The sequence below is a fragment of the Mesorhizobium sp. M1006 genome, assembly GCF_040318825.1.
In the GTDB taxonomy this organism is placed as follows: domain Bacteria; phylum Pseudomonadota; class Alphaproteobacteria; order Rhizobiales; family Rhizobiaceae; genus Mesorhizobium.
In genome coordinates this window covers 1-55,847 of the sequence record NZ_JAMYMZ010000030.1, presented here as the reverse complement: position 1 = coordinate 55,847, position 55,847 = coordinate 1, and the positions used below count along the sequence as shown (strand labels likewise).

Genomic DNA, 55,847 nt, shown 5'->3' with positions numbered 1-55,847 from the left:
CAAGCCCGACTATGTCGCGAAAAACCCGAACGCCATGGTGCCGCTGCTCGAACTCGACGACGGCCGCCGGCTGGCCGAATCCAATGCCATCCTGCTCTATCTCGCCGAAGGCACGCGGTTTCTGCCGGCGGACAGATACGAACGCGCGCTGGCCTATCAGTGGCTGTTCTTCGAGCAATACAGCCATGAGCCCTATATCGCCGTGCGCAGGGCGCTGCTGACCTTCCCTGAAAGAGCCAAGGATGCGACGCCGGAGCGGCTGGCCCTGACGCTGGAGCGCGGCAACAAGGCGCTCGGCGTCATGGACAAGCACCTGGCCGGGAGCAGCTTCTTCGCCGGCAATGCGCTCAGCGTCGCCGACATCGCGCTCTATGCCTATACGCATACGGCCGAGACGGGCGGGTTTCAGCTCGACGCCTATCCGGCGGTTGCCGCCTGGCTGAAAAGGGTCGAGGCCGATCCGGGGCACGTGCCGCTGGAGTGGCTGCCTTAGTCACGCTTCTCGGCGCTTCGCGGCTCGCTCCGGAGGTCGGGCTTGCGGCCCTCGGCCGATGACGTGAATGGTCGCGCGGCTATTTCAGCAGGCGATCATATTCGGAATGGGTGCCTATCCAGAACCAGACCACGTCATCGTGGTCGCGAACAGCCACGGCGCGGTAGTTGATATCAACCCGCGCCGACCAGTAGCGCCCGACCTGTTTGAAATGCAACGACGGGTGGAACGGGTCAGAATTCAGTTTGGCGAAACGTCTGTTCGCCTTTGCTCTGATTAACGAGGGCAGTTTTGCGTAGGCCTCCCAAAACGAGGGAGTAGCAAAATGATTCACAGAGGCCGGGTCCGGCCGGCGCGATGATCAGCCAAGGCCTGCTCGGCAAGCTTGTCCAGCCTGCCGCCCTTGGCGTCGGCTTCGATCTGCCGGTCCCACATGTCGGCCTGCAGCGCCTCGAACCATGCGGCAAACGCTCTCAGCTCTTCGGGGCTTAGTTCGGCAACGGATTTCTCAATCTGTTCAAGCTTGCTCATGAATTAATAGTACCACATTGGGCCAAAAACACCACAAAGTGGGACTATAGGCCCAAGGCAGCGGTTCACTGGAATCCAGACAGCAAAAAGGCGGGACAAAATCCCGCCTTCCCATGCTTGGTAGCCTGATCGGGAGCGTTTTGGCCGGGCCGGCAGCAATCTGCTGCTTCGGCTTGTCGGGGTCTTTCGCTCCGGCGCGCTGCGCGCGCGACCGCCAGAACAACCGTCACTTCCCGCCCGCCCCGGGCTAGCGCCCGGCGCGCGCCATTCGCAAAATCAGGCTGCCTTGCTCAGAGATCCAGCGGACGACTTGCCAGTGCGGCGGTCCTGCTCGATCTCGAAGTTGATCTTCTGGCCTTCGACCAAGGTCGACAGTCCAGCACGCTCGACTGCGGAGATGTGAACGAAAACGTCCGCGCCGCCGCTGTCAGGCTGAATGAAGCCGAAACCCTTGGTGGAATTAAACCACTTGACCGTACCTGTTGCCATTTCGATAGTCCTTTACGTTTGCTTTAGTTTGACTGGGCCGAAACCCAGCCGGTTTGTATCGAGATTTTGGAGATAGAACGTCAGCAAACGCGAATATCGCGAGGCCCGGATCGATCGGCCGAAATATCAATGGACCGCATATAATATGCCTTCGCGCAAAAAACAAGACGGGGCGGAAAATGGCGCGGCGGCAACGCTGCCCAACGGCCGCCCCAATCGCGTGAGAGCGTCGTCGCTGCGCGCCTGACGCGGGAGGATCGCGACAGCTTCGGGCACGGGTTTTGGGGAGAGGGACATGAAAATCGTTCTGCTTGCCGCTTGCCTGACGCTGGTGGCCGCCGAGGCGCAGGCGGTCTCGCGCTACGACCCGACCCGCATGAGCTGCGGCAAGGTGCAGGCGACGATCGCGCGCGAGGGCGCGGTCATCCTGCGCTACAGATCGGCGCGCGTGCCGGGGCTGGCGCTCTATGACCGCTACGTGCGCAGCCAGCAATTCTGCGACATCGGCGAGGTCAGGGCGCGGGCCTCGGTGCCGAGCGCCGACACGAATTCCTGCACCGTCTACAAATGCAAGCGGGTGGAGATCGACCGGCGTTTTCGCCGGCGCCTGCTTCCGGATTAGAGTGGGACGAAATGGTGCGCCGGGTGCCGGCCTCGCCTGAATATCAGCACCACTAAAACCCGAACGACACCTGCGCCGGCGGCGGCGGGCCGACGCGCACGCCTTCCATGGCCAGCATCTTTTCCTTGGTGGCCGAGCCGCCGGGCGCGGAAAATCCGCCGATCTTGCCGCCGGCGGCAAGGATGCGATGGCAAGGGATGACCAGCGGCACCGGGTTGGCGCCGAGTGCGGCACCGGTTTCGCGCGCCAGCCCGGCATGGCCGGCGCGCTTGGCCAGTTCGCCATAGGTGGTGGTTTCGCCGAAGGCGAGTTTTCGCGCCGCGTCATAGATCGCCTGGCGGAACTCGTCGACGCCGCTGAGATCGACCGGCACGCCGGAGAAATCGATATCCTCGCCGGCGGCATAGGCCTTGATCGACGCGATCAGCTCGGCAACCCATTGCGGCTCGGGCTTCGCTGCTTGGTCGGCGGCGGCATGGCGCAGCAGCCGGCGGTCGACCGCGTCGCGATTGCGCTGCGGCAGGCAGAGCCGGGTCAGCCCGGCTTCGCTCCAGGCGATACCCATGAAGCCGAGCACGGTTTCGAAGACCGCGTGGCCGGCGGTGGCATGAGAGGCGTCCATGGCGTGCTCCTTTCCGGAATCCTTCGAAGTACAAATCCAGAACAATATCGCATTTCGCGGCCCGGCTCGCCACCCGGAAACCGCCGGCTACCGCGGATTGCCCGAGGAAAGATGCTGGTGTAAGGACTTCTTAACACCCGACGAACCGGACCCGAGCGCCGCTTGCCAGCAAAATTCCTCTTTCCCGTCCTTGCGGCGGTGTTGGCCGTGGCCGCTCTCAGCGGTTGCACCTCGACTTCGCCGGCGACCCCGACGCCGGCCTTCACCGAAAATACGGTCAATACCGATGCCGGCTTTACGCTCGCGCTGCCCGACACGGTTTCGGTCTTGCCGGAGCCGTCCGGCGTCGCCCAGACGGCTGCGCTGCCGATCGAGCCGGCCGCCGCCTTTGCCGGGCCGACGCCGCTGGCGGCAACTACCCCCGCCGTCATGACCGCCAATGCCCAGCCTGTTACCGCGACGCCGGCCGTCGCCATGCCGGTCAGCCAACAGACCGAGGCCATGCCCGGCGTTCAGCCGGTTTCCTACACGCTGCCGCAGGACCCGGCCGCTCTGGCCGCGACCGACCCCGCCGAGGGTCAGTCCAACGCCGGCGGCCGCAGCGAGATCGAGCGGCTGATCGAGAAATATTCCGCGCTTTACCAGGTGCCGGTCGATCTGGTGCGCCATGTCGTCAACCGCGAGAGCACCTTCAACCCGAAAGCCTACAATCACGGCCATTGGGGGCTGATGCAGATCAAGCACGCGACGGCGCGCGGCATGGGCTATGACGGGCCGGCAAGCGGCCTGTTCGACGCCGAGACCAATCTGAAATATGCGGTGAAATATCTGCGCGGCGCCTGGCTGGTCTCAGGCGGCAACCCCAAGCGCGCCGACCGGCTCTACCAGAGCGGCTATTATTACGACGCCAAGCGCAAGGGGATGCTCGGCGAAACCGGGCTCGGCAGCGACAGCCTGCGCCGCCGCATGCAGCCCGATGCCTGAGCCGCGCCCGCCGGCGCCAAACGACATCCGCCTGCGCAAGATCCTCGACGACACACTTCTGGCGCCGCGCTGGCCCGAAGGTTTTTTCATGCGCGGCTTCGAAGCCGCCGATGCACTCGCTTTGCATACGCTGTTGACCGCGGTGTTCGACGACGGCGCCGACGGGCCGTTCGACGAATGGTGGCCACGCATTTCGGCCGACGCGGAATTCGACCCAGCTTTGTGTTTCCTGGTCATTGACGGCAAGGGCCGGCTGGCGGGCGCGGCGCTCTGCTGGACGCGGGCTTTCGTCAAGGATCTTGCCGTCCACCCGGAGGCGCGCGGCAACGGCATCGCCGAGGCGCTGATGCGGCACGCGTTTGCCGTGTTTCAGGCAAGGGGTGCTGCGCATGTCGATCTCAAGACCAATACCGTCGAGAACGCGGCTGCGGTCAGGCTCTATCAGCGGCTGGGGATGGTCGAGGTCGATTGGGCGGCGTGAGCATAAGTTCCCTTCAGCGAGGCTGATCGCCAATTGGCGAAGTCGGCGCCGCCCCTCATCCGGCTGCCGCCACCTTCTCCCCGTATAGGACGGGTAGAAGGGGCTGCCGCAACGCCGGCACGCCCTCTGCCACGCCGGAGATTGGCGAAACCGTCGGCGAAGGCACCTTTCTCCCCGTCACTATACGGGGAGAAATGCCCGGCAGGGCAATGAGGGGCAGCGCACACCTCATGTGATTTGACGCTGCGGCGCGCTGACCTACCCTCTAATGCCGGAACCGAGGAGACGAGCGATGCTGTCACCTTTCAACCGGAGCGTCACGCTGGCAGCGGCGGTGATCCTTGCCGCCGTCAGTGCGGCCTATGCCCATCACGGCTGGTCGTGGACGCAGGACGGGTTTTTCGAACTCAAAGGCAGGATCACGGCGATCTATATCGGCAACCCGCATGCCACGCTGGATGTCGACGCCGAGGGAGAGGCCTGGCGGGTGGAGATGGCGACGCCGTCGCGCACGATCGCCGCCGGCTTCACCGAGGAGGTCGCCAAGATCGGCGACGAGGTGACCGCGATCGGCAACCGCTCGCGCGACGAGAGCGAAAAGCGCATGGAGGCGGCCCGCATCATCGTCGGCGGCAAGACCTACGACGTCTATCCCGACCGCGTGCCGCCGGCCTGAATGGACGGGTTTTTTGCCGACATCGAGCAACTCGCCTTCGCGCGGGGACTGAAGGCCTCCTTCGTCGCCTACCCCATCGTCAACGCGCTGCACATCATGTCGATCGGCGCGCTGCTGACCAGCGTCTGGCTCATGGACCTCAGGATCCTGGGCGCCTTCCGCTCGCTGCCGCAAGCGGCGTTCGTCGCGCTGCTGCGCCGCACCGCGTTTGCCGCGTTCGCTGGTGCGCTAGTCACTGGGTCGCTGCTCTTTTCAGTAAGGGCGAGCGAATATGCGGCAATGCCGGTCTTCCTCGCCAAGATGACGCTCATCCTGCTTGCCGGGGTCAACTTCCTCGTCTTCATGCGCCGCGTAAAAGGCAGTGATGAGCCGGCTGGTGGGGCCGCGACCGTGCTGGCTGTGCTTTCGCTGGTGCTGTGGACTTCGGTGCTTTTCGCCGGACGGTTTATTGGGTTTCTCGGCTAAGCCGAGTGTCGGCACTGGCGTTGGCAAGGTGCAAAATGGTGCGTTGCGACGTCGAGCCGCGGACGGAGGAATCGCTGAAGGCGCTGAAGCATTCCCTGGCGGCGGCGGGCATCTCGCTGGAGGACGTGGTGATGGAGCGAATCTGCCCCGCGATTCCGGCTTCTAAAACTCGGTCAACCGGGTCAACGCAAAGTACTTCAGCATCGACCCGCCGGCGTGCAGCTGTCGTTCCCGTGACGTACCAATAGACGTTCAGATTATCTTCTTCATGTATTTCAAAGTCTCTTTGAGTCGGGGATGAAGGCAGCATTCGGGACGATCAACTGTAGCCCAAAGCAATCTTTCGGCCTCTCCGTCCTTGACACCAAAGATATGAAGGAGTCTCTCGAATACAGAAATGACATCTTTTCCGTGAATGTATTCGTAGTGGTCGAGGTCATCGAGTCTTTCCTCAATACTCTTTGCTCCTAACAATACTGATTCTAGCCTTGACAGAGAGATATTTGAATTCTGAAGGAGTGCCCTAGTGTATCCTTCCAGATTAAATAAAAACATAGAGTCTTTGGTAATGTATCTCTTTAGACTGGTGCTCTTAAATGCAATTCTGGAAGAGGTTTCCTCGGAATAAATTCGGATCGACGCTATCCTTTTGCATATACTCACAACGAGTTTGAAAAAATTAGTCGAACTTTTTTCAGTGTTCAGCGAAAGAACAAATATTTTCTCAAGAGAGCGCTCACTAAAAATATAGCCCTCTATGTCTCTTCTGTCGGTATAAAATACGTTAGACAAGAGTTTCCGTTTGAGGAGGATATCGTAATCCGCATCGGCGAAAAACATTATCGCATCCGTTTGACCTTCGATCGTCCGTGCAATTTCGACCAATCGCCCACGGTTCCCGCCATCCACAGCCTCCGAGAAATCGATCGCGTCTATTGGGAGTACGCTAACATTAGAGTGGATTTCATTTCCACAAAGCCACGTTAGGAAGTTCCGGTCCCGGTATCCCTCGACAAAAAGATGTCGGCGCTCAGGATCCATCTGCACCGCAGTTAGATATGCGTCAATCTGACGTCTCAACACGGAATTCTCACCCCAGGTCAATCATGGCTTCACGATACGAAGATACTAAGTCGGGGGAGTGAGTGGCAAAGATGAAGAGCGGCTCGGCGCCAGACGCACACCTGATTAACGCAGAAACCAATTTTCTCTGCCATGCTATGTGCATTGACATCTCGGGTTCGTCGATCGCCAAAATCGTGCCCTTTTGTTTTGTAACAAGAGCAGAAACCATCAAATAAAGAAGATGATATTCACCAGAGCTCAAGTCACTTTCCTTAAGTGGTTTCTTTCCTGCGGTGGAAATTCTCATTCCCTCAACGCTGTCGATTCGGACCTCTTTTCCAACAAAGAATTCAGAGAGAAGTTTTTCAAAGGTGAGGAGCCGGTCTGCGACAAGCTTCCTTTCTTGCGCCCGCGATGCAAGATGTTCAGCATAAACTGAAAGAATTGTTAAAGCATTTTGCTTTGTACCAGGATGATTGTCAAGCAAATCTATCTTAGATACGATTTGACTATAGTCCCATTTATCACTCTCTAAACCAAATCTTTCTGTAATTTTATCTTGATCTATAACGAATCTAAGTTGTGATTTTAGTTTATCTTTCTCAATATCGACAGTTTCATGACCGCTGAGTTTTTCCAATATCTTTGGGAATAAGTCTGGCTCCGTGCTTGAAAAGAACTGTCGATAATTAATCTGGGCGGAGTTTATGAATTCCGCTACTCTCTTGTCGAGGCTAATTGATGAATCGCGCACCTTTTTCGACTTTATATTCAGTCCATTACTGACAATTTTACCTGACGGAGAGAAATAGTATTCCCTTGGCATAGCAAGCGCCTCTAGTTGCGCTTCAGAGAGTCTCGCTTCTTTGATTCGACTCAACCGCTCAATGTCAATGTACTCAAAAGCTATTCCCACAACATCTCTAAAAAATTCGTCTCGAAAATTCGATACAGCTAGTTGCTCTTCCTCTGTCAGCGCCCCTGAATGGTTGGGGTTTAACATGGCCTGATATTTACCATACGAAACTTTCAGATACTTCAATTTGCCGTCAGCGGTTTCAGATTTTACTTGAAGTGCTCTTTTGTTGTCGAAGGTTAGTTTTGCTTCTGAAAACGGAACATTCCTGAATGTTGTGAAGTCAAGCCGCATTATCCCGTCCAACATTCGGAGCAATGTCGTTTTTCCTACGCCATTCCTCCCATGAATGATGACGATCGCGGGTTGTTGCGCGACACCCGATGTGGTGGGAAAGCTGACCAGATGATCGTAAGAATTGAAGAGCCCCTTAACCTCAAACTGCTTGAGTTCCATAAGAGCATTCCCTTTCCTGAACGGCGCATAGGGGAAGCGACATCGCGGCAGCTTGTGTGACTTCTGCCAAGTATGAGATGTTAGGTCCTTCACAAAAGCAAGGCATGCAAGGTCCATTAGAAAAAAACTCTTCCGGTGGCGAGCATTCCACTCGACAATGCCTTTTGCTGCGCAGGCACGTTCTAGGAACGAGGTGTTTCAAGATACCTGTCCGGTGTCGCGTTTTAACTTTCTCTGAAGGAAAGATTGGCCGGCGCGTAAGCGTGGCGATATGCCGGCAGCATCGTCGGCGGGACAGCCCCCACAAGGAGGGAGATTGGCTAATCGCCTACGCGAAGTACTCCTGCAGCGGCCGCACTTCCAAACTCCCAGCCCTCAACGCTGCAATCGCCTCCGCCACCGCAGCCGCGCCCGAGAGCGTCGTGTAATACGGCACTTTCTGCATCAGCGTGGCGCGGCGCAGCGATTTTGAGTCCGACACCGCCTTCTGGCCGTCCGTGGTGTTGAACACGATCTGCACCTGGCGGTTCCGGATGGCGTCCTCGATGTGCGGGCGGCCTTCCAGCACCTTGTTTATCTTTTCGGCGGCGACGCCGTTTTCGGCGAGGAAGCGGGCGGTGCCTGAGGTGGCCAGCACTTTAAAACCCTGGCCGGCCAAGCGCTTGACTGCCGGCAAGATGCCCTTCTTGTCCTCGTCGCGCACCGAGACGAACAGCGTGCCCGCGCGGGGGAGATCAACACCCGCCCCGAGCTGGCTCTTGGCGAAGGCCAGCGCGAAGTCGCGGTCGAGGCCCATGACCTCGCCGGTCGAGCGCATTTCCGGGCCGAGCAATATGTCGACGCCGGGGAAGCGGGCGAACGGGAATACCGCTTCCTTCACGGCGATGTGGCCGGGGTTGCGCGGGTCGGGCATGGCGCCGTAGTGGGCGAAGGCGTCTTCCAGGCTTTCGCCGGCCATGATGCGGGCGGCGATCTTTGCAATGGGACGCCCGATGGTCTTGGCGACGAAGGGCACGGTGCGCGACGCGCGCGGGTTGACCTCGAGCACATAGACGGTGCCGTCCTTGATCGCATACTGCACGTTCATCAGACCGCCGACATTGAGCGCGCGGGCGAGTGCGGCCGTCTGGCGCTCCAGCTCGTCGACAAGCTCCGATGGCAGCGAGTGCACCGGCAGCGAGCAGGCCGAGTCGCCGGAATGGATGCCGGCCTCCTCGATGTGCTCCAATATGCCGGAGACGTAGGTCGACCTGCCGTCGCAAAGGCAATCGACATCGACTTCGATGGCGCCTGAGAGATAGGTGTCGAACAGCAGCGGGTTCTTGCCGAGCAGCGTGTTGATCTGGCCGGTCTTGTCGTTGGGGTATTTCTGCTTGATGTCCTCCGGCACCAGGCCGGGCACGGTGTCGAGCAGATAGGATTGCAGCATGCTCTCGTCGTGGATGATCTGCATGGCGCGGCCGCCGAGCACATAGGACGGGCGCACGACCAACGGGAAGCCGAGCTCGCCGGCGACGAGGCGGGCCTGCTCGACCGAATAGGCAATGCCGTTCTTCGGCTGGCTGAGGCCAAGCTTGTGCAACAGCTTCTGGAAACGGTCGCGGTCCTCGGCGAGATCGATCATGTCGGGCGAGGTGCCGAGGATCGGGATGCCGGCCTTCTCCAGCGCATCGGCGAGCTTCAGCGGCGTCTGGCCACCGAACTGGACGATGACGCCGACCAGCTCGCCGGACGCCTGCTCGGCGCGCAGGATCTCCAGCACGTCCTCCGGCGTCAGCGGCTCGAAATAGAGCCGGTCGGAGGTGTCGTAGTCGGTCGAGACGGTTTCGGGATTGCAGTTGATCATGATCGCCTCGAAGCCGGCGTCGCGCAGCGCAAAGGCGGCATGGCAGCAGCAGTAGTCGAACTCGATGCCCTGGCCGATGCGGTTGGGGCCGCCGCCGAGGATGACCACCTTCTTGCGCGACGAGACCTGCGCCTCGTTGGCGAGCGCGCCTGCGAACGGCACCTCGTAGGTCGAGTACATGTAGGCGGTGGGCGAAGCGAACTCGGCGGCGCAGGTGTCGATGCGCTTGTAGACCGGATGAACGTCGAGTTTTTCGCGAATCTTCTGGATCTCTTCGACATCCTTCCTGACCAGGGATGCTAGGCGGGCATCGGAGAAACCCATCGCCTTCAGCATGCGCAGATTGGCGGCGTCCTCGGGGATGCCGTGCTCGCGGATGCGGGCTTCCATGTCGAGAATGCCGGCGATCTGTTCGAGGAACCACGGGTCGATCTTGCACATCGCGTGCACGTCTTCGAGCGAAGTGCCCATGCGGATCGCTTGCGCCACCATGCGCAGCCGGTCCGGCGTCGGCGTGCCGAGTGCGGCGCGGATGGCGTTGCGGTCGTCGACGTGGCTGGCAGCTGTCGTCCCATGGCCGATGCCGGGAATCTCGATTTCGTCCAGACCGGTCAGGCCGGTCTCCAGCCCGCGCAAGGCCTTCTGCAGCGATTCCTGGAAAGTGCGGCCGATGGCCATGACCTCGCCGACCGACTTCATCGAGGTGGTCAGCACCGGCTCGGCGCCGGGAAACTTCTCGAAGGCGAAGCGCGGGATTTTTGTGACGACATAGTCGATGCTCGGCTCGAACGAGGCCGGCGTTGCTCCGCCGGTGATGTCATTCTCGAGCTCGTCCAGCGTGTAGCCGACGGCGAGCTTGGCGGCGATCTTGGCGATCGGAAAACCGGTCGCCTTGGAGGCCAGCGCCGACGAGCGCGAGACGCGCGGGTTCATCTCGATCACCACCAGGCGGCCGTCGGCCGGGTTGACGGCGAACTGCACGTTGGAGCCGCCGGTCTCGACGCCGATCTCGCGCAGCACCGCGATCGAGGCGTTGCGCATCATCTGGTATTCCTTGTCGGTCAGCGTCAGCGCAGGGGCGACGGTGATCGAATCGCCCGTATGCACGCCCATCGGGTCGATGTTCTCGATCGAGCAGACGATGATGCAATTGTCGGCCTTGTCACGGACAACCTCCATCTCATACTCCTTCCAGCCGAGTACGCTCTCCTCGATCAGCACTTCGGTGGTCGGCGAGGCGTCGAGGCCGGACTGGACGATCTCGAAGAATTCGGCGCGGTTGTAGGCGATGCCGCCGCCGGTGCCGCCCATGGTGAAGGAGGGGCGGATAATGGCGGGCAGGCCGACATGGTCGAGCGCTTGTGCTGCAATCGCCATGGCATGGCTGATATAGCGCTGCTTGCGGTCGCCTTCGCCGAGGTTCCAGCGCGTTTCCAGAGCATCGAGCGCGGCGTCGAGATTTTCCGGCTTCTCGGCCTTCAGCGCGGCGCGCTCGGCCTCGTGCGTCTTGCGGTCGGCGTTCTTGACGTCGGTTGCGTTGGCCAGCATCGACTTCGGCGTTTCCAGGCCGATCTTGTTCATCGCCTCGCGAAACAGCGCGCGGTCCTCGGCCTTGTCGATTGCGGTGGCGTCGGCACCGATCATCTCGACCTGATAGCGGTCGAGCACGCCCATGCGGCGCAGCGACAGAGCGGTGTTGAGCGCGGTCTGGCCGCCCATGGTCGGCAGCAGCGCGTCCGGCCGCTCCTTGGCGATGATCTTGGCCACCACTTCGGGCGTGATCGGCTCGATGTACGTGGCGTCGGCCAGTTCCGGATCGGTCATGATGGTGGCCGGATTGGAATTGACCAGGATAACGCGAAAACCCTCTTCCTTCAGCGCCTTGCAGGCCTGGGTGCCGGAATAGTCGAATTCGCAGGCCTGGCCGATGACGATGGGGCCGGCCCCGATGATCAGGATCGACTTGATGTCGGTGCGTCTTGGCATGTCGAGGGTCCGTTCGGCGGGCGGCTTGCACAAAAAGCCGGACGGGATGACCCGGCCGGTTGTGCTCGCGATTCTGGTATCAGGCTAGGAGGGCCTTATAGGGAAGAGTTTTGCCGGATGTAAGCCCCTAAAATGGCAGGCAGTAGGGCAGTAGGGCAGTAGGGCAGTAGGGCAGTAGGGCAGTAGGGCAGTAGGGCAGAGGTTCGAGCGCCCTTTAAACATATTGCCCTACTGCCCTACTGCCTTATTCCCCTTACCACTATCCCCCAACGCCAAAGCGTCCGTAATCTCGAAGCGTTCGGAAGCACCGACGCGGATCATGTTCAGGCTGCCCTCGCGGGTGAAGCGGAATTCGCCGGGTGCGTCCGCACCGGCCGGCTTGCCGGCCTTGAAGCTGATGATGCGCGTGCCGCCATCGGGCCAGGTCACGGTCACGTCGGTCTTGTCGCCGGTGCGCACCACGCCTGCCTTGCAGCTGGTCATCGGCTGGCCGAGATAGCGCGCACAGGGGATGGCGTTGCCGGCACCGGGTACCGGTGTCCCCGGCGGCTGAAGCCGCGCAACGGTCTGTGCGTCGGCCGGGGGCGCCGCGTTGGCCGCGCCGAAATTCTGGACGGGACCCACTGCCGCGGGCGGCGATCCATCAACCTGTCCAGTCGTGGGGTTTCCACCGGCCAGGGCCAGGCGGTAAGCATCCTCGATCGCCACCCTGCCGATCGCGTCAGGGGAATTCAGCGGCGTTTCGGGAGCGGTCGCGCCGAGGCGCGTTGTCAGGTCGGGCAGCGGCTGAGGCGCAGGGTTCTCCGCACTGGCCGCCACCTGCGGTGTCACTTGCCGGGGATTGATAGGGTCGAGGTAGCGTGCGGGCGCCCATCCGCTCATCTTCGGGTCATCAATGTCTTCAACCTTGCACCATTTGTAGCCGCTGACGTCGCCGCAGCCGAGATTTTTCACGCTCGAACCACTCGGCAGCCGCGCCTCGATCTTGCCCATGGCCGACGCCGTGGCGCGCACGTTCAGGAGGTCATCCGGAGCGAGACCCGTCACAATCGAGACGATGGGCTCCGGCTCCTGGCCGTTGGCCGGCAACTCCGCCAGCATCAGCGGAGCGGCGATCACCGCAAGCAGCGTCGTCGGGAGTGTTACTGTGCGCCTAATCATCTGCCATGGGCGGTAGGTTCAATTGCCGAATGCGCGGCCAGGCACGAAAGCGCCATCGCACGCCAGCCGGTTTTTATAGGCGACGAGACGGCGCTGTGTAAGCCCGAAACGGTGCCGCGTGTTGAATCGCGACCAGGCCACTTCCGTGAACTAACAGCCGGCAAAATATTGCACATTTCATGTAAATATGCACTCTCTCAAGTAAGGTTGAGGAGGGCAAGATGGTCGACCTTGAAATATTTGCGCAGGTGGAAAACATAGTTCGCCAGCGTATCAAGAAAACGCGCGCCGAGATTGAGGCTTCACTTGGTCACATCGCCAACGGCAATCCGCTGGCCGCCGAACAGACCCTCTCCAGGCGGCTCGACAGGTTGCAGGTAAAGGCATCGCTCAGCCGCACCGAAGCGGAGATGATATCGGCAGCGATCGACATGAGGTCTGCCGGGGAAAGGAAGGCCGCCGCCAAGCAGCCGGGGCCGGAGGCAATTCTCGGCCCAACGCTCGATTTCATCGGGGTCGCATTCCTCGAGCGTGGGCGCCGTGCTGCCGATGCGGTTGGCCGCGTTGCCTTTCTCAACGGCAATCCACAAGGATCGGGTTTTCTGGTCGGGCCAAGGCTGTTCCTCACAAACAACCATGTGATTTCGTCGCCGGCGGATTCCCGGCGCTTCCAGGTCCAGTTCGATTATGAGCAGGACGGTGCAAATGCCGTGCGTACGCCGACGACGTTCCTGTTCGATCCTGAATCCTGTTTCGTGAGCGATAGCATAGAGGGTCTGGACTATACGCTGATCGGGGTTGGCGAGCGGCGTTCCGGTCCAAAGGAACTGGGGGAGTTCGGTTTTATCTCGCTGTCGGATGCGCGCGACAAGCATATGCTCGGCGAAATCGCCAACATCGTCCAGCATCCCGATGGCCGCTTCAAGGAACTGGTGTTGCGTGAAAACCGGCTGGTGGCCCGCGACGAAACGGTACAAGTCCTGCACTATGTCGCCGACACCGAACAGGGTTCTTCCGGATCCCCGGTCTTCAACAATGAATGGGAACCTATCGCCCTGCACCATTGGGCCGGCCCGTTCCACGAGGTGACGGGCATAGGTGGCTATGCGCTTGCCCGCGAGATCAACGAAGGCATACGGATCAGCGCCATCGTTGACCATCTGGGTGCTAGAAAGTCCAAGCTGCCGGGCTCCTCGGCATCGGCGGTTTCGCAAGCCATGGCGATTTGGGCCGGCATGCCGCGCATGATGGACGAGACAGTTCGGCTGAACGCCGATATTCGCGAAGATGTGCCGGACAAGCCGGTGCAGCGGCCGGAACCGGATCGCAATCCGCCGGCGACGAGACACAATGCCGATGGCTCGGTCACCTGGACTTTTCCCGTCGAGATAAATGTCCGGGCGCCGCTGATCGACGGAGGCGATGCGAGACGAAACGACGGCAAAGGCCCGGCAAGCGAACCCGGGAAGGTGGCCATCGCCGAGGCCGCGGGTTGGAAAACAGAGGATTTCGATGATCGTGGAGGGTATGAGCCCGGCTTCATACCGGGCTTTGTCCTGGCAATGCCGACGGTCGCCAATTCACCCTACCGGTTGGCCAAAAACCTTCTTGCCAAACCGGGAGAGGACCCACACGAATTGCGCTACCATCATTTTTCGATCTTGATGAACGCCGATCGCAGGCTTGCCTTCGTCACCGCCTGCAATATCGATGGATCCCGCACCAAGGCGGTCAATCGTGAGGACAAGACGGTCATCGACAACCCGTCGCTTCTCGAATTGGGGGTGGAGTCGATTTCCGGTTCGGAAGCCAGCGATGCTTTCCGGCCGGATCGGCGCATCGATCTTGGCGAGCAGATGAACCAGGAATTCTATTCGAGCCAGAATGTGCCTGGATTTCCCGTCGCAAAATCCAAGGAACGAATCGCTCGAATGTTCCAGAAGGGCCATATTACACTTCGCGGCGACCCCGCATGGGGCGTCGATCAGGAGGCGGTCGCGGCAGAACGCGACACGTTCGTTTATACCAATGCTGCGCCGCAAGTCGGCTTCTTCAATCAAGGAAGCTCGCTTAACCATCCCGGCTCCAAGGGGAAGTTGAGATGGCGCGCGGTAGAAACCTATGTGCTGCGCAACGCCTATACGACGCGAGGCCGTGTCACGGTGTTTGCCGGGCCAGTGTTCGGCGAGGACGATCCTCCCTACCGCTTCGACAGCCATGTCCCCCTGAAGTTCTGGAAGATCGCGCTGTGGTCCGATCAAGCTGGCCTGCGCGCCATCGCGCTGCTGGCGGACCAGAAGCCGGTTTTGGAAGTGATGCCCGAAGCGTTCGGCGAGCGTGCCGAGGCATTCGATGACCCGCTTGAAATTGCCAGGGTATCGGAGTTCCTTTCGACGGTGGCCGAGATTGAAGAGCTGACCGGCCTGAACTTTGGCCAGCAGGTGCGCGACGCCGACATTCGGGCCGGTTCCGAATCCGCCCCAGCACAGAGTTTCAACCCAACGCAACTGGCGCCCAAGACGTCACGGCCAAAGGCTTCGACGTCCAAGACTTCGACGTCCAAGACTTCGACGTCCAAGACTTCGGCGTCCAAGACTTCGGCGGCCAGCGCCCGACGTCCTGCCAAGCGATCGAAGCCATCGGCGTCTGACGACTGAAGCTTGGACCGGTCGCGACTTCTGCCGCTCGAAGGCGGTCAACCGTTCAGCTAGGCATGAGCAAGCTCAGCCTGGGATGAGCAGGCTCAGCCCGGGATGAGCAAGCTCAGCCCGGCATGAAGCCGGTGCGCAGCGCGTGAGCCCATTCGGGCCGTCCCGCCTGCTCGGCCTGGCGCGCCGCCGCCTCGTGGTCATAATCGACGGCGATGGCTTCGAAACGATCGGGATGCAAGTCGACGATGCCGTAGCGGGCGTGCGGCGAACCCTGTTCGGAGACATGCGCCGGCGGGGTTGAATCGTCATAGGCGGGGCAGCCGATGCTGCCCGGGTTGAAGATGACCGGACCGCCGGGAATGCGGACCAGCTCGCTGCGATGGCTGTGGCCGCAAAGCATGATGCGGCAGGCGGGATCGATCGCGCCGAGGCGCCGCTCGATTGCGACCAGCGGCGCGCGCACCAGCCGGCTGTCGACGATCGCGTCAGTCAGGTATTTTTCGTCGTGGTCGGGCCGGGCATGGAAGGCGAGTATGCCGGGCGCCACCTCCAGCGTGAGGGGCAGCGCGAACAGCGCCTCGCGCTGGCCTGCGGTCAGCCGTTCCTGCGCGTAGCGGTCGGACGGCCACATGGTCTCGTCGGCGGTGTCGCGGGCAACGCGGCGGTCGTGATTGCCGCGCACCGTCGGCAGGTCGAGCGTCTCGAGCCGCTCCATGGTCTCGCGCGGCCAGAGCGGGCCGGAAACGCAATCGCCGAGATTGACGATGAGGTCGGCGCCGCCGCGCTGCCGCAGATCATCGAGCACGGCGTCGAGCGCCAGGACATTGCCGTGGATGTCGGCGAGGACGGCAATGCGCATGGCAGGCTCCGTTAATTGGAATGGCTGGAGGGCGGGTGAAGCTACTTTGCTCGTCTCGCGAAGCGGGCGAGAGCGGAACCTAGCTTTGGGTCGTTCAGGCGCGGACTTCGATCTCTTGGCCGCCGACCGCCGGCAACGATGCGTCGCCGGCCGCGGCAATAACACTGTCGAGCAGGCCCGGGAAGCGGCGGTCGAGATCGTCACGGCGCAGCGTGATCAGCCGGCTGGTTCCAACCGCCTCGGTGCGGGTGACGCCGGCCTCACGCAACTTGGCCAAATGGTAGCTCAGATTGGTCTTCGAGCAGAGATCGAGGAACCGGCTGCAATTCAGCGGCACGCCCTCTTTGCTGGCGAGATAGCGCACGATGGCCAGTCGCGTCGGGTCGCCGAGCACGGCAAGCACGTTCGGCAGGCTGATCTGGTCGGCGGTGGGATGGGGCAAGGTCATGCCCAGGAATTAAGCACATTCGGAGCCGATTTCAACGCATCTCCTCTCGTGGCCAATGGACACATAGTTTCGTCCCGTCGCCCGGTCCTGACACCGGGCTGTCAGGATGGTTCGGCTATTTTGCAGCGGCTTTATTGACATCATGCCCTGTTATGTCCAATTGTTCAATAACCTTTGAACTAAGGAAATTGCCATGGATAAGCGCCTAATCTGGCTTGCGCTCGGATCGTTCACGATTTCGACCGAAGGTTTCGTCATCTCCAGCCTTTTGCCCGACATTGCAAAGGATGCCGCCATCTCCGTTCCGCTCGCCGGCACGCTGATCACCGCGTTTGCGCTCGCCTATGCGATCGGCACGCCGATCCTGGCAACGCTGACCGGCGAATGGGACCGGCGCCGCGTCATCCTGTGGACGCTGGTGTTCTTCGTGTTGGGCAACGTCGCCGCGGCGCTAAGCTCCTCCTTCGAATTGCTGTTGATCGCGCGCATCGTCATGGCGCTGTCGTCAGGCTTGTTCGCGGCGACCGCACAGGGAACGGCCGTTGCGCTTGTCGACGATCATCACCGCGCCCGAGCCATTGCCGTGGTCGTCGGCGGCACTACGGTTGCGGTCGCGGTCGGAGCACCGCTCGGCGCGCTCGTTGCGACGGTTGCCGGCTGGCGCGGCACCTTCTTTGCCATTGCCGGCCTTGGTGCGCTCGCCGGCGCGATCCTGTGGTACCGGCTGCCGCGCGGCATCGTCGGCACCAGGCTGCCGCTCCGGATGCGGCTGGCAGCGGCACTTCGCCCCGGCGTCATGCCTATCCTGGTGACGACCATCCTGGCGCTGATCGGCGCCTTCACCGTCTTTGCCTTTGTCGCGCCGCTCGCGATCGAAGGCGGCGGACTGAACCCGATCGCGCTTCCCGGAATGCTGCTCGCTTTCGGCGTTGGCGCGGTCATCGGCAATATCGGCGGCGGGCAGGCCGCCGACCGTTTCGGCGCGACGCGCACCGTCTGCTGGTCGCTGGCGCTGAGTGCCGCCATGCTGGTCACGTTTTCGCTGATCCCGATGTTCCTGCCGCGCGAGATCGCCGGGCCGGCGCTCATGGCCATGATGGTGCCGTGGGGCATCGTCGGCTGGGCGTTCCCGCCGGCGCAGGCCAGCCGTATCATCAAGCTGGCGCCCGATGCCGCGCCCATCGTGCTATCGCTGAACGCTTCGGCGCTCTATCTCGGCGTGGCACTGGGTGCCGTGGTCGGCGCCGCGGTGCTGCGCTATGGCGCACCGGCCGACCTCGGCGTGGTCGCGGCGGCATTCCCGATCATTGGTCTGGGCGTGGTACTGGCGGGCCATCTGGCGGCGCGCCCGGTGGCGATGCCGGCCGAGTAAGGCTGTCAGGGGAGCTTGGCTGCCGGCCGCCGATAATTCAACTCGCGGCCGGCGGTGCGTCAAAATCAAGCGCGGCGATTTCGTCCAGCGCCGAATTCTGGGAAGTTGCCGGAAGCGACCTCGCCGACGTTCCGCAAGAAATCGTCATGACCGCCGACGATCTGGTCGATGCAGCGCTGGTTGGCCTGGCAAAGGGTGAAGCATTCACGGCACCGGGTCTTGCCGATATTGCCGGGGGGTGCCTTTCTTCGCGTCCGCAAGGCTTCTTCGGCAGTCTTCTGGCGGGCAAGCCGGCGGCGCGTTACGCTGCCTGACATGGCTAAAGACTGACCTTACGCTGTCCGCCACATCGGAATGATCGAGGCGGCCAGCAGCAGGCCAAGGACGGCGTTGAGCATGCGCCACTGCCGCTCGGTTCGCAGCAACCGGGCGAGCAGCGTGCCCGCCACGCACCACGCCGCCAGCGAGAGGGCCGCCGCAAGGCCGAAGACCGTGCCGAGCAGCACGGCGAGCTGCAGCGGCCCGTTGGCGAGCGCGGCAAAGGATGCCGCCGCTCCCAGCCCCATGGCCCAGCCCTTTGGGTTCATCCATTGCAGGCCGGCGCCGCCCAAAAAGCTGTTCGGCTTTGCCATGGCCACGTCCAGATTGGGCGGACCGCTGCGGCCGATCTTGAGGGCAAGCCACGTCAGATAGAGGGTACCGGCCATTTTCATTGCCAGTTGCAGCGAAGGAGCGGCGGCCAGCAGACCGGCGAGCCCGGCAGCACCTGCCGCAGCCACCGTGGCCAGGCCGGCCGCACTCCCGGCCATCAGCGGGATAGAGCGGCGAAAGCCGAACTGCGCGCCGGACGCCGTCGACAAGGTCGCGGCCATGCCGGGCGTTGAGGTTGAGACCAGCGCGAACAGGACGAGGGGAAGGACAGGTTCAAACATGCTGCTTCCTTTGAAGCCTGCACGGTAGGCTGTTCGGCTCATCAGTAAATGCAATGTTTGCTATGACACGCATTAGCAAATATAATAGCCGGATGCTCCGCAACCTCGATACTGCCCTGGTCCGAACCTTCGTCACCGTTGCCGACAAGGCCAGCATGACGGCGGCGGCCAACGCGCTGCATTTGACGCAAGGTGCCGTCAGCCAGCAGATCAAGCGTTTGGAAGAGGTTCTCGGCTGCAGCCTGTTCGATCGCGATCGGCGCGGATTGCGATTGACCCGCTCCGGCGAGCGATTGTTCGGCAAGGGCAAGCGCCTGCTTTCCCTCAATGACGAGATCCTGGCGGAGATGGCGGGCGATGCGGTTGCCGGTCAGGTCCGGCTCGGGGTGCCGTACGACCTTGTCGGCACCTTGCTTGCGCCGGTGCTGAAGGCCTATGCCGAGGCCTATCCGCAGGTCGAGATCTCGCTTGTCTGTGCTTCGTCGCCAGAGTTGGCCGCAGCCTTGGCGACCGGCACGATAGAACTCGCGGTGATCGAGGAGCCGATCGGTCGGTCGGCCGGCGAATGCCTTGTTGTCGACCGGCTGGTCTGGGTCGGCGCCAAAGGCGGCGCCGCCCGCGGCAAGCGGCCCTTGCCGGTTTCGATGGTCGCCGAGACCTGTGCGTTCCGCCCGGTGGTGCTGGAGGCGCTTAACGAGCATGGGCTGGAATGGCGCACCGTATTCGAAAACGGCAGCATTGACGCGACGACGGCGACAGTGCGTTCGGACTTGGCCGTCACCACCTGGTTGGCGTCGACCGTGCCTGTCGACCTCGACATTTTGGCCAACGATCCGGAGCTGCCGTCATTGCCGAATTTTTCGATCAATCTGCATTTGCCGAAGCACGACGTCGCGCCGGCTGCACTGGCATTCGCGGGCCACCTCCGCGATGGGTTGGCAGGGCGACGAGAGGCGGCTTAAAAACAGCAAAAAGGACGGCCAGTGTTCAGCCGTCCTTGATCGCCCTGCGGCATCTACTTCCAGTTCTTGCGCCGCTCGATCTCGGCTTCGGACGGCTGCTCCGTGGCAAATGACCCGGTCTTGATCTCGCCGGAGCGTTCATAGCTCGCCATGATGACACCGGTGGTCGATGCCTGCGAACGGGTCAGCTTGAAGGCGGCGGGTATTGTGCCGCTGCCGAACAGTTTTTTGCCCTTGCCCAGCACCAGCGGGAAAATCAGCAGGCTGATCTCGTCGATCAGGTCATTGGCGAGCAAGGTCTGGATCAGCTCGCTCGATCCCTGAATGAGCAGGTCGGGGCCGTCCTCCTGCTTCATCCGGCGCAACGTCGCCACGACATCGCTGCCGAGCGGCTGGCTGTTTTGCCAGGACAGCGAATCCGGCCTGTGCGTCGCCACATATTTGGTGACGGCGTTGAAGCTGTCGGCGATCGGATCATTTTTCTGATAAGGCCAGTGGGCGGCAAAGATGTCGTAAGTCTTGCGGCCGAGAAGCAGCGCGAACGGTTTTGAAAACGTCTCGCCCATCGCGGCGCCCATCACATCGTCCCAGTAATGAAACGTCCAGCCGCCGAATTTGAAGCCGCCGACAGGGTCCTCTTGCGGGCCACCAGGCGCCTGCATGACGCCGTCGAGGCTGACGAATGTTGCGGCGATGATCTTCCTCATTGGAGCTCCCTTTCTCTGATCCGTGCCGTCATGGCCGGAGTTCGAGCCAAGGACGGGCGAACGGACATTTGTCCGACAGCGGCCGGCAAATTTCTAGGACCGGGGGCAGGTGACTGCCGACCTTATCGTCTCAGCTTGGAGCCGAGAACGCTCAGCCCAAGCCAACGACCGTATCGTAGAGCAGCTTGAAGTTGAGCACCAGGATGAGCGCGGCAACCACCCAGGCCAGCACGGCGACGGCGCGGGAAATGGCAAAATTGCCCATCTTGCGCTTGTCCGAGACGAACTGCACCAGCGGTACGACAGCGAAGGGGAGCTGCATCGACAGGATTACCTGGCTGAAGACCAGCAACTGACCGGTTCCCTTCTCGCCATAGAGCGCGGTGACCACCACCACCGGAATGATGGCGATGCCGCGCGTCAGCAGGCGGCGCGCCCATTGCGGGATGCGCAGCCGCAAGAACCCTTCCATCACGATCTGGCCGGCGAGCGTCGCCGTCACCGTCGAGTTCAGGCCGGAGGCGAGCAGCGCTACGGCAAACAGGATGGAAGCGATGCCGAGGCCAAGCAGCGGCGACAGAAGCTCGAAGGCCTGGCCGATCTCGGCAACGTCATGATGACCGGTGCCGTGGAACGCCACCGCCGACACGATCAGGATGGAAGCATTGACGAACAACGCCAGTATCAGCGCGATGGTCGAGTCGGTCGTCGCCCATTTGATGGCGTCGCGCTTGCCGCGATCGGTGCGCTCATAGGCGCGGGTCTGCACGATCGAGGAATGCAGATAGAGATTGTGCGGCATCACCGTGGCGCCGATGATGCCGATGGCGATGTAGAGCATGGCCGGATTGGTGACGATCTCGGACGACGGCACGAACATCGCATGCAGGATGGAGCCGACCGGCGGGGCGGCGGCAAAGATCTGGATGGCGAAGCAGCCGAAGATGATAATCAAAAGCGCTATGATGAAGGCCTCGAGGAAACGGAAGCCCTTGTTCATCAGCAGCAGCAGCAGGAAGGCATCAAGCGCGGTGATGATGGCGCCGCCTATCAGCGGAATGCCGAACAGCAGTTGCAAGGCGATCGCCGTGCCAATGACCTCGGCCAGGTCGCAGGCGATGATGGCCAGTTCGCAAGCGACCCAAAGCATGAAATTGACTGGTCGCGGATAATAGGCGCGGCACGCCTGCGCAAGGTCGCGGCCGGTGGCGATGCCGAGCCGGGCGGCGAGTGCCTGCAGCAGGATCGCCATCAGGTTCGACAACATGATGATGAAAAGCAGCGTGTAGCCGAATTGGGCCCCGCCGGCGAGGTCGGTCGCCCAATTGCCCGGATCCATATAGCCGACCGAAACCATGTAGCCCGGCCCCATGAAGGCGAACAGCCGGCGAAGCCAGATCCCCGAGTGCGGCACCGCGATCGTTGCGTTGACTTCGCGAAGGCTGGGCTGCTCGTCGTCCTCCGGGCGGGCAAATCGCCACATGGACCGGGGGGCTGAGGTGGCTTCGGCTTCCGACATGAAATGGCTTTCCACTGGAACGATCGATGTTGTCTCCTTATCTATGCCACGGCTGAACATTATGCAATATGCTATATTTCATTGTCTGAGCTTTTTCTTGTGGCCGCTTGGCGTGCGGCCTGAACGGCAGTGAACGCCGGTTGCGCCGGCCACCGAATGGAAATAAACGGCCAGAACCAATAGGGTTCCGTGTTATGACCGCAATGTCGATTCAAACTGCCGGGAGGAGCGCGTATTGGCGCTGAAGAAAAGACCGGTTCCTCGCGAAAAGCCGCTGCCTGACGCAGAAATCCACTCGGAAGGCTTCAGGCAGACGCGTGAAGCGCGCCGCAGCGCGCTGGTCGAGGATTATGTCGAGCTCATCGCCGACCTGATCGAGGATGGCAACGAGGCGCGCCAGGTCGATATCGCGGCACGGCTCGGCGTCGCTCAGCCGACGGTCGCGAAAATGCTGACGCGGCTGTGCGCCGACGGGCTGGTCTCCCGGAAGCCTTATCGTGGCGTGTTCCTGACCGATGCCGGCCGCAAGGTTGCGGAAGAGAGCCGCATTCGCCACCAGACGGTCGAGGCCTTCCTGCGCTCGCTCGGGGTCAGCGCCGAGACGGCGCGCATCGACGCCGAGGGCATCGAGCATCATGTCAGCGCCGAGACGCTCGAAGCCTTTCGCAAGGCAATAATCGCCGCCCGCTGAAAAGCACGGCCAGCGTATCTCTTCGCGCGACTCGCTTCCCACGAGCAGGGTGAACGGCACAGACCTTGCGATGTCTCGGCCAGAGCAGGCAAGCGTCAGCAAGCATTGCTTGTTCGCACGAAAAATACTGTGACTTGGCGTAACCGTTGAGATAATTGTTGTCGTGTCCGATCGAACCGGGACACGGCCCGATCGGCCGGAAAATTGCATCACGGGGGTTGCCATGCTCTGGAAGGGCCGTCGTCAGAGTGACAATGTCGAGGACGAGCGCGGCCAGAGCGGCGGGCTTGGCGGCGGGCCGGGGCAGTTTCGCATCCCGATCGGCGGTCGCGCGGGCGGCGGCGGCATGTCGGGCATTATCATCGTAGGGTTGATTTTCCTGGCAGGGTGGTATTTCGGCTTCGACCCGAGTCAGATCCTCGATAACAGCGGCTTGCAGCCCGGCGGCGGTCAGATCACCGACAATAGCGGTGCGCAAGGCGGCGGCACCGGTGCGCCCGCCTCCGACGAGATGAAGCAGTTCGTGTCGACTGTGCTGGCCGAGACCGAGGACACGTGGACCGGTATTTTTCAGTCCGAGGGCCTGACCTATCAAGATCCAAAACTGGTCCTGTTCAGCGGACGGATCGGCTCTGCTTGCGGCTCTGCCTCGTCAGCGGCCGGACCATTCTACTGTCCCAACGATCGCAAAGTCTATCTCGACACCACCTTCTTCCAGCAGCTCGATCAGCAGTTCGGTGCCTCGGGCGATTTCGCACAGGCCTATGTGATCGCGCATGAGGTCGGCCACCATGTGCAGAACCTCGTCGGCATCCTGCCCAAATTCAACCAGATGCGGCAGAGCATGGGCGAAGCGGACGCCAACCACATGTCGGTGCAGGTCGAGTTGCAGGCCGACTGCTTTGCCGGCATCTGGGCGCATTTCACCGGTCAGAAAGGCATCTTGGAACAGGGCGACATGGCAGAGGCACTGAACGCCGCCAAGCAGATCGGCGACGACACGCTGCAGAAGAAGATGCAGGGCTACGTCGTGCCGGAAAGCTTCAACCACGGCACGTCGCAGCAGCGGCAGACCTGGCTGGCGCGAGGCTTCCAGAACGGCAAGCTTTCGGACTGCGACACGTTCAACAACCCGATCTGAGCCGACGGTTTTCTCGTAATCCGAGAGACTGGATCGCAGTCAGGGGATGTCAGGATGAAAGCACTCTGCCCGTTCCCTCATTGTTCCCAGCGATGTGCTCGCCTATAAGATGTGTTCCCGTTAGCTTGGGCGGCCCGAGGAGATACCATCATGATAGACCCCAAAACCGCCAGGCGGGGCCTTGCGCTTGTTTTCACCACCCTCCTGCTCGACATCATTGGCTTCGGCATCATTATGCCGGTGCTGCCGGCCTATCTCAGGGAATTGACCGGCGTCGGCATCAGCGAGGCGGCTATCGAGGGCGGCTGGCTGTTCTTCGTCTATGCGGCGATGCAGTTCGTTTTCGCACCAGTGATGGGCGGGTTGAGCGACCGGTTCGGGCGGCGGCCTATCCTGCTTGCCTCGGTGCTGACGTTCGCTATCGACAATCTGATCTGCGCTATCGCCTGGTCCTATCCGATGCTGTTCATCGGCCGCGTGCTGGCCGGCATTTCCGGCGCCAGTTATTCCACGACATCGGCATTCATTGCCGATATCTCGACCGACGAAAATCGTGCGAAGAATTTCGGGCTGCTCGGCATTGCTTTCGGCGTCGGCTTCGTCATCGGGCCGGTTCTGGGCGGGTTGCTCGGCACGTTCGGGCCGCGTGTGCCGTTCTATTTCGCTGCCGGGCTTGCTTTCGCAAACTTTCTGATCGCGCTGTTTCTGTTGCCGGAAACACTTGATAACAAGCACCGTCGCCGCTTCGAGTGGAAACGCGCGAACCCGGTCGGCACGCTCGTCCAGATGCGCAACTACGAAGGTATCGGCTGGATCGGACTTGTCTTCTTTCTGATGACGCTGGGGCACATGATGTATCCTGCGGTCTGGTCGTTCGTCTCCAGTTATCGCTATGGCTGGAGCGAACAACAGATCGGCTTCTCGCTCGGCGCTTTCGGCCTGTGCGGGGCGATCGTCATGGCGACAGTCCTGCCGCGCGTGATCCCTAAGCTCGGCGAGTGGAAGACGGCGGTAATCGGTCTGGCATTTACCGCACTCAGCGCCTTCGGCTACGCCTTCGCGTCACAAGGCTGGATGATCTATGCAGTGATCGTCGTCGGATGTCTCGAGGCGTTGGCCGACCCGCCGCTCAGAAGCCTGGCGGCCGCCAAGGTGCCACCTTCCGCCCAGGGCGAACTCCAGGGCGCGATGACCTCGATCTTCTCGATCACCTCGATCATCACACCGCTGCTTTATACGGCGATCTTTTCCTGGTTCACGGGCCCGAACGCGCCCGTGGTTTTCGGCGGTGCCCCGTATCTGCTCGGCGCGATTTTCCTCACGCTGGCGCTCGTCGTCTTCGTCACCAGGGTGGCCAAGCCGACGCCGAAGGAAGTCAAACGCATGCACGCGCGGGAAGCCGTGACGGACGGGGCTTGATCGGCGCCGGGAGCCCGGCCGGCGCCGTCAGTCAAATCCGTTTTTACGCAATGCGCTAAAGACGCTCGGCCAGTGCCGGCTCGCCGCGCTTTTCGCGGATCAAGTTGACGAAGCGGCGAAACAGATAGTGCGAATCCTGCGGGCCGGGCGAGGCTTCGGGATGATGCTGGACCGAGAAGACCGGTCTGCCGGTGAGCGCAATGCCGCAATTCGAACCGTCGAACAGCGAGACATGGGTTTCCTCGACGCCGCTCGGCAATGAGTCGGCGTCGACGGCAAAGCCATGGTTCATCGAGACGATCTCGACCTTGCCGGTGGTGTGGTCCTTGACGGGATGATTGGCGCCGTGGTGGCCCTGATGCATTTTTGCGGTCTTGCCGCCCAGCGCCAGCGCCAGCATCTGGTGGCCGAGGCAGATGCCGAAAAGCGGGATTTCGGTCTTCAACAGATCCTGGATGACCGGAACGGCGTAGTCGCCGGTGGCTTCCGGATCGCCAGGGCCGTTGGATAGAAAAATGCCGTCGGGCCGCATCGCCAGGATCTCCTCGGCGCCGGTTTTTGCCGGCACCACGGTGACCTTGGCGCCGAGACCGGCCAGCAGGCGCAATATGTTGCGTTTGACGCCGTAGTCGACGGCAACGACGTGCATCGACGGATCAGCCTGTTCGCCAAAGCCCTCGTTCCAGACCCAGGGCGTCTCGCGCCAGACTGATGACTGGCCGGAGGTCACCTCCTTGGCGAGATCAAGCCCGATAAGCCCTGACCATGCGGCGGCGCGGCGCTTGAGGTCATCGACGTCGAAGATACCGTCGGGCGCGTGCGCGATGACGGCATTGGGCATGCCCTTTTCGCGGATCAGCGCGGTCAGCGCCCGCGTGTCGATGCCCGAAAGTGCGACGATGCCGCGCTTCTTCAGCCACTGGTCGAGACCGGTTCCGGCCCGGTAATTCGACGGGTTGGTGACATCGGCCTTGAACACGGCGCCGACGGCGCCGGCGCGGGCCAGCGGGTTGAGGTCCTCGATGTCTTCGTCATTGGTGCCGATATTGCCGATATGCGGAAAGGTGAAAGTGACGATCTGGCCGGCATAGGATGGGTCGGTGAGTATCTCCTGGTAGCCGGTCAGCGCGGTGTTGAAGCAGACCTCGGCGACGGCGGAGCCGGTGGCGCCCAGACCGCGGCCCTCTATGACAGTGCCGTCGGCCAGCACCAGCAGGGCTGTCGGCCTCTCGCTGGCCCAAGGGGGGGTCGACGCGGCTGTCATCGTTGCCATGGCGGCACTCCTAAAGGTTGCGCCCTCAGTCGGCGCAACAAAAGGCGCGAAGCGGCGATCTCACAGCCTCGGCGCGCTAAGTTTTCACTTGTGCCTGTCGTTGCCCAAAACCGCTACGCATTTTTGGGCGACGTGCACTAGAATTCAATTCATGCAAGGCCCAGTACATAGGGGAAGGCGCCAAGGCGGTCAATGATGCCGCGCCGTGCGAGCCTAGATTTATTTCGTCGAATAATATCAGCGGTTTGCCGGACGCTATCGAGTTTGCCTTGAGCTATCGGCACGACTATTGTCCGCCGCATTCGAAGGAGAAAGCACCATGCGAGGCAAAGTCGCCGAATCCCTGAAGAGCGCGATGAAGTCGCAGGACAAGCGGCGGCTGCCGACATTGCGGCTGATCCAGGCGGCCATCCATGATCGCGACATCGCCAATCGCGGCGCCGGCAAGGAGCCGGCGAGCGATGACGAGATCCTGCAGATCCTGGCCAAGATGGTGAAGCAGCGCGAGGAATCGGCCAAGGCGTTCGATGACGGCAAGCGGCCGGAGCTTGCAGCGCAGGAGCGCGACGAGATGGCCATCATCCGCGACTTCCTGCCGACGCAACTGGGTCAGGCCGAGACGGAAAGCGCCGTCCGTTCCGCCATCGCCGAGACCGGTGCCAGCGGCGTCAAGGATATGGGCAAGGTGATGGCGGCGCTCAAGGAAAAATACGCCGGCCAGATGGATTTCTCCAAGGCGAGCGGCATCGTCAAGAGCCTGCTGCAGTAAGCCGCCGAAGGCCCTTGCCGTCGCGCCCGCAATCCGGCAGCCAAAAGCCCGCGCCCGTGATCGAACTCGTCAAACCGGCGTTTGAACACCTGCCGTCCTACAAGGCGGCCCTCGAGCGCGGCTGGTCGCCGGACAATGTGCGGCTGCTCGACGCGACGCGCGAGCAGCTTGCGGCTATCGAAAAGGATCCAGCGACTTTCCTTGGCGATCTCGACGATTCCGATGGCAAGGGACCGCCGATCACCTTGCCCGACGGTTCGACGGTGCCGCGGCTGCCCGGATTCCGGCGCTGGATCTGGGACGGGGAAGTCGCAGGCTCAATCGGCCTGCGCTGGCAGCACGGCACCGCGTCGCTGCCGTCGCATGTGCTCGGCCACATCGGCTATGCGGTGGTGCCGTGGAAACGGGGACGCGGCTATGCGACCGAGGCGCTGCGGCTGATGCTGGTGGAGGCGAGGGCGGTTGGCCTGCCCTTCGTCGAAATCACCTGCAAGCCTCACAATGTGCCCTCGCAGAAGGTCGTTCTGGCCAATGGCGGCCGGCTCGTCGGGCGTTTCTTCGAGGACGCCGCCTATGGCGGCGCGGAAAGCCTGCGCTACCGGATCGATCTGTAGCCCTATTCGGCGGCAGCCGGCAGCGGCGGCGCAGCCCGGCTGCGCCATTCCCAGACATGCGAGGCAAGCGCAACCGCGACGGCGACCAGCATGGCGATCGCGCCAACCACCGGCAGGCTGCGATAGCCATAGCCGGCATTGAGCATCGCCGCGCCGAGCGATGCGGCGAGCGCGATGCCGACATTGAAGCCCGACGGGATGAGCGACGAGGCAAGGTTGGAGGCGTCCGCGGTCCAGGTCAGGATGCGGGTCTGGATCGGAGTGCCGATGGCAAAGTTGAGGCCGCCCCAGACGAAGATCGCTATCACCATCGGCAGCGGGTAAGGGCCGACAGCGTAGATCAAGGCGAGCATTGCCGCCTGTAGGAAAAGCATGGCGATAAGCGACGGCATCAGCTTCCAGTCGGCGAGCCGCCCGCCGACAAAGACGCCGATCGTTGCGCCGACCCCGTTGAGCAAGAGCACCCAAGGTATCCATTTCTCGTCGAGGCCGGTGACCTCAAGCAGCGTCGGCGTGATGTAGGTGAACAGGCCGAACTGGCCGATCATCAGCATCAGCATAATAATGAGCGAGGTCCAGACCTGCTGGCGTGCGAGCACACGGACCTCGCTTCCAAGGCTCGCCGACGGGCTCGACGATCCCGTCTTGCGCGGCAGCAGGGCGCCGACTGCCGTGAAGGCCACCACACCGAGCGCGCACATCACCCAGAATGTCGCACGCCATCCCCAGATGTTGCCGATTGCCGTGCCGGCCGGAACGCCGATTACGTTCGATACGGTGAGGCCGGACAGGATCAGCGCCACCGCCATGCCGCGCTGGTCTTCGCGCACGAGGCCGACGGCCACCACCATGGCAACGCCGAAATAGGCGCCATGCGCGACGGCCACCGCTATCCGCAACAGCAGCATCGAGGCGAAGTCGGGCGCCAGCGCACAGGCGGCCTGGCCGATGGTGAAGGCTGCAGTCAGTCCAAGCAGCAGGGCCTTGCGGGAGAAGCTTTTGGTGGCGAGCGCCAGCAGCGGGCCGCCGACTGCAATGCCGCCGGCATAGCCGGAAACGAGATAGCCGGCGGTCGGGATCGCAACACCAAGGCCCTCCGCCACCTGCGGCAGCACGCCGGCGATGACGAATTCGGTAGTGCCGAAGGCGAAGGCGGCAATGAACAGGGCAATGAGGGGGAGCATGGCGGAAAGGCGATCCTCAGATAAGGTCGCCTCAAACCACGGATGAGGGCAGCGGGCAATCCAGAAATTGTCGACGCCGCTTTAGCTTTTCTTGATCGCCGGTCAGGCGTCCGCGCGGAGGCAAGAGCTAGGCGGCTGCCTTCCTCCCGTAAGGAATTTTCAGCCACGCACGTTCGTGAAGGTAGTAGAGCAGCGACTTGGTGACGACCTCGGTCAGGCCGATGGCAGCGGCGAGCTTGATGCTTCCGGTCACGACGAGCGAAATGATCATCGTATCGATGGTGCCGGTGATGCGCCAGGAAAGCGCTTTGGCGAAGCTGCGAGAATGGGTGTCCATCGACTTTCCTTCCGGTAGATGCGGCGATCTTTAGCCGACAGACAGGAGGTGGCGCAAAGATAATTTCTGCGCATTGGCCCACAGCAATTTTCATAGGCGATGTTCTGAAGCTTCCCGGCCTGTGGATGCAATCTATCCGGCCTTCAGCCGCGAACCGGTGAGCAGGCCGCGCTCTTCAAGAACGGGATAGGCCATCGAGGCGAGCAGCGAGTTGATCTGCTTGAGGTCGCGAATGGTGTCGAGATGGATCGAACTGGTCTCGACGCTCTTGGGGGTGCCGTCGCGCAGCCGCACGAAATGGCTCTGGCTGGTTTCCTTCTCGCGGTCGCGCAGCCGGTCCTTTTCCAGCACCAACTGGCGAGCGGTCTCCGGATCGCGGGACACCAGCACGTTGAAGGCAAGCCTGGCATTGGCAAGCACCAAGGCATGGAAGGCGCAAAGCTCACGCCAGCCTTCCGGCGTGAACTCCAGCCCACGCTCGAATTTCTTCTTCACGTGGACCAGCATGTTGCGCACGATGATGTCGCCGACCTGCTCCAGCTTGACGCAGGCGCCGATCAGTTCCTGGCAACGCAGCGCCTCGTCCTCGCTCAGCGGGTTCTTGGTGACCCTGGCCAGATAGAGCTTGATCGCAGCGTGCTTCCTGTCGACACGGTCGTCGAGTGCGGCCAGCGCGCCGATCTTGTCGGCATCGGCGCTCTCATAGAGCTCGATGATCCGTTTCAGCATGATCTCGACCGTTTCGCAGACCCGCACCACCTCGCGGGTGGCGTTGGCCAATGCCTGGCTCGGCACGTCGAGCGCACTTTCGTTGAGCGCCGAAAGCTCGACGACGTCGAGCGCGTTGGCGGCCTGGGGCTTGGTGCCCAACGCCACGATCCTTTCCGAGGCGCGATAGACCAGGCTCGCCAGCGGTAGGCCGGCGATCAGGATCAGGATGTTGAAGACAATGTGGGCATTGACGATCTGCTCGGGCACCGTGTTGCCCAAGAAGGCGACCGGCGGTTTGAACGTCAGGAACAGGATCAGCATGATCAGCGAACCCATGCCGCGCATCAGGAGATTGCCGATCGGCACGATACGAACGCCGGGTTCTGCGTTGCGGGTTAGAAGCGGCGCGATGATCGAAGAGCCGAGATTGACACCCAGCACCAGCACAATACCGAGTTCGGGCGGGATGAAGCCGCGGCCGGCCAGCGTCACCATCAGCAGCACCGCGGCGATCGAGGAATGGAACAGCCAGGTGATCACCGCCGCCAGAAGATAGGCGGTGACCGGATCGCCGGAGAAGTAATCGACGATGAGCGGCATCAGCGTGCTCTGGCGCAGCGGCTCCGACGCCTGGCCGATCATCTCCAGCGACAGAAGCAGCAGGCCGATGCCGACCAGGATGCGGCCGAACTGGCGCCAGTCGCGCCGCTCGGTGGCCATGAACATGACGGTGCCGGCGACCAGGCAGATCGGCACCAGCAGCGACAGATCGAAGGTGAGCAGCTTGACCACGAGTGCCGAGCCGATCTCGGCGCCGCGCACCGCAAGCTGGCCCGACATGCCGCTGACAATACCGGAGCCGGCGAACGAGCCGACCAGCAAGGTGACGGCGGTCGAGCTTTGCAGCGCGACAGCCAGGCCGCAGCCGGCCAGAACCGCCATGAACGGATTGCGCATTGTGGCGCGCAGTTTGTGGCGCAGCACATCGCCATAGGCGCGCTCGACGCCGGTCTTCACCAGACGGGTGGCAAACAGCATCAGTGCGACCGCACCGGCCAGGTGCAGCAAGACGACCGAGCCACTCATGCCAGGCCCCGCAACGCGACAGGTGCCAGCGACGCGGGCGCGGTGAAGTCAAAGAGGCAAAAGTGGGCGCGAATCGTGGACATTGCAGAGGTTGATATTACTCCGATTTATTTTAGCCGAATAATAAATTTTGCCCGGTTCGGACGCGTGTTGCCACGCGACGGGGCGTGTCGGAAATGGATGGCTGACAAAATGGTTGCATAGCCTGCGGAGTTGCGGCGGGTCATGCGTCCATTCTCGGACGCCCGCTTTAAAGGTAGCGCTGAATTAGTCGTTATAAAGGTAAGAAATCATTACGAAAACGTAATCTCGGTGTTCAGTTTCGGTTCATCCTTCCGGCTCTATTCCGTAGGCATCGACAACCAAGGAGTACCCGCCATGAAACGCATCGTTCTTTCCGCCATTGCCTTCTCGATGCTGGCTGCAACCACCTGGCAGGGCCAGGCCGCACCTCTGAACACACCAAACGCGCCGCAGTCGAACTACAGCCAGGTCGACTGGCAGAAGCCTGGCAGGCATGTCGACGTGAACAAGCATGTCGACGTGAACAAGCGCGTCCTAGTGAAGAAGAAGATCGTTGTGAAGCGCAGCCATTGGCGCAACGGCCAGAGATATTCCAGCTGGAAGCGTCACCAGCCGATCCGCGACTATCGCCACTATGGCCTGCGCCGTCCGGGTCCCGGGCAGGAATGGATCCGGGTTGGCAATGACTATCTGCTGGTCAGCGTTCTTTCCGGCTTGATCTTCGGCGCCATCGCCACGCAGTGACCGCGGAACGTCTGACCGGCACGGCGCTGGTCAATGAAAGAGAGGCGGCCCGCCAAGGCCGCCTTTTTTCATTGGTCCATCTTGATCCTAATTCAGCGCGGCCGAAAGTTTCACGGTTCCGCTGAAATACTTCGCCGAATCGGAGCCGATGCCGCCATAGCTGGTGGAGAGGCCGAGACGCATGCCGCCCGGCATGCGGGTATCGACGCCGGCTCCGACGCGGCCATGGAAATTGTCGGCGCCGCTTTCGGTCGCTGTGTCGCTTATGTCGAAGACGCCGTCGAGCCGCAGGTTAAAGTCGAAGGTAACGTCGTCATCCGTGACATGGCGATAGGAAACGCCGGGGCCGAAGGCGATCTGGCCGAGGCCGGCGGTGACGGAGGGAATGGGGACGTTCAGGCCGTCGACATAGGCTCCCGATTTTTCCTCGAAATAGGAGAAGCGCGCCCGCGGCGAGAAGGTCCAGGCGTCATATTGCCATTCCCCTTGCAGCGTGGCGCTGACCAGCCAACGGCTGGCGTCGAAGCCGTCGGTGTAGGTATCCATGGGGCTGACGCTGTTCGAGGATGTTCCAGCTCCGGCGAGCAAATCGAAATACAGATTGTCCGTCAGCCGAGCGGTCAAATAAGGCCCGGCGATCCAGCCGGTGCCCTCGGCGGTTCCGCCGCCGCTGCCGGTGAAGCCGTCGGTACGATCGATCTGGACGAAGGCGCCAACAAGCAGATTGCGGCTGACCAGATAGTCGGCGCCGAAGGTTGCGAGGGCGAATTTGCCGTCTTGGTCATTGATGTCGAAGCGGCTGTAAGTGCCTTCGAACCAGATGTCGAACAGGCTGTTGGCATCTTCCCCGCCAAGCCGCCGCATGGAGGCAAGGCTTGCGCTGACATTGACCGAGTTGGTGTCGGCCATGCCGGGCAGGTACGCGAGCAGGGTGGCCACTGGGCTGCCGCCGCCGGCGACGCCGTCGAGCCGGTCGATGCGGCGCTGGATGTCGGGCTGGTTCTCCAGGATGAGGCTGGCGCGTGTCTCCATGAATTCCTTGATGAGCGCCGTGGTATTTTCGCGTGAATTGGTGCTGGCGAACGTGCAGACGACGCTTTCGCCGGGCGCCATGTTGATCACAGCCGTGCGGTTCGCCACATTGCCGACGGAATCGCCATCGTTGCAACTGATCGAGGTCAAGGCGAAGCCGGCGGCGGTCATGTCGGCGGCGGTGATGCTGTAGGAGCCGGTCGGCAGCGAAACGGCCGGTCCGTCGCCGGAGCCGCTGCTGGTGGCGATGGTGAAGTTGAGGCCGGGCGCCGGCGAGGAGAAGCCGAAGGAGCCGTCGCCGCTGTCGGTGGTCTGGCGGATGGTGATGGAGCCCAGGGCGTGGACTTCCTGGGCGAGCGCGCTGGAGGTGCTTGTCGCGTTGTTCGCGTCGCCATTGTAGGTCGCGACGACCTGACGGGTGCCGACCGGGAGGGCGGACGTCGTCAGGGCGGCGGTACCGCCGGCGAGCGCGACCGTAGCGGCGGGCGAGCCGTCGACACTGAAGGTGACCGTTCCGGCCGGCGGCGGGTTGCCGGGAGCCGAAACCGTTGCCGTGAAAGTGACCTGATCGCCCTGATTGGAAGGATTGAGGCTGGAAACGACCAAGGTGGTGGTGCCAAGCTTGTCGATGGTCACCGAATAGGCCTTGGAACCGGATTTCCCATTCTGATCGGTTGCAACTGCGGTGAAGTCGAATGTGCCGGTATTGGTCGGGGTACCGGAGAGCAGACCGGTCGCGTCGAAGCTGATGCCCGACGGGAGGGTTCCGGACGTCAGCGCGAAAGTATAAGGCACCGCGCCGCCGCTGGCCGCAAGCTGTTGCGAATAGGCCCGGTTGTATACGGGGTTTGGCAAGGATGCCGGCGTCAGCTCGACGGTCGGCTCGGCAATGATCAGCGTGTAGGATTTCGAACCGATGAAACCGTTTGCGTCGGTTGCCGCCACGACCAGGTTGAACGTGCCGGTATTAGTCGGGATTCCGGAGAGCAGACCGGCCGCGTCGAAGCTGATGCCCGACGGGAGGGTTCCGGACGTCAGCGCGAAAGTGTAGGGCGTCATACCGCCGCTGGCCGTCAGCTGCTGCGAATAGGCCTGGTTGTAGACCGGACTGGGCAATGACGGCGGCGAGACCGTGATCACGGGCGGTGTAAAGGTGACCGTGTTGTCGGTGCTGGTCGAGGCTTCGTTCGCATCGACGGCGGCATTGGTTGCCACGCCGGCCGGTATTGTGGCCACGACGGACCCTGAACCCGTCATGCTGCTGACCGCGACGCTGAAAGTGCTGCCGGAGCCGGTGACGACAGCGATGGTGGCGCCGGCGGTGCCGGAAAGCACAACGTCGCTGCCGCTGAAGCCGGTCACCGGCTCGCTGAAGACCACGTCGAAGAGGATTGGCGACGAACCGGTCGGATCGCTCTGGCCGGCAGCCTGGTTGATGGTCACTGTCAGCGGCGGTGGCGGCAGATTGTAGGTGACGGTATTGTCGGTGCTGGTCGAGGGCTCGTTCGGATCGACGGCGGCGTTGGTCGCCACGCCGGCCGGTATTGTGGCCACGACGGACCCCGAACCCGTCATGCCGCTGACCACAACGCTGTAGGAGCTGCCGGAGCCGGTAACGGACGCGGTGGTGGCGCCGGCGGTGCCGGAAAGATCGACGTCGCTGCCATTGAAGCCGGTCACCGGCTCGCTGAAGACCACGTCGAACCGAATTGGTGAGGAACCGGTCGGATCGCTCTGGCCGGCAGCCTGGTTGATGGTCACTGTCAGCGGCGGTGGCGGCGGCAGATTGTAGGTGACGGTATTGTCGGTGCTGGTCGAGGGCTCGTTCGGATCAACGCTGGCGTTGGTTGCCACGCCGGCCGGTATTGTGGCCACGACGGAACCTGAACCCGTCATGCCGCTGACCAAAACGCTGTAGGAGCTGCCGGAGCCGGTAACGGACGCGGTGGTGGCGCCGGCGGTGCCGGAAAGATCGACGTCGCTGCCATTGAAGCCGGTCACCGGCTCGCTGAAGACCACGTCGAACCGAATTGGTGACGAACCCGCCGGATCGCTCTGGCCCGCTGCCTGGTTGATGGTCACCGTCGGCAGCGCGAACGCCGCGGTCGGCACGAGCACGAGCACGAGAATGGCGGCGAGGGCGCGCCTCAGCGTTGCGAACAAAAGCAGAAAAATCGACGACAACAGAAAGGAAAGTGCGGACAACGGCAAACGCCGCAGCCGCATGGTGACATGCGCATCCAGAGCTACGGTCACCCCGTCCCCCAAAATCCCCCGACCGGCGGGCCTGCTCTCTACGGGCGCTGAATTCCGGACGAGTCGCCTTTGCTTATGATCATCTAGATTGGCGAGTTCATGCAAAGTCAATCTTGAAGCCACGGGTCAGGTAAGCTTGAGACTATTCCCGCCGCGGTGTGGCAGCCACGCAACGTCAGGCGCCTGGACCCCTTGGCCCTGTGAAAACCGGGTATGGTTCCGCATTAGGAGTCGTCGGGCTTCGCCGGCGTGATTATATGGAGGCCAAACGAGCTGTCCCCCATGCGCTTTCCGCCTGCTTTCCTCGACGAGATCCGCGACCGCGTGCCGATTTCTTCGGTGATCGGCCAGCGCGTCGCGTGGGACAGGAAGAAGACTAACGCGCCGCGCGGCGACTATTGGGCGTGCTGTCCCTTCCATGGCGAGAAGAGCCCGTCCTTCCACTGCGAGGACAAGAAGGGCCGCTACCATTGCTTCGGCTGCTCGGTTTCGGGCGACCATTTCAAGTTCCTGACCGAACTTGACGGGATGAGCTTTCCTGAAGCGGTCGAGAAGATCGCCGACATGGCCGGCGTGCCGATGCCGGTTCGCGATGCCCAGGAGGAGCGGCGCGAAAAGGAACGCGCCAGCCTGACTGACGTCATGGAGATGGCGACGGCGTTCTTCCAGGAACGGCTGCAGGGACCGGAAGGGGCAAAGGCCCGCGCCTATCTGCGCGACCGGGGGCTGACACCGGCGACGCAGCAGTCTTTCCGCCTCGGCTATGCCCCCGACAGCCGCAATGCGCTGAAGGAGCATCTTGCCGCCAAGGGTGTCCCCAAGGCCGACATCGAGGCGTGCGGGCTGGTGCGCCATGGCGACGACGTCCCGGTTTCCTACGATTGGTTCCGCGACCGCATCATGTTCCCGATCCCGGATTCCAGGGGCAAGATCATCGCCTTCGGCGGGCGGGCACTGGCGCCGGATGCGCCGGCCAAATACATGAACTCGCCCGATACGGAGCTCTTCCACAAAGGCAACGTGCTCTACAATTTCGCCCGTGCGCGCCAAGCGCTCGGAAAGGGGGCGCTGGCCAAGGGCGGCACGGTCATTGCCGTAGAGGGCTACATGGATGTGATCGCGCTGGCGCAGGCCGGCTTCGAAAACGTGGTGGCGCCGCTCGGCACCGCGTTGACTGAAAACCAGCTCGAACTTCTATGGCGCATGGCTGGCGAGCCGGTGCTGTGCTTCGACGGCGACCAGGCCGGGTTGAAGGCAGCGTGGCGCGCCGCCGACATGGCGCTGCCGGCGGTCCAGGCAGGCCGCTCCGTGCGATTCGCCCTGCTGCCGGAGGGCAAGGATCCCGACGATCTGGTCAAGGGTGACGGGCCGGATGCGTTCCGCGCCGTGCTTTCCGAGGCACGGCCGCTGGCCGACCTCTTGTGGATGCGCGAGACCGCCGGCGGCATCTTCGACACGCCGGAACGGCGGGCGGAGCTCGAAAAGACGCTACGCGAACTGACCAGCCGCATCCGCGACGAGAGCCTTCGTTATCACTACCAACAGGAAATGCGCGAGCGCGTGCAGAGCTTCTTCGGTGCCCAGCGCGGACGCCAGGGACGTCAGGACGGACGGCCCGGTGAGCGCTTCCCGGGCAGGGTCTCAGCACCCGGCGGACAGTTTGCACGTGGCGGCAATGCCGGTGGGCGCACCGCGATCACCGAAAGCCTCGGCCGCTCGGCGCTGGTCAAACGCGGCGGCGAGGGCATGTCGGTGCGCGAGGCGACGATCATTGCGGCCCTCGTCAACCATCCCGTGCTGATCGACGAGAATTTCGCCCATGTCGAGTTCCTCGATCTCGCCAATTCCGATCTGAAGCGGCTGCATGCGGCCATCCTCGACGCCATGGCGCACGATATGGCCAACAACCGCGAGGCTGTAATCGCGACGATCGAGCGGGCCGGCTGCGGTGAGATCTGGCAGCGCGCGGTGGCGCTGATCAAGCGTGCGCGGCAATGGCCGGCGCTGGAAACGGCAGCGCTCGACGATGCTCGCGATGCGTTCAGCCAAGCTCTCCACTTGCAGCGCAGCGCGCGCACCTTACATAAGGAGCTGAAGCAGGCGGAAGCAGCGCTCGCCAGCGATCCCACGGACGAAAATTACCGGCACCTGGTCGAAATCCAGGCGCAATTTCGTGATGTGCAGGCAACGGAAGCGCTGATCGAAGGGTTTGGCGTATCGTCGGGCAGAGCTGGGCGCGTTTAGATTGAAGCCTCCAGAAGACTGAAATGTAAGGACGTGCTTGCGCGTTGAATCAAGCGTGCGGTGCTCTAAGTCGGGTAATTGATTCGCTTTTTTCATGCGAATCATGCGAGAGGCGCTTGACCTTCCGGCAGAATGGCGGAATCAGGTCGATTCGAAACGTTAACCCGCCCCGGCATCGACGGGAATGCAGCGATGTAAGGTACTGATCACTGGACAGGCAGTCAGCTTGCCACAGATATCAGGGTTAATCTGGACTTAACGAGAGATGCAGTTACTGGCCCGGTAAAGCGCGTTCTGGAAAGAGCGCATCCAATTTGACCGGACCGGCAGCTTACGCGGCTTTGATACTCAGCCGCTTGGAGAAAATAAAGACTATGGCGACAAAAGAAAAGGAAGAAGTCGAGACCGAACGCGAGGCCGCGACCGATGGCCCTCTGCTCGACCTTTCCGACGATGCTGTCAAGAAGATGATCAAGGCCGCCAAGAAGCGCGGTTATGTCACCATGGACGAGCTGAATTCGGTGCTGCCCTCGGAGGAAGTGACCTCCGAGCAGATCGAGGACACGATGGCCATGCTTTCCGACATGGGCATCAACGTGGTCGAGGACGACGAGCAGGGCGAGGAGCCCGAAGCCGCCGACACCGCCGCTGACGCCGAGGAAGACGCCAACGAGCTGGCCGAGCAGACCGGCACCGCCGTCGCCGCCACCACGACCAAGAAAGAGCCGACCGACCGCACCGACGATCCGGTCCGCATGTATCTGCGCGAGATGGGCTCAGTCGAGCTTCTGTCGCGCGAGGGCGAAATCGCGATCGCCAAGCGCATCGAGGCCGGCCGCGAGACGATGATCGCGGGCCTGTGCGAAAGCCCGCTGACTTTCCAGGCCATCATCATCTGGCGTGACGAGCTCAACGAATCGAAGATCCTGCTGCGCGAGATCATCGACCTTGAAGCGACCTATGCCGGGCCGGAGGCCAAGCAGGCGCCGGTTGTCGAGCGTATCGAGGAAGCCAAGACCGAGGAAAAGTCGCGCCGTTCGCGCGAGGACGAGGACGACATCACCAATGTCGGCGGCGACACGCGTGGCCTGGTGGACGACGACGAGGAAGACGATGACGAGGCGAGCCTGTCGCTGGCGGCCATGGAAGCGGAACTGCGCCCGCAGGTGATGGAGACGCTCGACGTCATTGCCGACACCTACAAGAAACTGCGCAAGCTGCAGGACCAGCAGGTCGAGAACCGGCTGGCTGCCGCGGGCACGCTGTCGCCCAGCCAGGACCGCCGGCTGAAGGAATTGAAGGACCAGCTGATCAAGGCGGTGAAGTCGCTGTCCTTGAACACGGCGCGCATCGAGGCACTGGTCGAGCAGCTCTACGACATCAACAAGCGCCTGGTGCAGAACGAAGGCAAGCTGCTCAGGCTGGCCGAAAGCTATGGCGTGCGCCGCGAGGAATTCCTCAAGGAATATCAGGGCTCGGAGCTCGATCCCAACTGGACGCGCTCGATCGGCAATCTAACCTCGCGCGGCTGGAAGGAATTCACCAAGAACGAGAAGGACGCCATCCGCGACCTGCGCGCCGAGATCCAGAACCTCGCCACCGAGACGGCGATTTCGATCCAGGAATTTCGCAAGATCGTCAACCAGGTGCAGAAGGGCGAGCGCGAAGCCGCGATCGCCAAGAAGGAAATGGTCGAGGCCAATCTGCGCCTCGTCATCTCCATCGCCAAGAAATATACCAATCGCGGCCTGCAGTTCCTCGACCTGATCCAGGAAGGCAATATCGGCCTGATGAAGGCGGTCGACAAATTCGAATACCGCCGCGGCTACAAGTTCTCGACCTACGCGACGTGGTGGATCCGGCAGGCGATCACCCGTTCGATCGCCGACCAGGCGCGCACCATCCGCATTCCGGTGCACATGATCGAAACGATCAACAAGATCGTGCGCACCTCGCGCCAGATGCTGCATGAGATCGGCCGTGAGCCGACGCCGGAAGAACTGGCGGAAAAGCTCGCCATGCCGCTGGAAAAAGTGCGCAAGGTGCTGAAGATCGCCAAGGAGCCGATCTCGCTCGAAACGCCGGTCGGCGACGAGGAGGATTCGCATCTGGGCGACTTCATCGAGGACAAGATGGCGATTCTGCCGATCGACGCGGCGATCCAGGCCAATTTGCGCGAGACGACGACGCGCGTGCTGGCCTCGCTGACGCCGCGCGAAGAGCGCGTGCTCAGAATGCGCTTCGGCATCGGCATGAACACCGACCACACGCTTGAAGAGGTCGGCCAGCAGTTCTCGGTCACCCGCGAGCGCATCCGCCAGATCGAAGCCAAGGCGCTGCGCAAGCTCAAGCACCCGAGCCGGTCGCGCAAGCTCAGAAGCTTCCTCGACAGCTGAGGCCGGGTGACGGATAAGCAGTTTAAAGGGCGCCGGTGGCGCCCTTTTCCGTTTGGACACAGGCGATCACGATTGGACGCGCCGCTCTTGCGGGTCGCGCCCTACGAGAGGATAATTCCGCGACGGACGCATTCTCTGGGCGACAAACCCGGATGCCCGCCCCGGCAGTTGGACGCCGTGCTCCGTGGCACCGGAGGGAGGTGTGCCATGACAACTTACATCGTGCTGATCAACTGGACGGAGCAAGGCGCCAAAAACGTGCGCGAATCGCCGAAGCGGCTCGATGCCGCCAAGAAGCTGCTGGGAGACATGGGCGGGTCCTTTAAGGCATTTTATCTCACCATGGGGGATTGCGACATGGTGGCCGTGCTCGAAGCGCCCGATGATGCCGTCCTGGCTCGTTTCTCGTTAATGCTGGCGACGGCTGGCAACGTCAGGACTCGGACGCTCAAGGCTTTCCCGGAGGATGCCTATCGCGAGATCATCACCTCGCTCGGCTGAGCCGCGGCGCCTGAAGCGCGTCGCGCTGAACGGCCTTTGCGACGCGCTTTAGGCTCTTCTTTTTATGCATGTCGTTATCGTAAAACCGCTGCATACCCTTTGGGCGACCTGGATCAGCGAAGCCGGCCATTCCGCCGGTATCGTGTCACGTTGCGGCGCAACGGCATTTCTCGGATAATCCGTGCGTGTCCTCTGGTGCCGTTTCGAAACATGAGCAAGCCTCTGCTGACTGTCTGGTACAATACGCGCTGTCCGGTCTGCGATACCGGCATCCGCCGGCAGAAGCGGCGGCTGATCGGGGCGGTCAAGGCCGGGCGGATCGAATTTCGCGACATCAATGCCGAACCGGCGGCGCTGGCCGGGTACGGCATCGGCCTGGAGGACATCCGGCGCCGGCTGCATGCGATCGACGCCGACGGCAAATTGCTGGTCGGCGCCGATGTTGCCATTGCTGTATGGCGCACGACGCCCGGCGAAGCCTGGCTCGCAACGCTGTTCGGCAATCCCGGCGCACTGCCGTTGACGCGCTATGGCTATGATCGCTTTGCCGATCTGCTCTATGCCTGGAACCGGCGCAAAGGCCGCTGGTAACGGGTATTATTCGCTCCGCACCGAAACGTCCGGAGATTGTTTCCGGGCCTTTCGCGTGCCCTGCTATCGAGCCACGGGCTCGCAAAGCCAGCCAACGATGCGGCGCACCGCCGGCAGCACCAGCAGCAGCGTCGGCCAGCCAGGACAGGCCTCAAGCCGTCAGCCAAGTGGCCACATGTCGGGCTGGAAGCCAAGGCTTTTCAGTGTCGAGATGAACGACACGATGAACGTCGTCAGCAACGACAGCACCAGCGGGCCGAGCACGGCGGCATAGCGCACAGGCAGCCTGCTGCGCGGGGTTTTCATGGTCATTTGGATTTCCCTGAAGCATCCGGTTCGTCGCCTTGCACCCATTCGCCGGTATTGTCGGCGTAACTGCTCGGAACGACCGGGGTGGATGCGTTGCTTCACGTCAGACGCTTACGGAGCGGCCTTCGGCCCTCATGCACCATCTAGCTGCCCTCGCTGGCGAGATCAATCCTGCTGGTGCCATTTTCAGATACATCGTAAGATATATCTTGACTCGGCCGTGGCGGGCACTTAGTTGAGATATATCGTAAGACATAACTCAAGGAGCAGACAATGCACAAAGACAATCATTTCAGCCATCATCGTTTCGGCGAACGCGCCGAGCGCGTCTTCATGCATATGGCCGGCAAGTTCGGCGGACGTGGCGGCGGCTTTGGCCCGTTCGGGCATGGCATGAGAGGCGGCGGACGCGGCGGGCCGGGCGACATGTTCCGCGCCGGCCGCATGCTGGCCGACGGCGATCTCAAGCTGATCACGCTGTCACTGCTGGCCGAGGCGCCGCGGCACGGCTACGACATCATCAAGGCGCTGGAGGAGCGCACCAGCGGCGTCTACAGCCCGAGCCCCGGCGTGGTCTATCCGACGCTGACCTTCCTGGAGGAGGCCGGCTACGCCGTTTCTGCGGCGGAAGGCAACAAGAAGGTGTTTTCAATCACCGAGGCTGGGCAGGCGCACCTCAACGAAAATCGCGAGATGATCGACCACGTGCTCGAACATCTCGAGCGCTTCGGCCGCAAGATGGCCAAGGCGCGCGACTGGTTCGGCTGGAACGATGACGGCGACGGTGGCCGGCGCGGCCGCGGCCGCTCGGAAAAGCGCGACGAGTTTCGCGCCGTGCGCCACCGGCTACGCGCCGCGCTCGGCGAGATCGTCGATGCGCCTGAAGCAAAGCAGGCCGAGGCAATCAGCATATTGGAAGCTGCCGCGGAAGCCCTGGAAGCGCTGACGCGCGACTGACCTCTAACGGCAGGCCGCAGGCGGCCCTTGCCGGTCCAGCCAAGGACCGGTACTGAAAATCATCCTGCGTCGCGCTATGTGGTGCAGGATGATTGCCGTTGGAGGATACCCCATGTCTTTTCTGAAGCGTCTTTTCGGCGGAGGCAACGAAGCCGCCGAGCCAAAGACAGCGGCGCCTGTAAAGCAGATCGAGCACAAGGGATTTTTGATCAGCGCCACGCCCTACAAGGCGGAGGGCCAGTACCAGACCTGCGGCGTGGTTTCGAAGGAGATCGACGGCGTGATGAAAGAGCACAAATTCATCCGCGCCGACCGCTTTGCCGGGCTTGATGACGCTGTCGACATCTCGATCAAAAAGGGCATCCAGCTGGTCGACGAGCAAGGCGAAAAGATCTTCGGATAGATCGGCTACTACAGCCTTGGGTCGATTGGCTCGCTTTCCAACGCCAGCACGGCGAAGACACACTCGTGAACCCGGCGTAGCGGCTGCTTGGCGACAAATCGCGTTAGCGCTTCGTGGCCAAGCGCGAACTCCCGGAACGCCAGGCTGCGCTTGCCGGCCAGGCCGCGTTCTCGGAGGCGGATGAGATTGTCGGGTGCATCATATTCGGGACCATAGATGATGCGCAAATATTCCGGGCCGCGGACCTTCAGCGCCGGCTGGATGAGCCCCTTCTCGCCACGGCTGACGAAGTCGCGTGGTTTGACCACCATGCCTTCGCCGCCTGAGCCGGTCAGTGCTTCCCACCAGGCGACGGCCTCGGCACACGCGCTGCCGTCGGCGAGGTCAACCATACGCCATCGAGTCGGCGTGACCACGCCGCCACGGGCAGCCAGACGGTCCGCGAGCGACATGTGCCAGACATGGTCCTGGTCAAACCAAACACGTCCCTCGCTGGCCAGCAGGTGGAAAGGCGCGGCCTTAAGGTCCTCGACGCCCGAAACTGGCCATACGTAGGGCGCCCAGGCGGTGGCGTATTTGGCTGCGCGGACGGCCCGGTCTTCAAGGCGTGCGTTCAGGCCGGCTGCATCGACGCCGCGCGCCATCGCACGGGCCAGCGCCTCGCTGCTGGCCTTGAGACCGGCGGCAGAGGATGTGGCCACAGGCGCATACTGGCTTTCGATCAGACTGCCGGCCTTGGCCGACCAAGGCATTATCTCGGCGTCCAGCAGCAGCCAGTCGCTGTTCAATTCCTTCCACAGATCCGCCGTGTCGACCTCGGCGCGGAGACGGGCGAGCAGGCCCTCCGTCATGGCACTGTCGTTGAAAAAGGAGCGTCCGGTGCGGGTCCAGATTGCGCCGGTTTCGTCGCCAGGGACCCCGAAGCGGCTGCGTGCCGCCTGCGCGTTCCGGCAGAGCGCGATCACTGCCCGCGAACCCATGTGCTTCTCCTCGCACACGATCTGCGCAACGCCGCGCTCGCGGAAGTAAGCGAAGGCATCCTCCGGACGTTCCAGCCAGCCGTCCTGGCTGCTGGTCTCGGACGGCGACATGGTCGGCGGCAGATAGATCAGCCATTGCGGCGAGAGCGCGAAGCGGCTCATCACCTCCAGTGCTGCCGACGCGTTCTCCTCGGCCACGACAATCCGGCCCCTCAGTCCGGTCTCGATCCAACGGCGACCGGAGACATCCTGATAATCGAGCACGCCGTCGGCGTCGGCCTGTGCCGATTTACCGGGACCGGACCCGCCCAGCGGACGTATCGGCTCCGACCAGGTCTCGATTGCCGGCACCTCGACCAGTTCGCGTTCCGGCCAGCGCAAGGCCGTCAGCTTGCCGCCGAATACGCATCCGGTGTCGATGCACAGGGTGTTGTTGACCCATTCGGCCGATAGCGTGGGCGTATGTCCATAGATAATGGCCGTCTTGCCACGATAGGCCGCAGCCCAGTCGGCACGGACGGGCAGCCCGAATTCGTCGGTCTCGCCTGTGGTCTCGCCGTACAGAGCGAACTCGCGCACAGCGCCGGAACCGCGTCCGATCATCCCTTCCTTGAGGCCGGCATGGGCGACGGCGAGGCCTCCGCGATCGAGCCAGACATGGCTGCGCAGGCCGTCGAGAAAGGCCGGCAGCGCCTCGCGCAGGCCTCGGTCCTGTGCATTTAGCTGATCAAGAGTCTGCTGGAGGCCGTGAGCGACAGTGACCTTGCGGCCTTCTAGCCAGCGGCTGAGTTTGCGTTCATGGTTGCCCTGGACACAGTAAGCCGTTCCAGCCGCGACCATGCTCATGGCAATGCGCAGCACGTCGGGCGAGTTGGGGCCGCGATCGACGAGGTCGCCGACAAAGACGATCTTGCGGCCCTCTGGTGGAACCACGGTGACCATTCGGTCGCCCTGATGCTCAGACCAGGCGACGCTGTAGCCCAGTCGAGCGAGCAGGATATGAAGCTCATCCGAACAGCCGTGGATGTCGCCAATGATATCGAACGGGCCATGGTCGTCGCGCTTATCGGTCCACAGCGGCTGTCGCGACACCTCGGCCGCGTCGATGCTGGCCTCGCTGGTAAGCTTCCAGACTTGGCGGAAGCCCTCGCGTTGGAGGCCCCCAAGACCCTTGCGGACCTCGGTTGTCATGCGCTGGGCGACCCCGGCGCCGAACTGCCGGTCGGCTCGCACCGCATTGCGTGCGACGCACACCTCGACGCCTGGATCGAGGACCACGGCGACGGGCAAAGCGTGCCACTTGCGCGCCAGCTCAATCCAGGGCTTGCGGTCGGCGGCTCGCACATTGGTGGCATCGATGACGGCCAGCCTGCGGTGTTTGAGCCGCTTGCCGGCTATTTCGCGAACCAGATCGAAGGCATCCGCAGAGACGTCCTGGTCGGTTTCGTCGTCGGAGATCAGCGCCCGGCACTGGTCCGAGGAGATAATCTCGGTCGTCAGGAAATGCTTGGTGGCGAAAGTCGACTTGCCCGATCCGGTCGAGCCGATCAGCACGACGAGGGCGAAGTCAGGAATGGTGAGGTTGGTCTTATCAGGTTCTCTCATCGGGTGAACACCGCCATCTGTGTGGGGGCGCCGAGGGTCGGGTCCTCGGCTCCGATACCGCTGAAGGTGGCTGCATAGCCATAGATCTCGCCGATTTTGGCCGCCCAGGCTTGGAACTGAGCCCGGCTCCATTCGAAACGGTGATCGGGATGGCGAAATGCGCCAGGGACCAGTCTTGGAAACAGAGCGTTGTAGTCCGCATTCGGAGTGGTCACGATGACGGATTTGGGCGCCGTCTCACCGAAAACGATGCGTTCGACCAGGGGCAGCCTGTCCTCGTCGAGATGCTCGATGACCTCGACCAGAACGGCGACGTCGGCTGCGGCCCAACGGCTGTCGCGGTAGGTCAGCGATCCATGCAGCAGCGTGACCCGGCCCTCGGGCGGCCCGCCTAATTCGTTCAGCTTGAGACGCTTTGCGGCCCATTCCAGTTCGCGCGCCGCCGGATCCAGACCGAACAGCTTGTGAATCCATCGCTCGCGCACCAGCCTGTCGAGCAGCTTGCCTTCACCGCATCCCAGGTCCGCAACCGTGGTTCCTCGCGTCGCCCGAATGGCGTGGACAACTGCGTCCATGCGCAGATCGTTGAGCCGGATAGGCGTCTCCAGCGCTTCCTCGGGCGTAACGCGCGGCTCGGCAGGTTGTGCCTCGCCAGCCGTCTCGGGAGCCAGCCGCTCCAGGGCGATGCGGGCCAAAGCCCGGCGATTGCCCAGATAGCGGCGCACGATCAGGTCTTTGGCCGGATGGTTTTCCAGCCAGCCTTCGCCTTTGGACAGCAGCTTGTCGATCTCTGCTTCGCCGACCCAGTAATGCTTGGCATCGTCCATCACCGGGATCAGCACATAGAGGTGGTTCAACAAGGCGCTGAGCCAGCCCGTGCCGGTCAGCTTCAGATGGCCGTATCGGGGCTCGCCCGCAGCACCCCCGATTCCTTCGATTGGCGTCAGATCGACTGTCCAGCCCAAGGGTTCGAACAAACTTCGAACCAGAACCTCACCGCCGCGCGTTGGCAGTGGCGTGACCACGGCTTCCAGCGGCAGTTCGCTGTCGGCTAGTTCCTGGCGCTCCTTCGATATACCGGTCATCGCCGTCCGCAGCATTTTGTTCAGCGCCACCGACAGGAAGGATGATGCAGCGTAAGGCCGGTCGTTCACAAATTGGTCTAGCAAGCCTTCTGACTGGCCCTTGCCTCGCACCAGTCCCACCGGGTCGACGTCGAGCAGGAGTGCAGCCTCGCAACGCTCTTCGGTTGCCTCGGGATAGAACAGCCACGCCTTGCCGAAAGACAGGTCGGTCTCGTGCAGGCGATCCGGATGCTTGTGCAGCAAGAAGCCGAGATCGGTGGCCGGACGGTGCGTTGTGGCAACGGAAAGGAACATCCGCGACCGATAGCGCAGACAAGCGGAATAACCAATGGCGGTTGTGTGGCCCACCACAATAGGTTGTCGCCAACGACAACAAGGGCAGGCGCCGGGCGCCTGCCCTTGTACAATTCAGACGATCCTGACGCTTTACGCCGCGGTGGCGACGCGCTCGGCATTACCGGTCGCGGCCACAATGGCGTCGACCTTGGTCGAGGCCTTGGCCAGCGCTGCTGCCACCGCATCGGCGCCCATACCGACTCCTTCGATGCGGATGACCTCGAGATCGGTCATGCCGAGGAAGCCAAGCACGCTGCGCAGGTAGGGAATGGCGTGATCGAACTGCACGGCCGCACCTTCGGAATAGATGCCGCCCGAAGCCAGCACGATGTAGACCTTCTTGCCGGTGACGAGGCCCTTGGGGCCGTTCTCGCCATAGGCAAAGCTCTTGCCGGAACGGGCAATGTGATCGACCCAGGACTTCAGCGTCGAGGAGATGTTGAAGTTGATGAAGCCGGTGGCGAGAATCACCGAATCGGCGGCGAACAGTTCATCCAGCACGACATCGGAGACGCCAACGACTTCGGCCTGGCGCGAGGTGCGCGCTTCGGCCGGCGTGTAGATGCCGGTCGCATAATCGGCATCGATGTGCGGCAACGGATTGGCGACGAGGTCGCGCACGACAAGCGTGTTCGACGGATCGGCGGCAACAAGCTTTTCGGCGAATTCAGTAGCAATACGGGTCGAGTGTGAGGCAGCGCCGCGCGGGCTCGATGTGACAAGAAGGATGGACATAATGGGGTCTCCAGGGTTGGATCAAAATCTCCCGGCAGATATGTGTGCGCAGACCCATTTGAAAAACTGGTATATTTTGTATATTATCCATCTAAAATGTGGATTGAACGATGCAACCGAACCCGACGCTTGACCAACTGCAGATCCTGGTTGCGGTGGCCGAGACCGGCAGCTTCTCGGCCGCCGGGCGCAAATTGAATCGCGCGCAATCGGTGATCAGCTACGCCATCGCCAACCTCGAAGCGCAGCTCGGGCTGAAGCTGTTCGAGCGCGAGGGCACGCGTGAACCGCAACTGACCGATGTCGGCAAGGCGACGCTGGAAGATGCGCGGCGCATGGTCGGCGTGCTGCAACGCATCCGCTCGCGTGTCGACGGATACCGGCAGGGATTGGAGGCGGAAGTGACGCTGTCGGTCGACGTGACGCTACCGTCGCCGGTGCTGGTTCGGGTGCTAAAGGCATTCGAGGCGCAGTTCCCGGCCGTGACGCTGCGTCTGCATATCGGCTCGCTTGGCCTTATCCTCGATCATGTTGTCGGCGGACAGGCCGATCTCGGCATCGGGGGGCTTCTGGGTGAGACGGACGTGAATCTGCTTCGCATCGGCTTCTTCTCCCTGGTGCCAGCCGCAGCGCCTGATCACCCTCTGGCGCTGCTGCCGAGACCAGTGGCGCTAGAGGATGTCCGCGAACACATCCAACTGGTCGTCTCGGACCAGTCCGAGCGTACGCGCGGGCGTGACTATGGCGTCTTCGCCTACCGCACCTGGCGGCTGACGGATGTGCGCACCAAGCACGTGCTGATGCGCGAGGGGCTGGGCTGGGGCGGGCTGCCGCGATGGCTCATCGCCGATGATCTGGCGACCGGGCGGCTCGTCGAACTCGATCTCGAGCCTTACAGCGAAGTCCGCTCGCCGCTCTATGCCATGCACCGCGCCGATCGCAGCCCGAAACCGGCGGCCGCCTGGCTGATCGACCAGTTCAAGCGCCAGCTAGGCTGTTTCAACGAGTTCGAACCGGGTGAGATACCTGAGGAGGAGCCGGAGACAGGCCGTCGATCAGCGCCATGAGAACGGCGCGATAGTCCTCGATCGATGCTCCAGTTTCGATTGCGAGCGCTGCGCGGTCGAAGGCGGCTGCGAGCAAAGCGGTCAGTGCTTCCACAGGCAGTCTCGTCATGGAGTGCGAGCGCATCGCGGCAACAAGGCCGTCGCGCAGCGAACGGTTGCCATGGCGATTGTCGATCGCATCCATGGCGGCGCGGCCGAGCACGGCCGGGCCGTCAAGCAGCAAGAGCCGCGTACGGCCGGGCGCACGCATGGCAGCCAGATAGGCATCCGAGCCGGCAATCAGCGCATCGCGGGCAAATAGCGAAGGCGGCGACGCGCGTTCGATCTCTTCCGAGACGGCTTGCGCCTCCTGTTCGACCACAGCGGCAAACAACGCCTGCTTGTCGGCAAAGTGATGATAGAGCGCGCCGCGCGTGACGCCGGCAGCGGCGACGATCTCGGGTGTGCCGGTCTCGGCATAGGACTTTTCGGTGAACAGTTTGCGAGCCGCGGCGATGAGCTCAGCGCGTGTCGCCTCGGTGCGATCACGGTTGGAGCGACGAGCGGATCCTTGTTGCATACATGCAGCCTGTATGTTATTGCCATTTACATGCAGACTGTATGTTATTTGCCGGGAGAAGGAAAGATGAGGACGACGAGCTATTATCCGGTGCTGATGACGAGCGACGTTGCCGGCACGGCAGCCTTTTATGTTGCGCATTTCGGCTTCAAGCCGCTGTTTGAGGCCTACTGGTACGTGCATCTGCGCTCAGCCGAAGATCGCCGCGTCAACCTCGGCATCGTCCAGGGCGATCATGAGACGATCCCGGAGGAAGGGCGGGGCCGCACATCTGGCCTGCTGATCAATTTCGAGGTCAGGGATCCGGATGCCATCTGTGAGCGGATCACCGCCGCTGGCCTGCCGATCCTGCGAACGCTGCGCGACGAACCCTTCGGCCAGCGTCATTTCATCACCAGGGATCCCAACGGCGTGCTGATCGACGTGATCAGGCCGATCCCGCCGAGCCCAGAATTTATGGCGCAATATGCGCAGGGTGCTGCGGCGCGCTAACTCGCCCGCGCCAACGGCATCACGGTGACCTGAGTAATGCCGGAGCGGCGCACCACCGTGCACAGTGTCTCGCGGCCGATGCGCTCGGCGTCGAGCATGCGCACCAGATCGTCGACGCCGGTGACCGGGCGGCCGTCGATGGCGGCAATAATGTCGCCTTCCCTGAGGCCGGCTTTGGCCGCCGGGCTGTTCTTTTCGACGGTGCGCAGGCGCACCGCCGTGCTGCTCGATACTTGCGACAAAAGGGCTGCGCGGCGCGGCAGGTTGGTGGTGTCGGCGGAAACGCCGATGAAGGCACGGCGCACACGGCCGAAGCGGATGATTTCCGAGATGACGAAATTGGCGGTGTTGGAGGCAACCGCGAAGGCGATGCCTTGCGCACCGTGGATCATCGCGGTGTTAACGCCGATCACCTCGCCAGCCGAGGACACCAGCGGTCCGCCAGAATTGCCGGGGTTGAGCGCGGCGTCGGTCTGGATGACGTCGTCGATCAGCCGGCCGGTGGAGGCACGCATCGAGCGGCCGAGTGCCGAGACGACGCCAGCGGTGACGGTCCATTCGAAGCCGAGCGGATTGCCGATAGCAATAGCAATCTGGCCGCGCCTCAATCGCTTGGAATCGCCAAGCGGCGCGACGTCCGCAAAGTTGCCGTCGGCGCGCACCAGCGCAATGTCGGTGTCGGGATCGCGGCCGAGCACGCGGCCTTCCCTGGAGGCGCCGTCCGGCATTGACACGCGTACGCTGCGCGCATCGCCGACGACGTGGAAGTTGGTGACGACCAGCCCGTCCTGCGCGATGACGAAGCCGGAGCCATGGCCGCCGGGGCCACCGATGCGCTCGATGCGGCAGACAGCGGGCCCGATGCGGTCGACGGCATCGGCGACCGTCGCCGAATAGGCATCGAGAAGGGCATCGTCATATTGCAATTGCTGGGCGGGCAGGGCCATCCGAAGGCTCCGTTTGGAACAAGATGAACAATGCCTATATGTGCGGAGCGGCCGGACCGGCCGCGACCTGACCAGATGGCCAGTCAAATGCCCAACTAGCCGTCAGGCGAGTATCCGCCAACGCCCTGCCGGGCGATATCTGGGTCACGAAGAACCCAGGAGACAAATCATGAGCGATTTCAATCTGAGCACGTTTTCCGACGCCATTGCCGACATCGCGGCAGCCGCGGCACCAGCGACGGCCAGCTTCGCGACGCACCACCGGACGTCAACTGCTTTCCACTGGCGGGACGGCTATTTCGTCACTGCCGAGGAGGCGGTCGAGGCCGGCGAGGAGATCGAGCTGACGTTTTCTTCGGGCGAAGCCGTCAAGGCGGAACTGGTCGGCCGCGACCCGTCCACCGGCACGGCCGTTTTGAAACCGGCCGGCGCGCCCGCCGCCCCGTCACTGGTAAAGGCGGATGCGGTGCGGCCGGGCAACCTGGTGGTCGTGGCGGGCAATAGCGACGGCACCTCGCTCGCTACCTTCGGCACGGTCGGCGAGGTCGGCCCGGCCTGGCGTTCAATGCGCGGTGGCACGATCGACCGGCGCATCAACCTTGCCGTCAATGCCGGCGGCCGTTTCGAGGGTGGCCCTGTGCTCGACGCCAAGGGCGGACTGATCGGCATGCTGCTGTTCGGGCCACGCCGGCGGGCGCTGGTCATGCCTTACGAAACGATCGAGCGGGCAGTCACGACGCTGCGCGAGAAGGGTCATGTGGCGCGCGGCTATCTTGGCGCCGGCCTGCATCCGGTCCGCAATGGTGATACACAGGGCGCCATGGTGATGAGTCTCGACGATAACGGGCCGGCGAAATCAGCCGGTCTCAGTCTCGGCGACATCATCGTGTCGTGGAACGCAGAGACGGTGCATGGCCCGCGCGAGCTGATCCGCAAGCTCGGGCCGGACAGCGCCGGTGCCTTGGTGACACTCGGCGTGGTGCGCGGCGGCGAGAATCGTGAGGTTTCCCTGACCATCGGTGAAAAGCCACTGAGCTGAGGGATAGATGGTAAGCGGTGAGGTCGCTGGCAGACGGCTGACGGTGCTGATCGCGCTCGGTGACGCCGAGCGCACGCGAAGTCTGTCCGCCATTCTCGCCGCGACCGATGATCTGCGGCCGGTTCTGGCCGGCGAAGTCGACGGGCGTGAGGCGGCGGATGTCGCCATCGTCGATGATCATGGGCTACAAGGCGGGCTCGTCGACGCGGCTATGCCTCGCGTGCTGCTATCGTCGCGAGCGGCCCGTGAACGGCCGGCCGATACAGTATTTGCCGTGCTGCCGGTGCAAGCGGACGAGTTGCTGATCGCCGCCGCCGCGCGGCTCGCGGCTGCGGGCTACCGGATTTCGCGTGACAGTCATGCTCTATCCGATCTGCATCACGATTTGACCTTCCATGGCAGCGACCGGTTCGAAGAGGAACCGACTGACGAGCATATCGTCCGGCCGACGCTTTCGCCGCGGGAAGGCGAGGTGCTGGCGCTGCTGGCCGAGGGCGCCCCCAACAAGGTCATCGCGCGGCGGCTGAACATCTCCGTGCATACGGCGAAGTTCCATGTCGCAGCGATCCTGACGAAGCTCGGTGCCGCCAACCGCACCGATGCGATTGCCATCGCCATGCGGCAGGGCCTGGTGCTGGTCTAGTTCAGATTGTCTCAAGGCCGACGCAGCGTAACCCGCATGCGGTGTGTTGGGCCTTGCGCGGCGGTTCTCAGCCGCGCAAGGATCGTGTCTTTCATGTTGCAGGAAGGCGCTAGGATGTCGCTCAAGGGAAAGACGCTTTTCATCTCCGGCGGGTCGCGCGGCATCGGGCTGGCGATTGCGCTGCGCGCCGCGCGCGATGGCGCCAATGTGACGATCGCGGCCAAGACCGCCGAGCCGCATCCGAAGCTGCCCGGGACGATCTACACGGCGGCGCACGAGATCGAGCAGGCCGGCGGCAAGGCGCTGCCGGCGCTGTGCGACATTCGGGATGAAGAACAGGTCGCCGAGGCGGTCGCCAAGACCGTGGAGCGGTTCGGCGGCGTCGATATCTGCGTCAACAACGCCAGTGCCATCCAGCTCACCGGCACGTTGGAGACCGATATGAAGCGCTACGATCTGATGCACCAGATCAACACGCGCGGCACTTTTCTCGTCTCCAAAATGTGCATTCCGCACTTGAGGTTGGCGGAAAATCCTCACATCTTGAATCTGGCGCCGCCGCTCGACATGAAGGCCAAGTGGTTCAAGAACCATGTCGCCTACACGATGGCAAAGTTCGGCATGTCGATGTGCACGCTGGGCATGAGCGCCGAGTTCGCCAGGGACGGCATTGCGGTCAATTCGCTATGGCCGATCTCGACCATCGACACGGCGGCGGTGCGTAACCTCCTGGGCGGGGCGACGGTGGCGGCGATGAGCCGTTCGCCCGACATCATGGCCGATGCGGCATACGCCATCCTGGTCAGGCCGTCGCGTGAGGCGACCGGCAATTTCTACATTGACGAAGAAGTGCTGCGCGCTGAGGGCGTCAGCGATTTCTCGGCCTATGCGCCGGGTGCGACAGGCCCGCTCGCCGGCGACTTTTTTGTGCCGGACGAGGTGTTCGGCCGGACGGATACCAAAATCAAAGGTATCTACTGACGGAAAGTATCTAGCTGACAGGCATATCTCTTAAAGACCGGCACAGACGTGTGCTCAGTCTTCGGCTTTCTTGGCTTTGCCAAGACCCATCAGCCGGTCGATATAGGCAAGCATCAGTGCCGACAGAACGAAGGCCAGATGAATGATGGTCAGCCACATCAGCTGGTCGGTCGTGTAGGAGACCGAGTTCAGGAACACCTGCAAGAGGTGGATCGAGGAGATCGCTACGATTGTCGAGGCGACCTTGACCTTCAGCGAGCCGACATCGATCGTGCCCAGCCAATGCACCTTGCCGTCATTTTCATCGAAGCGGCTGACGAAGTTTTCGTAACCCGAGATGATCACCATCACCACCAGTGAGGCGACCAGCGCGGCATCGATGAGGCCGAGTATTTTCAGGATGGTGTCGGTGTCATCGAGCGTGAAGGCAACGGAGACGAACTCGAACAGCTTGTTGCCGAAGGACACGGCATAGATGGCAAGTGCCGCACCCAGTCCGAGATAGAAGGCGACCAGCAGCCAGCGCGAGGCGAGAATGATCGATTCGATGGCGAGTTCGAGGCGCTTCATGCGGCGATTCGGGCTCCGTTATCGGAGTGCCGTATTTCGGGCAGGCTGCGGCGGTTTGCAAGGTTTCAAAAAAACGAAACCCCGCCGGGGAGGGGAACCGGCGGGGCTCGGGTGTCCCGCTGGAGTCGGGACAGGGCAGGGAACGCCCTTTCCAGAATCTGGGATGGGTAACCGCGCGTTTCAAGATTGATGACCGCGCGATTCAATGGTTGATCAAATCGCGCGGTTCACATTGCGGTTTATTGGGCGCTGGCCACAGGCGCTACCAGGGGTGTAATCCGGCGGATGGCGACGCGGCGGTTCTCGCGGTTGGGTCCCGACGTGTTAACCTTGAGATACTCCTCGCCATAGCCCTGCGTCGTCAGGTTCTCCGGCGGGATGCCAAAGGCGTTGGTCAAGGCTTCGGCGACCGCCTCGGCGCGGCGGTCGGACAGAGCAAGGTTCGCTTCCGGTGTGCCGACAGCGTCGGTATGGCCCTCGATCAGGAAGCTCTCGGCCGGGTTTTTCTTCAGCAGCTTGTCCATGGCGTTGGCAACACCCTCCAGCTTCTGGACCTCGGTGTCGGAAATCGAGGCCGAACCGAATTCGAAGTTGAGCGTGTCGAGGTCGATGCGGCGGGCGATGTCGCGCACGCGGGCCGAGCGCTTGACCTCGTCGATCGAATAGAGGCGCTGGACCCTCTCGACCGGCGGCCGTTCGAGGAAGGTGTAGTAGTCGTCCGGATCCTCGACCTCTTCGGAATCCAGAATGTATTCCTCTTGCGGGATGGTAAGGCGCATCGGCGGCAGGTCGTCGCCCGGGTCGCGCCAGTCTGCATCGTCGTCATAGTTCCGCTCGTCGACATAGCTCAGCACATATTCGCGGCCGTCGGGCGCGATGCGTGAACGCTGGATGACGTCGCCGTAGCGGTTGCGGATGGTGACGATCCGGACACCATTGTCACGCTCGACTATTTCCCGGGTGCGATCGCCCGACAGGTCCTCATAATAGACATTCCTGGCGCCGCGGTGCATGCGCGGTGCATCGCTGCTTTCGACGAACGTCTGGTTGTTGAACTGGAGGATAACGCGGTCGCCGAATTCCCTGACGACGTTGGCGCCCTGGGGGCGCGGACGACGACGAACATCCTCGACGTCCGGCGCACGCTCGACGCGCTTGCCTTTTTCCTCGGTCACCGGAACGATCTTTTCAGGCTTGATCTCCCGCTGGGCTGCCCGGTCGTCGGTGGGTGGCGGCCCCTGATCGACCGGAGCCGGCTTCGGGGCTTCCACCTGGTTCTCGCCCTGCTGGGCGGGCTGGTTGCCCTGCTGCTTACCGGCATTTTGGCCGCGCTCCTTGCCACCCTTGCGCTTGCGCAAGACATCCTTCTGGCTGTCCAGAACAGGTGCCTCGTTCGGATTGGCCTGGGCTTCACCCTGGACCGGATTTTCACCCTGGACCGGCGCGGCCTGGCCAGTCGAAGGCTGTTCGCCGGTCGAGGGCTGTTGCTCTCCTGTCACCGGCTGTTCGCCGACAGGCCTCTTGCCACGTTTCTTGATCTTGTCCTGGGGCTGTTCGCCCTGGACGGGAGCGGCCTGCTGCTCGATCGGAGCCGGTTGGGCCTGTGGGGTCGCTTCCTTATTGGTCGGCGCCGGCTGGCCTTCCGCCTCCGTGGCGGGTCCGGTCAATTCAGCAGGCTTCTTGCGCTTGCCCGGCTTTTGTCCGGGCTCGACAGTCGGAGCCTGTTCTGCCGGGGCAGCCTCGATCTGCTGGTTCTGTTTTTGCTTCTTCTTGCGCGGGTTGACGTTGGGCTGGTTGTCGTTTGCCGGCGCTGCCTGCTCGGCCGGTTGTTCCGATGGGGCCGCTTCGATCTGCTGCCGATTGCGCCGCTTCTTGCGGGGTTGCTCGGACTCGGCTGGAGCGATCTGCTCGGCCGGAGCGGATTCTGTTTGCTGCTGCTGATT

At 62.6% G+C, this 55,847-nt stretch carries 53 protein-coding genes (1 of these 53 running past the window's edge); 27 read left to right on the top strand and 26 right to left on the bottom strand.

Translation table 11 applies throughout. The annotated features are described in order from the left end of the window. Window positions 1–493: the 3' portion of a glutathione S-transferase family protein gene (locus NKH60_RS24020; RefSeq protein ID WP_352646486.1), read on the top strand. Its footprint begins 116 nt before the window's first position; the window shows 493 of its 609 coding nt (coding positions 117–609); the start codon falls outside the window, past its left edge; its stop codon occupies window positions 491–493. A gap of 79 nt (window positions 494–572) precedes the next feature. Here the strand turns inward: NKH60_RS24020 and NKH60_RS24015 are convergent, their stop codons facing one another. The 3 genes from NKH60_RS24015 to NKH60_RS24005 all read right to left on the bottom strand — a co-directional run bounded on the left by NKH60_RS24015 (window position 573) and on the right by NKH60_RS24005 (window position 1,513). Then, window positions 573–827 (bottom strand): type II toxin-antitoxin system RelE family toxin, encoded by a 255-nt coding sequence (locus tag NKH60_RS24015; protein ID WP_352616729.1) that lies wholly within the window; start codon window positions 825–827, stop codon window positions 573–575. Further along, window positions 824–1,024, bottom strand: a complete 201-nt coding sequence (locus NKH60_RS24010; protein ID WP_352475039.1) for a hypothetical protein — start codon at window positions 1,022–1,024, stop codon at window positions 824–826. The genes NKH60_RS24015 and NKH60_RS24010 overlap by 4 nt, the downstream gene beginning before the upstream one ends. A 276-nt stretch (window positions 1,025–1,300) precedes the next feature. Further along, window positions 1,301–1,513: a cold-shock protein gene (locus NKH60_RS24005; RefSeq protein WP_023678332.1), complete on the bottom strand. Its 213-nt coding sequence runs from the start codon at window positions 1,511–1,513 to the stop codon at window positions 1,301–1,303. A 295-nt stretch (window positions 1,514–1,808) separates the two neighbouring features. Between NKH60_RS24005 and NKH60_RS24000 the strand changes: the two genes are divergently transcribed. Further along, complete coding sequence (locus tag NKH60_RS24000) at window positions 1,809–2,135, top strand: hypothetical protein (protein WP_023719370.1); 327 nt, start codon at window positions 1,809–1,811, stop codon at window positions 2,133–2,135. A gap of 52 nt (window positions 2,136–2,187) precedes the next feature. On the opposite strand, the gene NKH60_RS23995 is transcribed toward NKH60_RS24000, so the two are convergent. Beyond that, entirely contained in the window at window positions 2,188–2,757 is a 570-nt protein-coding gene (locus tag NKH60_RS23995; RefSeq protein ID WP_352835646.1) for a methylated-DNA--[protein]-cysteine S-methyltransferase, read from the bottom strand. Between the two features lie 162 nt (window positions 2,758–2,919). Here NKH60_RS23995 and NKH60_RS23990 point away from each other — a divergent pair, with 162 nt between their 5' ends. The 4 genes from NKH60_RS23990 to NKH60_RS23975 all read left to right on the top strand — a co-directional run bounded on the left by NKH60_RS23990 (window position 2,920) and on the right by NKH60_RS23975 (window position 5,363). Further along, a complete protein-coding gene (locus tag NKH60_RS23990; protein ID WP_352873520.1) occupies window positions 2,920–3,741 on the top strand; it encodes a transglycosylase SLT domain-containing protein in 822 nt (273 codons plus the stop codon). Next, window positions 3,734–4,222 (top strand): GNAT family N-acetyltransferase, encoded by a 489-nt coding sequence (locus tag NKH60_RS23985; protein ID WP_352835652.1) that lies wholly within the window; start codon window positions 3,734–3,736, stop codon window positions 4,220–4,222. The genes NKH60_RS23990 and NKH60_RS23985 overlap by 8 nt, the downstream gene beginning before the upstream one ends. 292 nt (window positions 4,223–4,514) lie before the next feature. Beyond that, window positions 4,515–4,898 (top strand): DUF6152 family protein, encoded by a 384-nt coding sequence (locus tag NKH60_RS23980; protein WP_352873517.1) that lies wholly within the window; start codon window positions 4,515–4,517, stop codon window positions 4,896–4,898. After that, window positions 4,899–5,363 carry a DUF6644 family protein gene (locus tag NKH60_RS23975; RefSeq protein WP_352835656.1) on the top strand — a complete coding sequence of 155 codons (465 nt, stop codon included), beginning with the start codon at window positions 4,899–4,901 and terminating at the stop codon, window positions 5,361–5,363. Between the two features lie 252 nt (window positions 5,364–5,615). Here the strand turns inward: NKH60_RS23975 and NKH60_RS23970 are convergent, their stop codons facing one another. The 4 genes from NKH60_RS23970 to NKH60_RS23955 form a co-directional block, all read right to left on the bottom strand. Next, complete coding sequence (locus NKH60_RS23970) at window positions 5,616–6,467, bottom strand: DUF4435 domain-containing protein (protein WP_352873515.1); 852 nt, start codon at window positions 6,465–6,467, stop codon at window positions 5,616–5,618. Continuing rightward, entirely contained in the window at window positions 6,454–7,740 is a 1,287-nt protein-coding gene (locus NKH60_RS23965; RefSeq protein WP_352851196.1) for an AAA family ATPase, read from the bottom strand. Before NKH60_RS23965 ends, NKH60_RS23970 begins: the two co-directional genes overlap by 14 nt. Window positions 7,741–8,068: 328 nt before the next feature. Further along, the gene (gene carB, locus NKH60_RS23960; RefSeq protein ID WP_352816149.1) at window positions 8,069–11,572 is read right to left on the bottom strand and encodes a carbamoyl-phosphate synthase large subunit; all 3,504 of its coding nucleotides are present in this window, start codon (window positions 11,570–11,572) and stop codon (window positions 8,069–8,071) included. 228 nt (window positions 11,573–11,800) lie between these two features. Further along, window positions 11,801–12,691 carry an SH3 domain-containing protein gene (locus NKH60_RS23955; RefSeq protein ID WP_352772068.1) on the bottom strand — a complete coding sequence of 297 codons (891 nt, stop codon included), beginning with the start codon at window positions 12,689–12,691 and terminating at the stop codon, window positions 11,801–11,803. A gap of 263 nt (window positions 12,692–12,954) precedes the next feature. Here NKH60_RS23955 and NKH60_RS23950 point away from each other — a divergent pair, with 263 nt between their 5' ends. Further along, the gene (locus tag NKH60_RS23950; RefSeq protein WP_352873512.1) at window positions 12,955–15,390 is read left to right on the top strand and encodes a DNA/RNA non-specific endonuclease; all 2,436 of its coding nucleotides are present in this window, start codon (window positions 12,955–12,957) and stop codon (window positions 15,388–15,390) included. A gap of 106 nt (window positions 15,391–15,496) precedes the next feature. Here NKH60_RS23950 and NKH60_RS23945 read toward each other — a convergent pair whose 3' ends face one another. Next, complete coding sequence (locus tag NKH60_RS23945; RefSeq protein ID WP_352836191.1) at window positions 15,497–16,243, bottom strand: metallophosphoesterase family protein; 747 nt, start codon at window positions 16,241–16,243, stop codon at window positions 15,497–15,499. Window positions 16,244–16,337: 94 nt separating this feature from the next. Then, window positions 16,338–16,691, bottom strand: a complete 354-nt coding sequence (locus NKH60_RS23940) for an ArsR/SmtB family transcription factor (RefSeq protein ID WP_352541088.1) — start codon at window positions 16,689–16,691, stop codon at window positions 16,338–16,340. Window positions 16,692–16,884: 193 nt separating this feature from the next. On the opposite strand from NKH60_RS23940, the gene NKH60_RS23935 reads away from it, so the two are divergent. Both NKH60_RS23935 and NKH60_RS23930 read left to right on the top strand, forming a co-directional pair. Further along, a complete protein-coding gene (locus NKH60_RS23935) occupies window positions 16,885–18,063 on the top strand; it encodes an MFS transporter (RefSeq protein ID WP_254820339.1) in 1,179 nt (392 codons plus the stop codon). 146 nt (window positions 18,064–18,209) lie between these two features. Next, window positions 18,210–18,377 (top strand): hypothetical protein, encoded by a 168-nt coding sequence (locus NKH60_RS23930; RefSeq protein WP_352836195.1) that lies wholly within the window; start codon window positions 18,210–18,212, stop codon window positions 18,375–18,377. Window positions 18,378–18,395: 18 nt separating this feature from the next. On the opposite strand, the gene NKH60_RS23925 is transcribed toward NKH60_RS23930, so the two are convergent. Beyond that, the gene (locus tag NKH60_RS23925) at window positions 18,396–18,995 is read right to left on the bottom strand and encodes a LysE family translocator (protein ID WP_352873510.1); all 600 of its coding nucleotides are present in this window, start codon (window positions 18,993–18,995) and stop codon (window positions 18,396–18,398) included. A 92-nt stretch (window positions 18,996–19,087) separates the two neighbouring features. Here NKH60_RS23925 and NKH60_RS23920 point away from each other — a divergent pair, with 92 nt between their 5' ends. Next, the gene (locus NKH60_RS23920) at window positions 19,088–19,957 is read left to right on the top strand and encodes a LysR family transcriptional regulator (protein WP_352567932.1); all 870 of its coding nucleotides are present in this window, start codon (window positions 19,088–19,090) and stop codon (window positions 19,955–19,957) included. A 53-nt stretch (window positions 19,958–20,010) separates the two neighbouring features. Here the strand turns inward: NKH60_RS23920 and NKH60_RS23915 are convergent, their stop codons facing one another. Further along, entirely contained in the window at window positions 20,011–20,664 is a 654-nt protein-coding gene (locus NKH60_RS23915) for a dihydrofolate reductase family protein (protein WP_352683606.1), read from the bottom strand. Window positions 20,665–20,815: 151 nt separating this feature from the next. Beyond that, the gene (locus tag NKH60_RS23910) at window positions 20,816–22,183 is read right to left on the bottom strand and encodes an Nramp family divalent metal transporter (protein ID WP_352473938.1); all 1,368 of its coding nucleotides are present in this window, start codon (window positions 22,181–22,183) and stop codon (window positions 20,816–20,818) included. A gap of 235 nt (window positions 22,184–22,418) precedes the next feature. Here NKH60_RS23910 and mntR point away from each other — a divergent pair, with 235 nt between their 5' ends. The 3 genes from mntR (at window position 22,419) to NKH60_RS23895 (ending at window position 25,434) form a co-directional block, all read left to right on the top strand. After that, entirely contained in the window at window positions 22,419–22,874 is a 456-nt protein-coding gene (mntR, locus tag NKH60_RS23905) for a manganese-binding transcriptional regulator MntR (RefSeq protein WP_023678308.1), read from the top strand. 223 nt (window positions 22,875–23,097) lie between these two features. Beyond that, complete coding sequence (ypfJ, locus tag NKH60_RS23900; protein WP_352473939.1) at window positions 23,098–24,015, top strand: KPN_02809 family neutral zinc metallopeptidase; 918 nt, start codon at window positions 23,098–23,100, stop codon at window positions 24,013–24,015. Window positions 24,016–24,165: 150 nt separating this feature from the next. Further along, window positions 24,166–25,434 carry a TCR/Tet family MFS transporter gene (locus NKH60_RS23895; RefSeq protein WP_352473940.1) on the top strand — a complete coding sequence of 423 codons (1,269 nt, stop codon included), beginning with the start codon at window positions 24,166–24,168 and terminating at the stop codon, window positions 25,432–25,434. Between the two features lie 55 nt (window positions 25,435–25,489). Here the strand turns inward: NKH60_RS23895 and carA are convergent, their stop codons facing one another. Next, on the bottom strand, window positions 25,490–26,707 hold the full coding sequence (carA, locus tag NKH60_RS23890; protein ID WP_352836200.1) for a glutamine-hydrolyzing carbamoyl-phosphate synthase small subunit: 1,218 nt from the start codon (window positions 26,705–26,707) through the stop codon (window positions 25,490–25,492). 319 nt (window positions 26,708–27,026) lie between these two features. Here carA and NKH60_RS23885 point away from each other — a divergent pair, with 319 nt between their 5' ends. Then, complete coding sequence (locus NKH60_RS23885; RefSeq protein ID WP_352822024.1) at window positions 27,027–27,476, top strand: GatB/YqeY domain-containing protein; 450 nt, start codon at window positions 27,027–27,029, stop codon at window positions 27,474–27,476. Window positions 27,477–27,532: 56 nt separating this feature from the next. Then, window positions 27,533–28,090: a GNAT family N-acetyltransferase gene (locus tag NKH60_RS23880; protein WP_352473942.1), complete on the top strand. Its 558-nt coding sequence runs from the start codon at window positions 27,533–27,535 to the stop codon at window positions 28,088–28,090. Between the two features lie 2 nt (window positions 28,091–28,092). Here NKH60_RS23880 and NKH60_RS23875 read toward each other — a convergent pair whose 3' ends face one another. The 3 genes from NKH60_RS23875 to NKH60_RS23865 all read right to left on the bottom strand — a co-directional run bounded on the left by NKH60_RS23875 (window position 28,093) and on the right by NKH60_RS23865 (window position 31,408). Further along, the gene (locus NKH60_RS23875) at window positions 28,093–29,274 is read right to left on the bottom strand and encodes an MFS transporter (protein WP_352473943.1); all 1,182 of its coding nucleotides are present in this window, start codon (window positions 29,272–29,274) and stop codon (window positions 28,093–28,095) included. Between the two features lie 127 nt (window positions 29,275–29,401). Continuing rightward, window positions 29,402–29,611, bottom strand: a complete 210-nt coding sequence (locus NKH60_RS23870) for a DUF2061 domain-containing protein (RefSeq protein WP_292658743.1) — start codon at window positions 29,609–29,611, stop codon at window positions 29,402–29,404. A gap of 132 nt (window positions 29,612–29,743) precedes the next feature. After that, complete coding sequence (locus NKH60_RS23865; RefSeq protein WP_352873505.1) at window positions 29,744–31,408, bottom strand: Na/Pi cotransporter family protein; 1,665 nt, start codon at window positions 31,406–31,408, stop codon at window positions 29,744–29,746. Window positions 31,409–31,786: 378 nt separating this feature from the next. On the opposite strand from NKH60_RS23865, the gene NKH60_RS23860 reads away from it, so the two are divergent. Then, window positions 31,787–32,176, top strand: a complete 390-nt coding sequence (locus tag NKH60_RS23860; RefSeq protein ID WP_352473947.1) for an RcnB family protein — start codon at window positions 31,787–31,789, stop codon at window positions 32,174–32,176. 87 nt (window positions 32,177–32,263) lie between these two features. On the opposite strand, the gene NKH60_RS23855 is transcribed toward NKH60_RS23860, so the two are convergent. Further along, window positions 32,264–35,464 (bottom strand): putative Ig domain-containing protein, encoded by a 3,201-nt coding sequence (locus NKH60_RS23855; protein ID WP_352836209.1) that lies wholly within the window; start codon window positions 35,462–35,464, stop codon window positions 32,264–32,266. 282 nt (window positions 35,465–35,746) lie between these two features. Between NKH60_RS23855 and dnaG the strand changes: the two genes are divergently transcribed. The 4 genes from dnaG (at window position 35,747) to NKH60_RS23835 (ending at window position 41,196) form a co-directional block, all read left to right on the top strand. Beyond that, window positions 35,747–37,708: a DNA primase gene (gene dnaG, locus NKH60_RS23850; RefSeq protein WP_352772046.1), complete on the top strand. Its 1,962-nt coding sequence runs from the start codon at window positions 35,747–35,749 to the stop codon at window positions 37,706–37,708. Window positions 37,709–38,082: 374 nt separating this feature from the next. Continuing rightward, window positions 38,083–40,104, top strand: coding sequence for an RNA polymerase sigma factor RpoD (gene rpoD / locus NKH60_RS23845; protein ID WP_023678297.1), 2,022 nt, complete (start codon window positions 38,083–38,085; stop codon window positions 40,102–40,104). Window positions 40,105–40,311: 207 nt separating this feature from the next. Beyond that, a complete protein-coding gene (locus tag NKH60_RS23840) occupies window positions 40,312–40,605 on the top strand; it encodes a GYD domain-containing protein (RefSeq protein ID WP_352450720.1) in 294 nt (97 codons plus the stop codon). Window positions 40,606–40,815: 210 nt separating this feature from the next. After that, window positions 40,816–41,196 (top strand): thiol-disulfide oxidoreductase DCC family protein, encoded by a 381-nt coding sequence (locus NKH60_RS23835; protein WP_352836214.1) that lies wholly within the window; start codon window positions 40,816–40,818, stop codon window positions 41,194–41,196. 159 nt (window positions 41,197–41,355) lie between these two features. Here NKH60_RS23835 and NKH60_RS23830 read toward each other — a convergent pair whose 3' ends face one another. Further along, complete coding sequence (locus tag NKH60_RS23830; RefSeq protein ID WP_352772044.1) at window positions 41,356–41,508, bottom strand: DUF2798 domain-containing protein; 153 nt, start codon at window positions 41,506–41,508, stop codon at window positions 41,356–41,358. Between the two features lie 270 nt (window positions 41,509–41,778). On the opposite strand from NKH60_RS23830, the gene NKH60_RS23825 reads away from it, so the two are divergent. Then, the gene (locus NKH60_RS23825) at window positions 41,779–42,462 is read left to right on the top strand and encodes a PadR family transcriptional regulator (protein ID WP_352491496.1); all 684 of its coding nucleotides are present in this window, start codon (window positions 41,779–41,781) and stop codon (window positions 42,460–42,462) included. Between the two features lie 112 nt (window positions 42,463–42,574). Then, window positions 42,575–42,865, top strand: coding sequence for an HlyU family transcriptional regulator (locus NKH60_RS23820; protein ID WP_023719334.1), 291 nt, complete (start codon window positions 42,575–42,577; stop codon window positions 42,863–42,865). Between the two features lie 8 nt (window positions 42,866–42,873). Here NKH60_RS23820 and NKH60_RS23815 read toward each other — a convergent pair whose 3' ends face one another. From NKH60_RS23815 to NKH60_RS23805, 3 genes are all read right to left on the bottom strand, one after another. Continuing rightward, window positions 42,874–45,450, bottom strand: coding sequence for a polynucleotide kinase-phosphatase (locus tag NKH60_RS23815; protein ID WP_352836217.1), 2,577 nt, complete (start codon window positions 45,448–45,450; stop codon window positions 42,874–42,876). After that, a complete protein-coding gene (locus tag NKH60_RS23810) occupies window positions 45,447–46,829 on the bottom strand; it encodes a 3' terminal RNA ribose 2'-O-methyltransferase Hen1 (protein WP_352836219.1) in 1,383 nt (460 codons plus the stop codon). Before NKH60_RS23810 ends, NKH60_RS23815 begins: the two co-directional genes overlap by 4 nt. A gap of 132 nt (window positions 46,830–46,961) precedes the next feature. Then, complete coding sequence (locus NKH60_RS23805; protein ID WP_352491493.1) at window positions 46,962–47,606, bottom strand: FMN-dependent NADH-azoreductase; 645 nt, start codon at window positions 47,604–47,606, stop codon at window positions 46,962–46,964. A 110-nt stretch (window positions 47,607–47,716) separates the two neighbouring features. Here NKH60_RS23805 and NKH60_RS23800 point away from each other — a divergent pair, with 110 nt between their 5' ends. Beyond that, entirely contained in the window at window positions 47,717–48,673 is a 957-nt protein-coding gene (locus tag NKH60_RS23800) for a LysR family transcriptional regulator (protein ID WP_352450726.1), read from the top strand. Here NKH60_RS23800 and NKH60_RS23795 read toward each other — a convergent pair. Then, the gene (locus tag NKH60_RS23795; protein WP_352683626.1) at window positions 48,606–49,232 is read right to left on the bottom strand and encodes a TetR/AcrR family transcriptional regulator; all 627 of its coding nucleotides are present in this window, start codon (window positions 49,230–49,232) and stop codon (window positions 48,606–48,608) included. The genes NKH60_RS23800 and NKH60_RS23795 overlap by 68 nt on opposite strands. 66 nt (window positions 49,233–49,298) lie before the next feature. Between NKH60_RS23795 and NKH60_RS23790 the strand changes: the two genes are divergently transcribed. Continuing rightward, window positions 49,299–49,724: a VOC family protein gene (locus NKH60_RS23790; protein WP_352836222.1), complete on the top strand. Its 426-nt coding sequence runs from the start codon at window positions 49,299–49,301 to the stop codon at window positions 49,722–49,724. Here NKH60_RS23790 and NKH60_RS23785 read toward each other — a convergent pair. After that, window positions 49,721–50,671, bottom strand: a complete 951-nt coding sequence (locus NKH60_RS23785) for a S1C family serine protease (protein ID WP_352491490.1) — start codon at window positions 50,669–50,671, stop codon at window positions 49,721–49,723. The genes NKH60_RS23790 and NKH60_RS23785 overlap by 4 nt on opposite strands. Window positions 50,672–50,840: 169 nt before the next feature. On the opposite strand from NKH60_RS23785, the gene NKH60_RS23780 reads away from it, so the two are divergent. From NKH60_RS23780 to NKH60_RS23770, 3 genes are all read left to right on the top strand, one after another. Next, window positions 50,841–51,710 (top strand): S1C family serine protease, encoded by an 870-nt coding sequence (locus NKH60_RS23780; protein ID WP_352491489.1) that lies wholly within the window; start codon window positions 50,841–50,843, stop codon window positions 51,708–51,710. A 7-nt stretch (window positions 51,711–51,717) separates the two neighbouring features. Continuing rightward, window positions 51,718–52,353, top strand: a complete 636-nt coding sequence (locus tag NKH60_RS23775; protein WP_352473965.1) for a helix-turn-helix transcriptional regulator — start codon at window positions 51,718–51,720, stop codon at window positions 52,351–52,353. 114 nt (window positions 52,354–52,467) lie between these two features. Then, window positions 52,468–53,334 carry an SDR family oxidoreductase gene (locus tag NKH60_RS23770; protein WP_352473967.1) on the top strand — a complete coding sequence of 289 codons (867 nt, stop codon included), beginning with the start codon at window positions 52,468–52,470 and terminating at the stop codon, window positions 53,332–53,334. A gap of 54 nt (window positions 53,335–53,388) precedes the next feature. Here NKH60_RS23770 and NKH60_RS23765 read toward each other — a convergent pair whose 3' ends face one another. Both NKH60_RS23765 and NKH60_RS23760 read right to left on the bottom strand, forming a co-directional pair. Continuing rightward, the gene (locus NKH60_RS23765; RefSeq protein WP_352450730.1) at window positions 53,389–53,904 is read right to left on the bottom strand and encodes a TIGR00645 family protein; all 516 of its coding nucleotides are present in this window, start codon (window positions 53,902–53,904) and stop codon (window positions 53,389–53,391) included. A gap of 239 nt (window positions 53,905–54,143) precedes the next feature. Further along, a partial coding sequence (locus NKH60_RS23760) for an OmpA family protein (RefSeq protein WP_352836225.1) occupies window positions 54,144–55,847 on the bottom strand: 1,704 nt, incomplete at its 5' end.

Bases quoted from the DNA above. Each gene is read 5' to 3' on its own strand.
- NKH60_RS24010 (WP_352475039.1), bottom strand. From the start codon at position 1,024: ATGAGCAAGCTTGAACAGATTGAGAAATCCGTTGCCGAACTAAGCCCC.
- NKH60_RS24005 (WP_023678332.1), bottom strand. From the start codon at position 1,513: ATGGCAACAGGTACGGTCAAGTGGTTTAATTCCACCAAGGGTTTCGGC.
- NKH60_RS24000 (WP_023719370.1), top strand. From the start codon at position 1,809: ATGAAAATCGTTCTGCTTGCCGCTTGCCTGACGCTGGTGGCCGCCGAG.
- NKH60_RS23995 (WP_352835646.1), bottom strand. From the start codon at position 2,757: ATGGACGCCTCTCATGCCACCGCCGGCCACGCGGTCTTCGAAACCGTG.
- NKH60_RS23985 (WP_352835652.1), top strand. From the start codon at position 3,734: ATGCCTGAGCCGCGCCCGCCGGCGCCAAACGACATCCGCCTGCGCAAG.
- NKH60_RS23980 (WP_352873517.1), top strand. From the start codon at position 4,515: ATGCTGTCACCTTTCAACCGGAGCGTCACGCTGGCAGCGGCGGTGATC.
- NKH60_RS23975 (WP_352835656.1), top strand. From the start codon at position 4,899: ATGGACGGGTTTTTTGCCGACATCGAGCAACTCGCCTTCGCGCGGGGA.
- NKH60_RS23965 (WP_352851196.1), bottom strand. From the start codon at position 7,740: ATGGAACTCAAGCAGTTTGAGGTTAAGGGGCTCTTCAATTCTTACGAT.
- carB (WP_352816149.1), bottom strand. From the start codon at position 11,572: ATGCCAAGACGCACCGACATCAAGTCGATCCTGATCATCGGGGCCGGC.
- NKH60_RS23950 (WP_352873512.1), top strand. From the start codon at position 12,955: ATGGTCGACCTTGAAATATTTGCGCAGGTGGAAAACATAGTTCGCCAG.
- NKH60_RS23945 (WP_352836191.1), bottom strand. From the start codon at position 16,243: ATGCGCATTGCCGTCCTCGCCGACATCCACGGCAATGTCCTGGCGCTC.
- NKH60_RS23940 (WP_352541088.1), bottom strand. From the start codon at position 16,691: ATGACCTTGCCCCATCCCACCGCCGACCAGATCAGCCTGCCGAACGTG.
- NKH60_RS23935 (WP_254820339.1), top strand. From the start codon at position 16,885: ATGGATAAGCGCCTAATCTGGCTTGCGCTCGGATCGTTCACGATTTCG.
- NKH60_RS23930 (WP_352836195.1), top strand. From the start codon at position 18,210: ATGACCGCCGACGATCTGGTCGATGCAGCGCTGGTTGGCCTGGCAAAG.
- NKH60_RS23925 (WP_352873510.1), bottom strand. From the start codon at position 18,995: ATGTTTGAACCTGTCCTTCCCCTCGTCCTGTTCGCGCTGGTCTCAACC.
- NKH60_RS23920 (WP_352567932.1), top strand. From the start codon at position 19,088: ATGCTCCGCAACCTCGATACTGCCCTGGTCCGAACCTTCGTCACCGTT.
- NKH60_RS23915 (WP_352683606.1), bottom strand. From the start codon at position 20,664: ATGAGGAAGATCATCGCCGCAACATTCGTCAGCCTCGACGGCGTCATG.
- NKH60_RS23910 (WP_352473938.1), bottom strand. From the start codon at position 22,183: ATGTCGGAAGCCGAAGCCACCTCAGCCCCCCGGTCCATGTGGCGATTT.
- ypfJ (WP_352473939.1), top strand. From the start codon at position 23,098: ATGCTCTGGAAGGGCCGTCGTCAGAGTGACAATGTCGAGGACGAGCGC.
- NKH60_RS23895 (WP_352473940.1), top strand. From the start codon at position 24,166: ATGATAGACCCCAAAACCGCCAGGCGGGGCCTTGCGCTTGTTTTCACC.
- carA (WP_352836200.1), bottom strand. From the start codon at position 26,707: ATGGCAACGATGACAGCCGCGTCGACCCCCCCTTGGGCCAGCGAGAGG.
- NKH60_RS23885 (WP_352822024.1), top strand. From the start codon at position 27,027: ATGCGAGGCAAAGTCGCCGAATCCCTGAAGAGCGCGATGAAGTCGCAG.
- NKH60_RS23875 (WP_352473943.1), bottom strand. From the start codon at position 29,274: ATGCTCCCCCTCATTGCCCTGTTCATTGCCGCCTTCGCCTTCGGCACT.
- NKH60_RS23870 (WP_292658743.1), bottom strand. From the start codon at position 29,611: ATGGACACCCATTCTCGCAGCTTCGCCAAAGCGCTTTCCTGGCGCATC.
- NKH60_RS23865 (WP_352873505.1), bottom strand. From the start codon at position 31,408: ATGAGTGGCTCGGTCGTCTTGCTGCACCTGGCCGGTGCGGTCGCACTG.
- NKH60_RS23860 (WP_352473947.1), top strand. From the start codon at position 31,787: ATGAAACGCATCGTTCTTTCCGCCATTGCCTTCTCGATGCTGGCTGCA.
- dnaG (WP_352772046.1), top strand. From the start codon at position 35,747: ATGCGCTTTCCGCCTGCTTTCCTCGACGAGATCCGCGACCGCGTGCCG.
- rpoD (WP_023678297.1), top strand. From the start codon at position 38,083: ATGGCGACAAAAGAAAAGGAAGAAGTCGAGACCGAACGCGAGGCCGCG.
- NKH60_RS23840 (WP_352450720.1), top strand. From the start codon at position 40,312: ATGACAACTTACATCGTGCTGATCAACTGGACGGAGCAAGGCGCCAAA.
- NKH60_RS23835 (WP_352836214.1), top strand. From the start codon at position 40,816: ATGAGCAAGCCTCTGCTGACTGTCTGGTACAATACGCGCTGTCCGGTC.
- NKH60_RS23830 (WP_352772044.1), bottom strand. From the start codon at position 41,508: ATGACCATGAAAACCCCGCGCAGCAGGCTGCCTGTGCGCTATGCCGCC.
- NKH60_RS23825 (WP_352491496.1), top strand. From the start codon at position 41,779: ATGCACAAAGACAATCATTTCAGCCATCATCGTTTCGGCGAACGCGCC.
- NKH60_RS23820 (WP_023719334.1), top strand. From the start codon at position 42,575: ATGTCTTTTCTGAAGCGTCTTTTCGGCGGAGGCAACGAAGCCGCCGAG.
- NKH60_RS23815 (WP_352836217.1), bottom strand. From the start codon at position 45,450: ATGAGAGAACCTGATAAGACCAACCTCACCATTCCTGACTTCGCCCTC.
- NKH60_RS23810 (WP_352836219.1), bottom strand. From the start codon at position 46,829: ATGTTCCTTTCCGTTGCCACAACGCACCGTCCGGCCACCGATCTCGGC.
- NKH60_RS23805 (WP_352491493.1), bottom strand. From the start codon at position 47,606: ATGTCCATCCTTCTTGTCACATCGAGCCCGCGCGGCGCTGCCTCACAC.
- NKH60_RS23800 (WP_352450726.1), top strand. From the start codon at position 47,717: ATGCAACCGAACCCGACGCTTGACCAACTGCAGATCCTGGTTGCGGTG.
- NKH60_RS23795 (WP_352683626.1), bottom strand. From the start codon at position 49,232: ATGCAACAAGGATCCGCTCGTCGCTCCAACCGTGATCGCACCGAGGCG.
- NKH60_RS23790 (WP_352836222.1), top strand. From the start codon at position 49,299: ATGAGGACGACGAGCTATTATCCGGTGCTGATGACGAGCGACGTTGCC.
- NKH60_RS23785 (WP_352491490.1), bottom strand. From the start codon at position 50,671: ATGGCCCTGCCCGCCCAGCAATTGCAATATGACGATGCCCTTCTCGAT.
- NKH60_RS23780 (WP_352491489.1), top strand. From the start codon at position 50,841: ATGAGCGATTTCAATCTGAGCACGTTTTCCGACGCCATTGCCGACATC.
- NKH60_RS23775 (WP_352473965.1), top strand. From the start codon at position 51,718: ATGGTAAGCGGTGAGGTCGCTGGCAGACGGCTGACGGTGCTGATCGCG.
- NKH60_RS23770 (WP_352473967.1), top strand. From the start codon at position 52,468: ATGTCGCTCAAGGGAAAGACGCTTTTCATCTCCGGCGGGTCGCGCGGC.
- NKH60_RS23765 (WP_352450730.1), bottom strand. From the start codon at position 53,904: ATGAAGCGCCTCGAACTCGCCATCGAATCGATCATTCTCGCCTCGCGC.